The following is a 46,984-nucleotide window of genomic DNA, read 5'->3' as shown; positions in this document are numbered from 1 at the left end:
CGAGACCGAGACCGAGACCGGGATTTCGTCTTTCGGCCAGGATACAGCTGCGGAGCGGGAAGAAGCTTCGGTTGAGCCGCTTGCCGCGGCTGAGGCGCCCCGCGAAATCGAACGGGTGGTGGAAAAACGCGGCGGCTTCGGCTCTGCGGTTCTGGGCGGCGCCGTGGCCGCGGTAATCGGCTTTGTGGCCGGCCAGGGCGGCTGGCTCGACAGTGTGCTGCCTGCCTCTATGCGCGGCGGTGTTGATCTGACCGCGCTTGAGACCGGCCAGGCAGAGCTGGAAACAGCCCTTGCCGCTTTGAAACAGCAGGTGGAAGCCAATCAGGCGCCCGACCTTGCGCCGCTTGCGTCCCGCATTGATGCCCTGACCGCTGAAATTGAGCCGCTGAAGAGCGCGCCGGCACCGGATGCGGCTTTGCGGGCGGATCTGGACGCATTGGCCGCCCGCGTGTCCGCATTGGAAACCCGGCCTCCGGAGGGCGCCTCGCCCGAGGCCGTCGCTGCGTTTGAAACCGAGCTGGGCAAGCTGCAGGATAGCCTTGCCGCGCAGCGTGCTGAAGTTGAACAGATGCTGGCCGAAGCCCAGGCAATGGATGCCGCCAGTGCCGAGGCCGCACGGATTGCCAGCGCCCAGACCCAGCTTGCACAACTGCGCTCAGCCTTGGACAGCGGCAACAGCTATGCCGCTAACGTGCAGGAGCTTTCGAACCTTGGCGTGGACGTGCCCGCGGCCCTGTCCGGCCCGGCTGACAGCGGTGTTGCCACCATTTCCGCCCTGCGCGACAGCTTTGCCCCGGCGGCGCGCGACGCGCTGGCCGCAGCCCGCGAAGAAACCAAGGGCAGCGGCGGCCTGCTGGACTATGTGAACCGGCATCTTGGCGCGCGCTCGGTCACCCCGCAGGAGGGCGATGGCCCGGACGCGGTGCTGTCCCGTGCCGAGGCCGCGGTGGCTGCCGGCAAGCTGCCGGACGCGTTGAATGAATTGTCCGTATTGCCCGAAACGGCCCGTGCCGCCCTGTCCAGCTGGGAAGCCGCGGCAAATGCGCGGGTGGCTGCTGTGACGGCAGCTGCTGAACTGGCCCAAAGCCTGCAAGCCAAATAAGGAAGCCGCCATGCTCTGGTCGTTGTTGAAGATCCTCGTATTTGTCGCAATTGTCGCGCTTCTGGCCTTTGGGGGCCGCCTGCTGATGGAAACTGCCGGCGGAATGCAAATCACCGTCGCCGGCACCGAATACACGCTGAGCGCACTGCAATCGGTCATCGCGCTGGGCGTGCTGGTTGTTGGCGTCTGGCTGTTCCTCAAGCTGCTGTCGCTGCTGGTCGCCACCCTGCATTTCCTGAATGGCGATGAAACTGCCCTGTCGCGCTATTGGGACAAGGGCCGCGAGCGCAAAGGCTATCAGGCGCTGTCCGACGGGCTGATGGCGCTGGCCTCTGGCGAGGGAAGGCTGGCGCTGGCCAAGGCGGCGCGGGCGGAGAAATACCTGCAGAAACCGGAACTGACCGATCTGCTGGTGGCGCAGGCGGCAGAGATGAGCGGCGACACCCACAAGGCCGCCGAGGCCTACAAGCGCCTGCTGTCCAACCAGCCGACCCGATTTGTCGGAGTGCGCGGCATCATGAAACAGAAGCTCTCGGAAGGCGACACTGACACTGCCCGCCAGCTGGCTGAAAAGGCACTGGCACTGCGGCCCAAGCATGAGGAGGTGCAAGACACCCTGCTGCGTTTGCAGGCCCAAGCGGAAGACTGGGCCGGCGCACGCAAGACGCTGTCGACCAAGCTCAAGACCGGCACCCTGCCGCGCGATGTGTACAAACGCCGCGATGCCGTGCTGGCGCTGTCGGCCTCCAAGGGCATTCTGGATGAGGGCGCAACGGTCGAGCAGCAGGAGCAGGCGATCGAAGCAAACCGCCTGTCGCCGGATCTGGTCCCGGCTGCCGCCATGGCCGCCCGCGCCTATATCGCCAAGGGCAAGAAACGCCCGGCTGTGCGGCTCTTGAAGAAAGCCTGGGAAAACCAGCCGCATCCGGATCTGGCTCATGCCTTTGCCGAAATCGAGCCGGAGGAAACCCCTGCTGAGCGCGTCAAACGGTTTGACCAGCTGGCGCGTATCAAGCCGCTGAATGATGAGGCCCGGCTGGTGATGGCGGAGCTGAACATCGTGGCAGAGGATTTCCCCGAAGCCCGCCGCTGGCTGAATGACCTGGCCAAACGGGCCCCGGATGCCCGCGCGCTGACGCTGATGGCTGCGATTGAGCGCGGCGAAGGCGCCAGCGACAAGGTGGTGCAGGGATGGCTGGCCAAGGCGCTGACCGCACCGCGCGGGCCGCAATGGGTCTGCGACAGCTGCAACCACATCCACGCGGAATGGGCACCGGTCTGCGAGCATTGCTCCAGCTTTGACACCTTGTCCTGGAAGCGCCCGGAGACGCCGGAGGTTGCCAGCGTTGCGGCCGCCCACATGCTGCCGCTGATCACCGGCGCGCTGGAGGACAAGAGCGCGGAACCGGTGGAGGATGCGGAGATCGTGGACGCGGCGGAGGAATCCGGCGGCGATGTGCAGGACACGGTCAAAGAAGTGAACTGAGACCGGCTGTAGATCAGCAGAAGGCTGTTTGAGAACGGCAGGCGAGCCCTGCCGTTTTTCTTTTTGGGTAGCTGAAACGGCACGCTGCCCGCAGGCACAACTGTCCTGCGCTGGCAGTGTTCAATTGTATTTCGGGGAATGGTGCCCAGGAGAGGACTCGAACCTCCACGTCCATACGGACACTAGCACCTGAAGCTAGCGCGTCTACCAATTCCGCCACCTGGGCAGGTGTCGTGGAACCGGCGTATAAGCGGAGTCGCAGGCAGCGTCAAACGGAAAACAAGCCGAACAGCAAGGCGGGAAAAAAATTCAGCCGGCCGGTTCTTAGACCCGCGTCATAAAAGTTCATTTTTACGGCCACATCGGTCAGGAAACCGGTCCATGCCTGCTGTGTTTCGCGGTTCCAGTCCGGGCCAAGCGTGTCCGACAGGGCGCCGGTGAAACTGTTGATGAAGCCATCGAAATGGTCATCCGACACCTCCAGCTTGCGATGCTTTTCGCCCTGCAGCTTCAGGATCGCATCCAGCCGTTCGGAATCGTCCAATGCTTCTGCAATATGGGTCAGTGATGCCAGAAGCTTTTCTTCCTGCTGGGCCAGATCTTCTGGAAACAGACCGCGTATGTCCGGACAGGCGGCAAAGAATTTGGCATAGAAAGCCGGAACAAATGCGTCGAGATCCATCTTCTCGTTTTCGATGCTTTTGCGGATCAGGTCCTTGTTGTCTTCGTCCGTCATTTTGATTGGCCTCCTGAACAACTGCCTGCACCAGTAACAACCGCAGAAATATGTGATTTTGCTGCAGCATTTTCCTTCTAGCTGGCAGGACTGAAGGCCGGGTTAACCAATTCGCTGCAATTGCAGCGAAGGACCGGTGTTTCCCGCGTTTTCAGCCGTCACAGTGACCGTATTCCCACGTTTTGCGCCTTGTTCGGCGTCTCTTGCGGCGCTACAGCATAGGGGCAGCTAAGTTCAGGAGCCAAATGATGTCCAAACTGGTCACGATCTATGGCGGATCCGGTTTCGTGGGCCGCTACATCGCACGGCGCATGGCCAAGGAAGGCTGGCGCGTGCGGGTCGCCGTGCGCCGTCCCAATGAAGCCATGCATGTGAAGCCCTACGGTGTTCCGGGCCAGGTGGAGCCGGTGTTCTGCAACGTCCGCGACGATATGTCGGTCGCGTCGGTGATGCAGGGGGCGGATGCAGTTGTGAACTGTGTCGGCGTGCTGAACGAGCTGGGCAAGAACACCTTTGGCGCCATCCACGCAGAGGGCGCGGGCCGCATCGCCCGCATCGCGTCTGAGCAGGGCGTTGCCAATCTGGTGCATATCTCGGCGATTGGTGCCGATGCGGATGCCGCCAGCGAATATTCCCGCACCAAGGCCGCTGGTGAAGCTGCGGTGCAGCAGCATTTCCCGGGTGCCGTGATCCTGCGCCCGTCGGTGATCTTCGGGGCCGAGGACGGCTTCTTCAACCGCTTTGCCGGCATGACCCGCCTGTCACCCTTCCTGCCGATTGCGGCTGGCGGCACCAAATTCCAGCCGGTGTTTGCCGATGACGTGGCCAAAGCTGCGGTCAAGGGCGCGCTGGGCGAAGCAGAAGGCGGCGTCTATGAGCTGGGCGGGCCGGAAGTGAAAACCTTCCGTGCGCTGATGGAGCAGATGCTGGAGGTGATCCACCGCCGCCGTGTCATCATCTCGCTGCCGGGCTTTGCTGCCAAGCTGGTGGCTTTTGGCTTTGACGTGCTGCAGTTCGTCAGCTTCCAGCTGATCGAGAACAAGATGCTGACCCGTGACCAGCTGAAAAGCCTGAAGTCGGACAATGTGGTGTCTGACGGCGCCAAGGGGTTTGCGGATCTGGGCATTGACCCGGTGACGGTTGGCTCCGTGCTGCCAGACTACCTGTGGAAGTTCCGCCCCTCCGGCCAGTACGACGAGATGACAGGCTCTGCCCGCAACCTGCGCAACGGCGCCTGATCTGCAAGGTATTTCAAGGTCTGAGAGCGCGGGGATTTCCCCCGCGCTTTTTCTTTGCGCCTCAGCTGGTGTACGCGACGGTCAGCAGCACAACACCCAGGATCACCCGGTAGATCACATAAGGTGTGAAGCTGACGGAGCGCAGCAGCCGCATCATCAGGCTGAGCGCGGCCAGCGCCGATAGCATTGCCAAGAGGGCGGCGATCCCGGCATCGCGCAGCAGCGCGGTGTTGGCCTCCAGCGCCACCTCGGTTCCCAGCAGAACGCCGGAGGCGATAATGGTCGGAATCGACATCAGCATGGCAATGCGGGCGCCGTCCTCGCGGGTATATCCCAGCTGCCGCGCACCGGTGATGGTGATGCCGGAGCGCGAGGTGCCGGGGATCAGCGCCAGCATTTGCCACAGCCCCATGATTAGCGCGTCGCGCAGGCCCCAATCACCTGCCTGTTTCACCTCGGCGCCCTTCTGGTCGGCCCAGTAGAGTACCAATCCAAAACCAAGCATGGTCCAGCCGATCACGGTAATGGACCGCAGCACATCGCTGAGGCCGGTGAAATGCAGCAGGGCGCCGAACAGGACGGTGGGAATGGTGGCCACGATCAGCCCCATGGCCAGCCGCGCGCCGGGTGTGTCCATTCGGCCGGTCAGGGCGCGGGGCAGGCCGATCAGCCCCTCGCGCACATCACCCCAGAAATAGATCATCACAGCCGCCAGTGTGCCGACATGCACGGCGACGTCGATCACTTGGCCCTGGTCCTCCAGCCCGGTGAGGCCGGGCAGCAGAATCAGGTGGCCGGAGGAGGAAACAGGCAGGAATTCGGTGATGCCTTGGATCAATGCAACAAGGATCAGCTGGAAAAGCGGCATGCTGAAATCATTCCTCAAGGGCCGCGGACGGGCCGTAAACTGTCGCGACTCTGTATAAATCCCGGCTCTGGATTGGAAAGTCATTATTAGGGTCCGATGTGGACCTAAAAATTCTGTACATTTCCACGAAACACGATATCAGGAGTAAAGCGCTGGCAAAATAGGTCAGCATGATTGACATAAAAGCGTAACCGTACCTGCAAGGGTGCCAGCGCAGCCAGACAAACGATGGAGTCCAGCCCGTGGCCAAGCAACCGATGCTGAAATTTGTGCAGATCGAACGCGACATGCCTCAAAAGCGTGACGCGAGTGTACGCAAGGAAGACTTCAATGAGATTTACGCGGAGTACGCTGCTGCCAAGGCTGAGGAGCAGGCCAGCCGCTGCAGCCAGTGCGGTGTGCCCTATTGCCAGAGCCACTGCCCGCTGCACAACAACATCCCCGACTGGCTGCGCCTGACCGCGACCGGCCGCCTGGAAGAGGCTTATGCCACCAGCCAGGCCACCAATACCTTCCCGGAGATCTGCGGCCGCATCTGCCCGCAGGACCGCCTGTGCGAAGGCAACTGCGTGATCGAACAGTCGGGCCACGGCACTGTGACAATCGGCTCAGTGGAGAAATACATCACCGACACCGCCTGGGAAAACGGCTGGGTGAAACCCGCTGCACCGCTGGCCGAGCGCAGCGAAAGCGTTGGCATCATCGGTGCCGGCCCCGGCGGCCTGGCGGCAGCGGATATGCTGCGCAAGGCCGGTGTGCAGGTCACGGTCTATGACCGCTATGACCGCGCCGGCGGGCTGCTGATGTACGGCATCCCCAGCTTCAAGCTGGAAAAGGATGTGGTTGAGCGCCGCAACAAGCTGCTGGCTGACGGTGGCGTGACCTTTGTGCTGAATTGCAATGTGGGCGAGGACATCTCGTTTGAGGAAATCCGTGGCAAGCATGACGCGGTGATCATCGCCACCGGCGTTTATAAGTCGCGCGATCTGGCAATGCCGGGCAGCGGTTCCGAAGGCATCGTCAAGGCGATCGACTTCCTGTGTGCCTCCAACAAGAAGAGCTTTGGCGATGAAGTTGCTGAGTTCGACAACGGCAGCCTGAATGCCGAAGGCAAGAAGGTTGTGGTGATCGGCGGCGGCGATACTGCGATGGACTGCGTGCGCACCTCGATCCGTCAGGGCGCGACCAGCGTTAAATGCCTCTACCGCCGCGACCGCGCCAACATGCCGGGCTCCCAGCGGGAGACCCAGAACGCCGAGGAAGAAGGGGTGATCTTTGAATGGCTGTCGGCGCCCAAGGGTTTCACCGACGAGGGCGGCAAGGTGTCTGGCGTGATGGTGCAAAAGATGCGCCTGGGCCAGCCGGATGCTTCGGGCCGTCAGGCGCCAGAAGTGATCGAAGGCGCGGACTACGTCGAGGAGGCCGATCTGGTGATCAAAGCCCTGGGCTTTGAGCCGGAAGAGCTGCCCACCCTGTGGAACCAGCCGGAACTGCCGGTGACTCGCTGGGGCACCGTCAAGGCGGCGTTCAAGACCGGCGCCACCGAACTGGACGGCGTCTATGCGGTGGGCGACATCGTGCGCGGCGCGTCGCTGGTGGTCTGGGCGATCAAGGACGGCCGCGACTGCGCCGAAGCGATCCTCGAGAATTTCAACAGCAAGGCCGTGGTGGCGGCGGAATAAGCCGGCACCCCCCCGTACACCGTCTGTGCACCCCCTGTGCACCGGCGGAGCAGCGAGCGAACCGCAGCAAGGTCAGTAATGCTGACCCAGCCAGCAGAAGGAACATGGAAATGAGCGAGTTGAAGGGACAATGCATGTGCGGCGCGGTGACCGTCACCGCCACCCCGGCGCGCGCGTCCGTTTCCGCCTGCCACTGCGAAATGTGCCAGCGCTGGGCCAGCGGCCCGTTCCTGAGCTTTCAGGCGGCCAGCGGCTATGCGGCGCTGGGGCCGGTGCAAACCTATGAGTCCTCCGGCTGGGCCGAGCGGGCGTTCTGCGGCAAATGCGGATCGGCGCTGTGGTACCGGATGACCGCGGGAGAACATAAGGGCCAGACGCAAATGTCGGCTGGCCTGTTTGAAAACGCAGGCGGCAACGAGTTGCGCCTGGAACTTTACATCGACAAGAAGCCAGCGGGCTACGCCTTCGACAGCAGCAGCCGGAAACTGACCGGCGCCGACGTGATCGAGATGTTTGCCCCCTCCGTAGAAGGAACCAGCCAATGACCAAATATGATGCCGATTGGGTGCGCGCCGAGGAAGCCAAGCGCAAGTGGATGGCTGAAAACGGCCTGTATTCCGAGGAAGAAGAGCATTCCTCCTGCGGCGTGGGCCTGGTGGTCTCGGTCGACGGCAAGAAAAGCCGCAAGGTGGTTGAGGCCGGCATCGACGCGCTGAAGGCGATCTGGCACCGCGGCGCGGTGGATGCCGACGGCAAGACCGGCGACGGCGCGGGCATCCATGTGCAGATCCCGGTTCCGTTCTTCTATGACCAGATCCGCCGCACCGGCCACGAGCCGCGTCAGGATGAGCTGATGGCGGTGGGCCAGGTGTTCCTGCCGCGCACCGATTTCGGCGCCCAGGAGCGCTGCCGGACCATCGTCGAGACCGAAGTCCTGCGCATGGGCTATTCCATCTATGGCTGGCGCCATGTGCCGGTTGATGTGACCTGCCTGGGTGAAAAGGCCAACGCGACCCGCCCCGAGATCGAGCAGATCCTGATTTCCAACGCCAAGGGCGTGGACGAGGAAACGTTTGAGCGCGAGTTGTATGTGATCCGCCGCCGGATCGAAAAAGCGGCCAATGCCGCGGCTATCTCGGGCCTCTATATCGCGTCGCTGTCCTGCCGCTCGATCATCTACAAGGGGATGATGCTGGCCGAGCAGGTTGCGGTGTTTTACCCGGACCTGATGGATGAGCGGTTCGAGAGCGCCTTTGCGATCTATCACCAGCGCTATTCCACCAACACCTTCCCGCAGTGGTGGCTGGCGCAGCCGTTCCGCATGCTGGCGCATAACGGCGAGATCAACACGCTGAAGGGCAACCTGAACTGGATGAAGAGCCATGAGATCCGCATGGCGTCGGCGACCTTTGGCGACTATGCCGAGGACATCAAGCCGATCGTGCCGGGCGGTGCCTCCGACTCTGCCGCGCTGGACGGCGTGTTCGAGGTTCTGGTGCGCGCGGGCCGTTCGGCGCCGATGGCAAAGACCATGCTGGTGCCGGAAAGCTGGTCCAAGCAGGCGGTGGAACTGCCGCAGGCCTGGCGCGACATGTATTCCTACTGCAACTCCGTGATGGAGCCCTGGGACGGCCCCGCGGCGCTGGCAATGACCGACGGCCGCTGGGTCTGCGCAGGCCTGGACCGCAACGGCCTGCGCCCGATGCGCTATGTGGTGACCGGCGACGGGCTGGTGATTGCGGGCTCTGAGGCGGGCATGGTGCCGATTGACGAGGCATCGGTGGTCGAGAAGGGCGCGCTGGGCCCGGGCCAGATGCTGGCCGTGGACATGGAAAAGGGCAAACTGTTCCGCGACACCGAGATCAAGGACAAGCTGGCGCGCGCGCTGCCGTTCGGCGATTGGGTCAAGCGGATCAACGATCTGGACGCAACCCTGGCCCAAGTGACCGAGCAGCCGCTGTTCAGCGGCGAGGAGCTGCGCCGCCGCCAGGTGGCCGCGGGCTACACGATTGAGGAGCTGGAGCAGATCCTGGCGCCGATGGCCGAGGACGGCAAGGAATCGCTGGCTTCTATGGGCGACGACACCCCGTCTGCGGTTCTGTCCAAGATGTACCGGCCGCTGAGCCACTTCTTCCGCCAGAACTTCTCCCAGGTGACCAACCCGCCGATCGACAGCTTGCGTGAATTCCGGGTGATGAGCCTCAAGACGCGCTTCGGCAACCTGAAGAACGTGCTGGACGAGGACAGCTCCCAGACTGAGATCATCGTGCTGGAAAGCCCGTTTGTCGGCAATGCCCAGTGGGACAAGCTGGTGGAGCAGTTCAACGCGCCGCTGGCAGAGATCGACTGTTCCTTTGCGCCGGGCCGCGGCTCGCTGAACGCCGCACTGGCGCGGATCCGGGCCGAGGCCGAGGAAGCCGTGCGTTCCGGCGCCGGCCACATTGTGCTGACCGACCAGCATTCCGGCGCGGACAAGGTGGCGATGCCGATGATCCTGGCAACCTCTGCCGTGCATTCGCATCTGACCCGCAAGGGCCTGCGCACCTTCTGCTCGCTGAACGTCCGGTCTGCCGAATGCATCGACCCGCATTACTTTGCGGTGCTGATCGGCTGCGGCGCCACCGTGGTGAATGCCTATCTGGCTGAGGATTCGCTGGCGGACCGCATTGAGCGCGGGCTGCTGGACGGGTCGCTGACCGACAATGTTGCCCGCTACCGCGAAGCCATCGACCAGGGCCTCTTGAAGATCATGGCCAAGATGGGGATCTCGGTCGTGTCGTCCTACCGCGGCGGTCTGAACTTTGAGGCAGTGGGTCTGTCCCGCGCCATGTGTGCGGAATACTTCCCGGGCATGACCTCACGCATTTCCGGCATCGGTGTCACTGGCATCCAGACCAAGGCGGAGGAAATCCACGCCAAGGCCTGGAAAGCACCGGAAGGCATCCTGCCCATTGGGGGCTTCTACAAGGCGCGCAAGTCGGGTGAGACACATGCGTGGGAAGCGACCTCCATGCATATGATGCAGATGGCTTGCAACCGCGCGTCTTATGAGCTGTGGAAGCAGTATTCGGCGAAGATGCAGAGCAATCCGCCGATCCATCTGCGCGACCTCTTGCAGATCAAGCCGCTGGGTAAGGCGGTGCCGATTGAGGAAGTGGAATCGATCACCTCGATCCGCAAACGCTTCGTGACCCCGGGCATGTCCCTGGGCGCGCTGAGCCCGGAGGCGCACAAGACGCTGAACGTGGCGATGAACCGGATCGGCGCCAAGTCGGACTCGGGTGAGGGCGGTGAAGATCCAGCACATTTCGTGCCGGAGCCGAACGGCGACAACCCCTCTGCCAAGATCAAGCAGGTGGCGTCGGGCCGCTTTGGCGTGACCGCCGAATATCTGAACCAGTGCGAAGAACTGGAAATCAAGGTGGCCCAGGGCGCCAAGCCCGGTGAGGGCGGCCAGCTGCCGGGGATGAAGGTTACCGACCTGATTGCCCGCCTGCGCCACTCCACCAAGGGTGTCACGCTGATCTCGCCGCCGCCGCACCACGACATCTATTCGATCGAGGATCTGGCGCAGCTGATCTATGACCTGAAGCAGATCAACCCGCGCTGCAAGGTGACGGTCAAGCTGGTGGCATCTTCGGGCGTTGGCACCATCGCGGCCGGCGTGGCCAAGGCGAAGGCCGATATCATCCTGATCTCGGGCCACAACGGCGGCACCGGGGCGTCGCCTGCGACCTCGATCAAATACGCGGGCCTGCCGTGGGAGATGGGCCTGACCGAGGCGCATCAGGTGCTGGCGATGAACAACCTGCGCGACCGGGTTACGCTGCGTACCGACGGCGGCCTGCGCACCGGGCGTGATATCGTGATGGCGGCAATGCTGGGCGCCGAGGAATACGGCATCGGCACCGCGGCGCTGATCGCCATGGGCTGCATCATGGTGCGCCAGTGCCAGTCCAACACCTGCCCGGTGGGGGTCTGCACCCAGGACGAGAGCTTGCGTGCCAAGTTCACCGGCAGTGCGGACAAGGTGGTGAACCTGATCACCTTCTATGCCCAGGAAGTGCGGGAAATCCTCGCCTCCATCGGCGCCCGTTCGCTGGACGAGGTGATTGGACGCGCCGACCTGCTGGCGCAGGTGTCGCGCGGTTCTGCGCATCTGGACGACCTGGACCTGAACCCGCTGCTGATCACCGTCGATGGCTCCGCCAACATCGTCTACAACCGCGACAAGGACCGCAACGCGGTGCCGGACACGCTGGATGCGGAGATCGTGCGCGACGCGGCCCGCTTCCTGCAGGACGGCGAGAAGATGCAGCTGTCTTATGCGGTGCAGAACACCCACCGCACCGTGGGCACCCGCACCTCCAGCCATATCGTGCGCAACTTCGGCATGCGGAATTCGTTCCAGCCGGATCACCTGACAGTGAAGCTGCAGGGCTCTGCCGGCCAGGCGCTGGGCGCCTTTGCGGCGCCGGGGCTGAAGCTGGAAGTGTCGGGCGATGCCAACGACTATGTCGGCAAGGGCCTGTCGGGCGGCATCATCGTGGTGCGCCCGCCGCAGGTGAGCCCGCTGGTGGCGAGCGAAAACACCATCATCGGCAACACCGTGCTGTACGGCGCCACCGATGGCTACCTGTTTGCGGCCGGCCGCGCGGGCGAGCGCTTTGCGGTGCGCAACTCCGGCGCCAAAGTGGTGATCGAGGGCTGCGGCTCCAACGGCTGCGAATACATGACCGGCGGCGTTGCGGTGATCCTAGGCTCGATCGGCGCCAACTTCGGCGCGGGCATGACCGGCGGCATGGCCTATCTCTATGATCCGGAAGGCAAGGCTGCGAGCCTGATGAACATGGAATCGCTGGTCACCTGCCCGGTCTCCGTCGCACATTGGGAGGCGGAGCTGAAAGGCCTGATTGCCCGTCACCTGGACGAAACAGGAAGCCGCAAGGCTGCAGAAATCCTGCAGCATTGGGAGAGCGAGAAGGCAAACTTCCTGCAGGTCTGCCCGAAGGAGATGCTCGACAAGCTGCCGCATCCTGTGATGCAGGAGCAGGCCGCGGTTCCGGCGGAATAAGCCAAGTTAGAGACGACAATCAGAACCCCGCAGGCAAATGCTTGCGGGGTTTTCTTTTTGGCGGTTGGTTCCCGGGGGCATGCTGGCCTATAGAGAGTCATGGCGAAGGCAGTGGCAAAGAAAAAGAAATCCAAGAGCAGCAAGAAGGCGGCAAGGCTGAAGGTCCAGCCGCTGCGCTGGCTGCGGCGCTGGGTTTTGCGCGCGGCGCTGGCGGTTTCAGCAGTGTTCCTGCTGCTGATCCTGCTTTATTCCGTGGTGAACCCGCCAATCACCCACACCATCTGGGCTGAACAGCGCCGACTGGGCGAGGTTGACCGTATGTGGGTGCCGCTGGAGGAAATTTCGCCGGTGCTGGCGCGTTCTGTCGTGGCGGCGGAGGATGCGCAGTTCTGCCGCCATTGGGGCTTTGATGCCCGTGCCATTCAGGCCGCGATCGAGGCCGGCGGCAGCCGCGGCGGCTCGACCATTTCGCAGCAGGTGGTGAAGAACGTGTTCCTGTGGCAAGGCCGCAGCTGGCCGCGCAAGGTGCTGGAGACGCTGCTGACCCCGATGGTGGAGATCTTCTGGAGCAAGCGGCGCATTCTTGAGGTTTACCTGAACGTGGCCGAAATGGACGAGGGCGTGTTCGGCGCCGAAGCGGCGGCGCGCAAGTATTTCGGGGTTGGCCCGGATCAGCTGAGCGCGCGGCAGGCGGCGCTGATTGCCGCGGTGCTGCCCAATCCCAAAGAGCGGTCGGCCCGCAAGCCCTCAAACTTTGTGCAGCGCCGGGCGCGGCAGATCCAGGACGGGGCGGCTACCATTCGCGCAGACGGGCGCGCGGATTGTTTCGAGGATTGAATCTTTCTGCTGCCCAAGGCATTGCTGAAACAACCGTTGTAAGTTTTCTGGAGACCCCCTGTAGCCATGGCGCGCCTGTACCACGTTCCCCTGTCCCCCTATTGCCGCAAGGTGCGGCTGTCGCTGGCAGAGAAGAAGATCGAGGTTGAGCTGGTCGAGGAGCGCTACTGGGAGCAGGACCCGGACTTTCTGCGCCGCAACCCGGCCGCCAAGGTGCCGGTGATCCGGCTGGACGGCCAGATGATGGCCGAAAGCGCGGCGATCTGCGAATACCTGGAGGAAACCCGGCCCGAGCCGCCGCTGATGCCCAAAGATGCCGAGGGCCGCTATGAGGTGCGCCGCCTGGTGAGCTGGTTTGACGACAAGTTCCACCATGAGGTCACGTCAAAGCTGCTGTATGAGCGGGTGAACAAGAAGATCACCGGCGAGGGTTATCCCGACAGCCGCAACGTCAAGGCCGGCGCCAAGGCGATCAAGTACCATCTGGATTACATGGCCTGGCTGCTGGACCACCGGCGCTGGCTGGCCGGGGATATGATGACGCTGGCGGATTTCGCCGCGGCGGCACATTTGTCGTCGCTGGACTACATCTCGGATGTGGACTGGAACCGCTCGGCGGTGGTCAAGGACTGGTATGCCAAGATCAAGTCGCGGCCTGCGTTCCGGTCGATCCTGGCGGATCAGGTTCCGGGCTTCCGGCCGCCGCCGCATTACACCGATCTGGATTTCTGATATCAACCGGTTGAGGGGCGCTGCCCCCGCGGCCCTGATGGGCCGCTCCCCCGGAGTATTTGGGCAAAGATGAAAGACGGAGCCGGCATCAAGGAAAAACTGGTCGCTCAGGCGCTGGCCGAGGGGTTTGTGTCCTGCCGCATCTGCCGGCCCTGGGACGTGCCGCAGGTGCCGGGGCGGCTGCAGGCGTTTCTGGACGCGGGCTATCACGGGCAGATGGGGTGGATGGCGGAGCGCAGCCATTGGCGCGGCGACCCGGCGCAGCTGTGGCCCGAGGCGCGGTCGGTGATCATGCTGGCCGAGAGCTACACCCCGGATGAGGACCCGATGGCGGTGGTGGGGCAGGCGGATCGCGGGGCGGTGTCTGTCTATGCCCGGAACAAGGATTACCACGACCTGGTCAAGAAGCGGTTGAAGCGCCTGGCGCGGTGGCTGATTGCGGAGGCCGGGGCGGATTGCGAGGTGAAGGTTTTTGTCGATACCGCGCCGGTGCCGGAAAAGGCCTTGGGCATGGCGGCGGGACTGGGCTGGCAGGGCAAGCACAGCAATCTGGTGAGCCGGGATTGGGGCAACTGGGCCTTTTTAGGGTCTGTTTTCACCACGCTGGAGCTGCCTGCGGATCAGGCGGAGCCGGACCGCTGCGGGTCCTGCCGGGCCTGTCTGGACAGCTGCCCGACCGATGCTTTTCCGGCGCCCTATCAAGTCGATGCGCGGCGCTGCATTTCCTACCTGACTATTGAGCACAAGGGGCCGGTGGCGGAGGAGCTGCGCGGCAAGCTGGGCAACCGGATCTATGGCTGCGATGACTGTCTGGCGGCTTGCCCCTGGAACAAATTTGCGGTGGCGGCCAGCGACATGCGCTATGCCGCGCGCGACGAGCTGAAGGCGCCGAGGCTGGCGGAGCTGGCGGTGCTGGATGATGCGGCATTCCGGGAGAAGTTCTCCGGCTCGCCGATCAAGCGTATCGGGCGCGACCGGTTTGTGCGCAATGTGCTCTATGCGATTGGCAACTCGGGCCTGGCGGAGCTGCGCGCGGTGGCGCAGCGGCTGGCGGAGGATCCGGACCCGGCGGTGGCGGATGCGGCGCGATGGGCGGTTCAACGGCTTTCGTGACGCAAACAGGATGGACGGGCCGCAAATAGGCGTTACACCCGGTCCGGCGAACAGAGTTTGAGAGGGCTGGGCATGGCGTTGCTGCTGGGAGTGGACACGGGCGGAACCTATACCGATGCGGTGCTGATCCGCGACGAGAAGGAGGTGATCGCCTCTGCCAAGTCGCTGACGACGCGCCAGGATTTGGCAATTGGTGTCGGCGGCGCAATCCGGGCGGTGCTGGAGCAGTCCGGGGTACAGCCGCAGGAGGTCTCGCTGGCGGCGCTCTCCACCACTTTGGCCACCAATGCGCTGGTCGAGGGGCAGGGCGGCCGGGTGGCGCTGATCTATATCGGCTTTAAGGAGGATGATCTGGACCGGCACGGGCTGCGGGACGCGCTGAAGGGCGATCCGGCCTTGGTGATCGGCGGCGGTCATACCCATGCCGGCAGCGAGGCTGCGCCCCTGGACACAGAGGCGCTGGAGCTGTTCCTGCGCACCGAGGGCCAGGGGGTGACGGGTTTTGCCGTGGCCAGTGTCTTTGCCACCCGCAATCCGGCGCATGAGGTGGAAGCAGCGCGGATCATTCATGAGATGACCGGCGCGCCGGCCACCTGCTCACACCAGCTGTCGGCCAAGCTGAACGGGCCCAAGCGGGCGGTGACGGCAGTGCTGAATGCGCGCCTCATCGGCATGATTGACCGGCTGATCGGGCGGGCGCAGGACACGCTGCGCGATCTGGGGATCGAGGCGCCGATGATGGTGGTGCGCGGCGACGGCGCGCTGATGAGCGGCGAGCAGGCGCGGGAGCGGCCGATTGAGACCATCCTGTCCGGCCCGGCGGCGTCGATTGTCGGTGCGCGCTGGATGACCGGGGCGGATCATGCGCTGGTGAGCGACATCGGCGGCACCACCACGGATGTGGCGCTGATCAAGGACGGCAAGCCCGCGATTGACCCCGCAGGCGCGCGGGTCGGGGCGTTCCGCACCATGGTGGAGGCGGTGGCGATGCGCACCACGGGCCTGGGCGGTGACAGCCAGGTGCATCTGAACACCAGCGGGCTGTCCGGCGGGCTGACCCTGGGGCCGCGCCGGGTAGTGCCGGTCTCGCTGATTGCCACCGACGCGCCGGAGGTGGTGCATGCGGCGCTGGACGAGCAGTTGCGCAATTCCACCGTGGGCGAGTTTGACGGGCGCTTTGTGCGGGCGGTGCCGGGGGTGCCGGTGGCGGGCCTGAGCGAGCGGGAGGCCGGGCTGCTGGCGCGGATCGGGATGCAGGTGCATCCCTTGGGCCAGATCCTGCGCACCCGGATGGAGCATGGCTCCTTGGGCCGGCTGGTGGACCGCGGGCTGGTGCAGGTTTCCGGCGTGACACCCTCGGATGCCAGCCATGTGCTGGGCCGGGTGGAGGCCTGGGACCGCGAAGCGGCAGAGAAAGCGCTGACGCTGTTTGCCCGCCGCCGGGTGGGCAGCGGCGACATGGTCGCGAAAGACGCCGGAACGCTGGCGCAGATGATCATTGATCAGCTGACCGAACAGACCGCTTTGACCTTGCTGGAGTCTGCTTTTGCGGAAGAAGCTGAAAGCTTTGGCCTGCCGGAGGATCAGTTGGCACGGCATGTGCTGATGCAGCGCGGGCTGGCAAAGCACCGCGGGCTGCTGGCGCTGGATGCGTCGCTGAATGTCGATGTGGTGGGGCTGGGTGCCTCTGCCCCCAGCTACTACCCGGCGGTGGGGGAGCGGCTGCATTGCAACATGATCCTGCCGGAACACGCGGGCGTGGCCAATGCCATCGGTGCAGTGGTTGGGCGGGTGACCATGCGGCGCAGCGGCACCGTGACTTCGCCTTCTGAGGGCAAATACCGCGTGCATCTGGAGAGCGGGCCGGTGGATTACCAGGCCTCAGACGAGGCGCTGGCGGCGCTGGAGGCAGCGCTGGCGGGTGAGGCCCGCGGTGCAGCAGAGGAAGCGGGCGCCGAGGACATCCACGTGCATGTGGAACGGGATATCCGCACCGCGCAGGTGGAGTCGCGGGAAGTGTTTGTTGAAGGCACGCTGACGGTGGAAGCCAGCGGGCGGCCGCGGGTGGCGCACGATTGAACCTGTTTCCAGGTAGCGGGTTTTCGTGGAAAACCCGCGGCCTCCGGTGGGGGTATTTCTGACCAGAAAGAAGCGCGGGGATTGGATTGCTCTGGAAGCGTAAAGCCCCGCCGGAGGGCGGGGCTGAAGGAAGGGCCTTGTTAGAGCCTATTCTGCGGCGGCGTTCCGTTTCGGCAGCACCCAATCGGGGCGGGCGAAATGGCAGGTGTAGCCATTGGGCAGGCGCTGCAGATAGTCCTGATGCTCAGGCTCAGCCTCCCAGAAGTCGCCAACCGGCGCCAGTTCGGTGACCACTTTGCCGGGCCAGAGGCCGGAGGCGTTCACATCTGCGATGGTGTCTTCGGCCACGGCCTTTTGCGTCTCGTCCGTGTAGTAGATCGCGGAACGGTAGCTCATCCCCAGGTCATTGCCCTGGCGGTTGACCGTGGTCGGGTCGTGGATCTGGAAGAAGAACTCCAGCTGTTCCCGGAAGGAGGTGACGGCGGGGTCGAAAATGATCTCAATTCCCTCGGCATGGGTGCCGTGGTTCTTGTAGGTGGCATTCGGGACATCGCCGCCGGTATAGCCGACGCGGGTGCTGATAACGCCGGGGCGTTTGCGGATCAGTTCCTGCATGCCCCAGAAACAGCCGCCTGCCAGGACGGCGCGTTCGGTGGTGCTCATTTTACGACCTCCACTTGGTTGATGTAGGCGCCATAGCCCTCGGCCTCCATGTCGTCCAGATGGACAAACCGCAGGGAGGCGGAGTTGATGCAGTAGCGCAGGCCGCCCCGGTCCATCGGCCCGTCGGGGAAGACGTGGCCCAGGTGGCTGTCGCCATGGGTGGAGCGGACCTCGGTTCGGATCATGCCGAGGGTCCGGTCTTCCAGTTCCTGGATATGCGCGGATTCGATCGGTTTGGTGAAGCTGGGCCAGCCGCAGCCGGATTCGTATTTGTCGGAGGAGGCAAACAGCGGTTCGCCCGAGACGATGTCGACATAGATGCCTGGCTCCTTGTTATAGAGCAGCTTGCCGGTGCCCGGGCGTTCGGTGCCCGCGTTCTGGGTCACATAGAACTCTTCTTCCGACAGTGCTGCAACGGCGTCCGGGTTTTTGAAGTATTTGGTCATGGTGTCCTCCCGCCTGTTCGCGTTGCAGCAGAACATGGGGTCTGTAGCCGCAAATGCAAAGCCCTGTTACAGGCTGCTCGCAAAGCCGTGTGCGGGGCGGCTCAGGCGGCGAAGGCGCCGGCCAGCTCTGCGGGCAGGGTGAACTCGCCCAGCACCCGGGCGCGGGCGTCAGCCGACATCTTGCGGGCGGTCTTTTCGACAATGCGCTGCACCTTGTCTGCCGGGTGTTTGGCGGCGAAGGGTTCAAAATACCATTTCAGGAAGACAAAGCAGATGATGTCCTCCAGCGCCTGCACCTGATCGTCGCGCTTGATGCCCTCCTTGCGCAGCATTTTGGCTGCGGCGTCCACGTCCTCTGCGCCATAGCCCGCGTCCTGCATCAGGGCTGTGACCACTTCGGCGTGGTGCTCGGCCTCGGCCTTGCGCCAGGCGAGGTAGCCGGCGCGGCCTTCGGGGAAGGCGCTGCGCTCCAGCTTCCAGCGCTCCACATGCTGGCCGCGGGCGGCGATCTGCAATGGCTCGGCTGCGTCCGGGAACAGGCGTTGCTGCTCTGCGCTCATCCGCTGGCCGTAAAGCAGCGCGGCGGGCTGGCCGTCTTCCAGGGTCGGATCCTTGGCATTGGCGGCGTCGATTGCGTCCAGCACCTGGGATAGTTGCGCGCTCATGCCGCGTCCTCCTGCTTATGTCTTTGGGGATCAGGTTACGGCGGAAACGCAAGGACTTGCAACGGGGCCGCGCCGCGGCAGCGGCGCCGGGCCCAAGGGGCAGGGGCGGGTGTCAGCCCGGCTTTGCCGCGCGGGAGGGCCCTGTTTGCGGCTGTGCAGGCTGGCGGGAGAGCTGGACCGCCAGGATGCCGCCGGTGACGATGGCAACGCCCAGCACATCGAGCGGCCCCAGTTTCTCGCCCAGCAGCACGCTGGCGACGGCGACGCCGAATACCGGGTTCAGGAAGTGGAAGGTGGCGGCGCGCACCGCGCCGATGCGGTTCAGGAGCAGCACCCAGATGAAGGTCGCCATCAGTCCCGGCACGATGGTGGTGTAGGTAAAGGCCGCCGCCAGCCGCCAGGTGGGGTTGACGAATATTTCCTCGCTCAGCGGTGCGGCCACGAACAGGATGGCGGAGCCGATCAGCATCTGCAGCCCCACCACCATCATGAAGTTGCCGCCGGAGGTGGCGCCGCGCAGGGCGAGGGTTGCGGTGGTGAGGGCCAGCACGCCAATCACGCAGAGGAAGACGCCCGTCAGGTCCACGCCGGCGCTGAGGCGGGTGCCCATGATCAGGGCGACGCCCAGGATGCCTGCCAGCAGCCCGGCATAGCCGAGGGGCCGCAGCCGCTCGCCGAACAGCATCCAGCCGGCCAGCGCCACCAAGAGCGGCATGGTGGAGGCGATGATGGCGGCCAGGGAGGCCTCGATCCATTGCATGGCGACAAAGTTGAGGCCGAGGTAGAGCGCGTTCTGGCAGACGCCGAAGATTACCGTCGCGCGCCACTGGCCCGGAGTCAGCCGCCATGTCTGGCCCATGGCGCGGGCAATGGCGACGCCGATCAGGCCAGAGATCAGGAAGCGCACGGCCAGCGAGAACAGCGGCGAGGCGTCCTGCACGATGATCCGCGCCGAGGTGAAGGCCGAGGACCACATCAGGGCAAAGGCAAGCCCCATGGCTATTGCGCGTGCGTCCATTGTCCCAACCCTTTCTGCTGCGGCGGACTGTCGGGGAAGCGGGCGGCGGGATCAAGCCCCGTTCTTCAAGCCCTGTCAGCTGAGCCGGGCTGCAAAGATCTGCCAGCTGGCGGCGCCAAAGGCGGCGGCGAACAGGGCCTCGAACACGCGGCGCAGGCGGATGTAGATGCGGCTGGCGGCGGCGCTGGAAAACAGGATCGCGTAGCCGTGGAAGATCAGCGTGCTTTGCACTGCGATGGCGGCGATCACCACCAGCAGCGCCGTGGGCGCGGTGCCGGGCGGAATGCCGATGGCGTAGAGCGAGCCGAAGAACAGGATCGCCTTCGGATTGGTCAGGTGCAGCGCCAGCCCCTTTGCGTAAGCTGCGCGCAGCGAGGGCGCTGCCGAGGGGCGCAGTTCCGGGGCGCCGGAGCGCAGGGCAGAACGCGCCGAGCGGATCGCCAGATACATCAGGTAGGCGGCGCCGAAGTAGCGGACCACTTCGAACATCCAGGCATTGGCCAGCATCACCGCACCCAGGCCAAATGCGGCAGAGACCGACCAGATCAGTGAGCCGCTGCTGACGCCGGCCGCCAGTGCCAGCCCGGCGGCGCGGCCGCGCTGCATGGCAGTGCCGGCGATGGTCAGGGTGGCCGGGCCGGGGCTGACGCCGGCCAGCAAAGCGGCACCCAGGATCAGCAGCAGATTGACGTTCTCCATGGTGCGGCCCCCTCTTGTGCGTTGATCTCAGCCTGCGCCTCTGGACCCGGCATTGCAATCAGCAACGCTGCGGCGGCGGGCGAACTGTTGGCCGTATGTGCGGGGGCAAAAGAAAAGGGCCGCCCGCAGCGGGCAGCCCTCAAACCGTCCGGATCAGGTCCGGTATCAGCCGTTCACGCTGTCTTTCAGCGCTTTGGCGATGGTCATTTTCACCACCTTGTCGGCTTCCTTGGTGAACTTCTCACCGGTGGCCGGGTTGCGCACTTCGCGCTCGGGACGCTCGCGGCAGTAGATTTTGCCGACGCCCGGCAGGGTCACGGCACCGCCGCCCGACACTTCGCGGGTGATCAGCGAGCAGACCGCTTCCAGTGCGGAACCTGCGACTTTCTTGTCGCTGCCCATTTCCTCTGCCAGAGCGGCAACAAGCTGGGTTTTGGTCATCGGTTTGGACATTCTTCGTCTCCTTAAACTGCCCGAACTGTGGGGCCTCATCGCGTGACATTATCGTTATGTTGTATGATAACACAACTTCTTGTGTGCTCCGCACAGTCCAAAATGGGCATTTTTTCTAGGAAAACTGCAAAAAACCGCCTTAGAGGAAGGCTGTTTCGTCGAAGGAGCGCAATTTCCGGCTGTGCAGGCGCTCCAAAGGCATGCCGCGCAGGCGTTCCATAGCTCTTATGCCGATTTGCAGATGGCGCGCAACCTGGGTCCGGTAAAAGTCCGACGCCATGCCCGGCAGCTTCAACTCACCATGCAGCGGCTTGTCCGAAACACAGAGCAGCGTGCCGTAGGGTACCCGGAAGCGGTAGCCGTTGGCGGCGATGGTGGCGCTTTCCATGTCCAGCGCCACCGCGCGGGACTGGCTGAGGCGCTGCACCGGGCCGGATTGGTCGCGCAGCTCCCAGTTGCGGTTGTCGATGGTGGCGACAGTGCCGGTGCGCATGATCCGCTTCAGGTCGAAGCCTTCGTATTCGGTGATCTCGGCCACCGCCTCCTCCAGCGCGACTTGGATTTCCGCAAGCGCCGGGATCGGGGTCCAGATTGGAAGGTCGTCGTCCAGCACGTGATCCTCGCGCAGGTAACCATGCGCCAGCACGAAGTCCCCCAGCGCCTGGGTGTTCCGCAGGCCCGCGCAATGGCCGACCATCAGCCAGGCGTGCGGGCGCAGCACCGCGATGTGGTCGGTTGCGGTCTTGGCGTTGGAGGGGCCGACGCCGATGTTGACCAGGGTGACGCCGTTCCCGTCCTCGCGCTTCAGATGGTAGGTGGGCATTTGCGGCAGCTTGCCGGCCTCGGGGATCACCGCGTCAGGACCGGTTATCGCGTGATCGCCGGTGCTGACAAAACTGGTATAACCGCTGTCCGGATCCGCCAGCTGGGCGCGGGCATAGGCTTCGAACTCCGCCACGTAGAACTGGTAGTTGGTGAACAGAACGTGGTTCTGGAAATGCTCCGGGCTGGTGGCTGTGTAATGGCTGAGCCGCGCCAGCGAGTAGTCGATCCGCTGGGCAGTAAATAGCGCCAGCGGGCCGGTGCCGTTGGGGGGCTGATAGGTGCCGTTGACGATGTCGTCATTTGTGGTCGACAGGTCCGGCACGTCAAACACATCGCGCAGGGTGAAGCCCGCCGCACCCTCTTGCGGCACCGTCAGGTCCGGGCGCGAGGCCACTGCGAAATGCACCGGGATCGGGGTGTCCGAGACGCTGATGGTGACCGGCTGGCCGTGGTTGCGGATCAGCAGGGTGATTTGCTGGATCAGGTAATTGCGGAACAGGTCCGGCCGGGTCACCGTGGTGGCATAGGTGCCGGGTGCGGAGACGTGGCCAAAGCTGAGACGGCTGTCCACCTGTGCGAAGGTCAGGGTGGAGAACCGGATCTCCGGGTAGTAGGCGCGGATGCGCTGGTTGTCCGGCGCGCCGTCCGCCATTGCGCGGATGAACTCATCGCAGAGGAACCCGGTGGCCTGTTTATAAAGCAGCTCCAGCCGGTCCACGGCCTCGGTTGCGTCGTTGAAGCTTTCGTCCGGCGGATGGCCGGGGTGTTTTGTTGTTATCATTGGGCAGGCTCGATTACCGGGATTTTCTGGAATGTGCGCACGTCGACCAGGCCCAGGTCGGAGATCCTCAGTTCCGGGATCACCACCAGCGCCAAAAGCGAGTGCTGCATATATGCGTTGTTAAGGCTGCAGCCGCAGGCCTGCATCGCCTCCACCATCACCTGTGCCTTGGCGGCGACCTCGGTGGCGGGGCTGTCGGACATCAGGCCAGCGATCGGCAGTTCGATCAGCGCCAGTTCCTGCCCGTCCCTGTAAATGGTGATGCCACCGCCCACCTGCGCCAGCCGGTTGGCCGCCAGCGCCATCTGCGCGCGGTCGCTCCCGACAACAATCATGTGGTGGCTGTCATGCGCCACGGTGGAGGCCATCGCCATTTTACCGCTGTAGCCGAAGCCGGAGACAAACGCGTTGGTGACGCCGCCGGTGGCGCGGTGGCGTTCGACCAGCGCGATCTGGCAGACGTCGCCGCTGCCCTCGACCAGTCCGTCGACCACCGGCAGCTCTGCCTGCAGCGCCTTGGTCGGGGCCTGGTTTTCAACCACGCCGATCACATTGGCGGTGACCGCATTGGCGCCCTCCGGCGCGGCCAGTTCGAAGTCTTTGGCGGTCAGCTCATGGCCCAGGTGTACGGTGCCGCGGGCGCTGGCGGGCCAGTCGTAGTGCGGGCAGTCGACCTTGATAGAGCCTGATTCCGCCACGATCTGCCCGCGGGCGATGACCACCTCGATCGGCAGTTCGCTCAAGTCCGAGGTCAGGATCACATCGGCGCGGCGGCCCGGGGTGATGGAGCCGATCTCCCGCTCCAGCCCGAAGTGGGTGGCGGTGTTGATGGTCGCCATCTGCAGCGCAATCACCGGGTCGCAGCCGCAGGCAATGGCGTGGCGCACCACCCGGTTCATGTGGCCGTCGTTGACCAGCGTGCCGGAGTGGCAGTCATCGGTGCAGAGAATGAAGTTGCGCGGGTCCAGGCCCTTCTCGGTGACGGCGGTGATCTGGCTCTCGACGTCATACCAGGCAGAGCCGAGCCGCATCATCGACCGCATACCCTGGCGCACTCGCGCGATGGCGTCAGCCTCGCAGGTGCCCTCGTGGTCATCGGCTGGGCCGCCGGCCACATAGGCCGCGAAGTCCGGGCCAAGGTCGGGGGAGGCGTAATGGCCGCCCACGGTTTTTCCTGCGCGCTGGGTTGCGGCGATTTCGGCCAGCATCTTGGGGTCGGCGTTGGCGACGCCGGGGAAGTTCATCATCTCCCCCAGCCCGATGATGCCGGGCCAGTTCATCGCCTCAGCCACGTCCTCGGCAAAGATTTCATAACCGGTGGTTTCCAGCCCCGGCGCCGAGGGCGCGCAACTGGGCATCTGGGTGAAGATATTGACCGGCTGCATCAGCGCCTCGTCATGCATATAGCGCACCCCGTCCAGACCCAGCACATTGGCAATCTCATGCGGGTCGGTGAACATCGAGGTGGTACCATGCGGGATAACCGCGCGGGCAAATTCCGCAGGCGTCAGCATGCCGCTCTCGATATGCATATGGGCATCGCACAGGCCGGGGATCATGTAACGCCCGTTGGCATCGATGATCTGGGTGTCTGGCCCGGTGCAATAGGAGGCATCCGGCCCGACATAGGCGATACGCCCGGCCTTGATCGCAATATCATGGCCCGGCAGCTGTTCGCGGGTGTGGACATTGACCCAGATGCCCTGGCGGATCACCGTGTCAGCGGGCGCGCGGCCTGCGGCTACTTCGATCAATTGCGGGGCGGAGTCGGGCCAGCTCGGAAAAATGTTTTCTGACATAATCCAATTGTTCCGATTGCGGGCGGGAAGGCAAGCGGATTGCTGGCTTTGCTATCAAAGCTTCATGCGGATGGTGGAAAGGCGCCGAAGGCTGGCGCATTTGGCGTTGCCGCAGAGCCGCAACGGGGCGACACTGGTCCGTATGGATTACGAAAATACAGATGCCGACGGTTTCGGCCGCTCCCTGCGGGGCATCGGGATCAATCTTCTGGTGCGGGATGTGCCGGCAGAAATCGCTTTTTTAGAGACTGTTTTTGCGATGAAAGGCTATCAGGTGAGCAATGATTTTGCCATTGTCACCTATGGCGATCAGGTGTTTCAGCTGCACAGCGACGGCACCTATGCAGAAAATCCGCTGCTGGGGCTGCTGCCGGAAAACCCGCCGCGCGGGGCCGGGATTGAGATTCGGCTTTATGACACTGACCCGGATGCGGCTGCGGCGCGGGCGGAAGCCGCTGGCTTCACCATCCTGCAGGCACCCGCGGACAAGCCGCATGGCCTGCGCGAGGCCTATATCCTGTGTGAAAACGGCTATGCCTGGGTGCCAAGCAGGCCCAAGGGGTAAGGGCTGGGAATTCCTCCCCTTTTACCCGGGCGACGACCGGTCCATGCTGGGCGGAACCTTTTGGATGCCGCGAGGGACCGCTGATGCACGCCATTGCCGATACAACTGCCCTGGTCGAGGAGGGGGTGCTGACCGCGGATCAGGCCCGCACCATCGAGGCGCGCTCGCGCGAGGTTATGGTATCGCTGGCGGTCAACGCGATCCTGTGTTTCGGAATCATCGCCGCCACCGCCGGCTTCATCTTCTGGCTGGCGGATCCGCTTGCGGTAGCTGTGACGGGCATCCTGATGCTGGGCGGCGGGCTGGCGGTTCTGGCGCGCGGAAGCGAGACGCTGCGGATGTTCGGCAATTCCGCCACCCTGATCGGTGCGGGGATGCTGATGGGCGGTGCCGGGATTGAGCTCGTGGACAAATACGAGGACATCGCCGGCTGGGTGATGCTGCCTGCCGGCGCGCTGGTGGCGATGATCTGCACCTGGCGCTGGCGGCACGGGGCCTGGTCCGCGGGCTTTGTGCTGGGGGCGATCCTGCTGATGGGGCTGGCGATGCATCTGGCGGGGATCGAACTGCTGCTGCAACAATACGGCATCGGCTCACCGTTGCGGAACCTGGCGCTGCTGTATTATGCGGCGGCGCTGGCGCTGGCCGGCTGGCAAGTGGACGTGCGTTTTGTCACCGCGCTGGCAATTGCGCCCTTTGCCCAGATGCTAGAGACCGGCACCAGCTATTTCCATGCGGCCTATGTGTTCTATTCGCCGGAATCGACGCTGACGATCCTGCAGATGGTGCTGCTGATCGTGCTCTGTGTCTGGGGTGCGGCCCGGCTGGCGGAGCGCGATGCCCGGCACTTGCGCATCCTGGCGATATTGGGGTTTGTGGTCGCGAACCTTTGTGCGCTGGTCGGCTCCTTGTGGGGGGACGTGGTGGGCGAAACCGTTTGGGGGCCAGGCCGCTACAGCGACGGTTACGAGGATTGGGAAGCCTACTCTGCCGCCCGCGATGCCTTCCGCGACAGCGCACTGTTCATTTCCGAAAACGTCTATTCCGTGCTCTGGGCAGCGGTGCTGGCGGCGGTGATCTTCTGGGCGGCGCAGCGGCACCAGCGCGGATTGTTCAACGCGGCGCTGACCTTTGCCGCGATCCATGCCTACACGCAGATGTTTGAATCCTTCGCCGATGAGCCGCTGGCCTATGTGATTGGTGGTCTGGCGGCGATCCCGCTGGCCTGGGGATTGTGGCGGCTGAATCAGTGGATGGCGGCAAAGCAGGTCTAACCGGTACTGCGCAAGCTGCGCGGAGTGGTTCCGAACTCCGCCTTGAAGGCTCGGGTCAGCGCGCTCGGGTCGTCGTAGCCGCAGCGCAGGGCAATCTCTGAAACGCTCAGAACAGTTTCTAACACGAGCTTTCTGGCCTGTATCAGACGCAGCCGCCGGTAGACCGCCTGCGGCGTTGCCCCCAGTTCACCCTTCATCCGCGCCTCCAGATCCTTCTGGCTGCGGCCCGCCTTTCGGGCCACGGCAGCGATGGGCAAGGGCGTTTCCAGATTAGCCTGCATCACCGCAACCGCACGGGCAACCGACTTGCCGCGCACCAGGATCGGGTCCTGGGTCTCCGTCGCCTCAGGCGCCATGAACAGCGTGGCAACTTCCAGCCGCAATGCAGCGCCATGCTGGTCGCCGATCAGCTCCATCATGGTGTCAAAGGCCGCCAGCGCGCCGGTGCAGGTGATGCGGTCGCCGTCCCGGACCTGCCGCGCTCTTTCGGCCTCAACCTCCGGGAAAGCCTCGGTGAAGTGGCCCAGCTCTTCCCAGTGGATGGTGGCCCGGCGCCCGTCCAGCAGCCCGGCCTGCGCCAACAGCCAGGCACCGGTGTCAAAGCCCGCCAGTCCCTTGTAGCGGCGGGCAGCGGATTTCAGCGCCCGGGCGGTCGCCGCATTGGCGTGGCGCAGGAAGTCATAAGACGGCATCGCAATCAGCAGATCGCCGCTGCAATCACCCAGTTTTCCATGCGCCCGAACCTCCATGCCTGAGGACGAAACCGCCGGGGCGCCGTCCAGCGTCAGGAACCGCCAGGCATAGACCTGCCGCCCGGCGAAGGTGTTGGCGGCACGCAGCGGCTCCACCGTGTTGGCCAGGCAATGGGCCGAAAAGGCATCAAACAGCAGCACATCCAATTGCTGCGCCGCAGCGGCATCTTTTGTCCAACTTCGCATGATTATTTCTAACCTTGCATGATGAACGCGTGCAAGCGGCGTAATCTGATCCGCAACAGATTTGCCGAAGGAAGACCGCCATGCAGTTCGGGATGACCGAAGAACAGTCGATGATCGTTGAGACCACCCGCGCCTTTGTGGAAAAGGAGCTCTATCCGCATGAGGCGGAGATCGAGCGCACCGGCCACCTGGACATGGATGTGATCCGCGACGTGCAGAAGAAGGCAATGGAAGCGGGGCTGTATGCTGCCAACATGCCCGAGGAAGTGGGCGGTGCCGGTCTCGATACCCTGACCTGGCTGATGTATGAAAAGGAACTGGGCCGCGCCAACTATGCGCTGCACTGGACCGGGGTCGCGCGGCCGTCGAACATCCTGCTGGCAGGCACAGAGGAGCAGAAAGAGAAATACCTGTTCCCCTGCATGAAGGGCGAGAAATGGGACTGCCTGGCGATGACTGAGCCGGATGCGGGATCCGACCTGCGCGGTATGAAGGCCAGTGCCCGTCAGGACGGTGACGACTGGATCCTGAACGGCACCAAGCATTTCATCAGCCACGCCGATATTGCTGATTTTGCCATCTGCTTCATGGCAACCGGGGTTGAGGACACACCGCGCGGGCCGAAGAAGAAGATCACTGCCTTCTTTGTCGACAAGGGCACACCCGGTTTCGAGGTGCGCGACGGCTACGGCAACGTCAGCCACCGCGGCTACACCAATGCGGTGCTGGAATTCGACGACTGCCGCCTGCCGTCCTCGGCCATTCTGGGCGAGGTCGACAAGGGCTTCGAGGTGGCCAACACCTGGCTGGGCGCCACCCGCCTGCAAGTGGCCGCCACCTGCCTGGGCCGCGCCGAACGGGCGCTGCAGCACTCGATCGAATACGCCGCCGAGCGCAAGCAGTTCGGCCAGCAGATCGGCAAGTTCCAGGGCATTTCCTTCAAACTGGCCGACATGGCGCTGGAGCTGAAGGCGGCGAACCTCTTGACCTGGGAAGCCGGCTGGAAATTCGACCAGGGCACCGTCACCGAGAGCGACATGTCGATGGCCAAGCTGAAGGCAACCGAGATGCTGGCGATGGTTGCCGATGAGGCGATCCAGATTCACGGCGGCATGGGCCTGATGGACGAGCTGCCGCTGGAACGCATCTGGCGCGACGCACGGGTGGAGCGTATCTGGGAAGGCACCAGTGAAATCCAGCGGCACATCATCAGCCGCGAGATGCTGCGCGCCGTCGGAGGCTGATCCATGACCCAGACCGGGAAACCCGTTGTTACCATTACCTACTGCATCGGCTGCAACTGGCTGCTGCGGGCGGGCTGGATGGCGCAGGAGCTGCTGCAGACCTTCCAGGACCAATTGGGCGGGGTGACTCTGGTTCCCGGAGATTTGGGCGGGATCTTTGAGATCCATGTTGATAAGGAGCTGGTCTGGGAACGCAAACGGGACGGCGGCTTTCCTGATGTGAAAGAGCTGAAAACCCGCGTGCGCGACCGGATCAACCCTGAACAAGACCTCGGCCATCTGGACCGCGGCAAGACCGGTGAATAAGATCATATGCAGTCTCTAAACAGGCTTTTCCGCCCGAAAACCATTGCTGTGATTGGCGGCGGCGCATGGTGCCGTCTGGTGATCGAGCAATGCCAGAAGATGGGGTTCGAGGGCACCATTTGGCCCGTCCACCCCAAAGCTGAAGAGGTCGCGGGCCTGCCTGCCTTCAAGGATGCCGACAGCCTGCCGGAGGCACCTGACGCAGCCTTCATAGGGGTGAACCGTTTTGCCACGATCGAGGTGGTGCGGGCGCTGTCGGCGCGCGGGGCTGGCGGGGCAGTGTGTTTTGCCTCCGGGTTCCTGGAGGCTGCGGCCGAGGACGCGGAAGGCGCGGACCTGCAGGCGCAGCTGCTGGAAGCGGCAGGCGGCATGCCGTTCCTTGGCCCCAACTGCTATGGCTTCATCAACTACCTGGACGGCGCGCTGCTGTGGCCGGACCAGCATGGCGGGCAGCGGGCAGAAAAGGGGGTGGCACTGGTCACCCAAAGCTCCAACATCGCCATCAACCTGACCATGCAGAAGCGCGGGCTGCCGCTGGCCTATGTGGTGACCGCCGGCAATCAGGCGCAGTCGGGCATTGCCGCGATTGGCGAGGCGTTGCTGGAGGATGACCGGGTGACCGCGCTGGGCCTTCATATCGAGGGTTTTGGCGACCTGCGCGCCTTTGAGGGGCTGGCCGCCCGGGCGCGCGAGCTGGGCAAGCCGGTCATCGCGCTGAAAGTTGGCAAATCGGCTGAGGCCCAGGCCGCAACTGTTTCTCATACCGCCTCGCTTGCGGGCGGTGACGCGGGTGCGGGGGCTTTGCTCTCACGCCTTGGCATTCCGCGTCTGGATGACCTGCCTTCCTTCCTGGAGACGCTGAAATTGCTGCATGTGGCGGGGCGGCTGCCTTCGAACCGCATCGCAACCATCAGCTGCTCCGGCGGGGAGGCAAGCCTGGCTGCGGACACCGGCCATGCGCGCAAGGTGGAGTTCCCGCCTTTGAACGACCGCCAGAAAACGGACCTGCGCGCGGCACTCGGCCCGATGGTGGCGCTGGCAAATCCGCTCGACTATCACACCTATATCTGGCGCGACACCGAGGCGATGACCAAGGCGTTCTCAGCCATGATGGATCCGCAGCTGGCAATGACCATGCTGGTTGTGGATTTCCCGCGCGATGACCGCTGCGATGCCTCGGACTGGGAATGCACCATTCAGGCCGCCATTGGTTCGCGTGAACGGACCGGTGCCAACGTCGGTCTGGTGGCAACCCTGCCGGAACTGCTGCCGGAGGAAGTGGCGGCCCGGCTGATGGACGCGGGTGTGGTGCCCTTCTGCGGTCTCAGCGAAGCGATTGCCGCCTGCGAGGCGGCCAGCCTGCCGCTGCCGGAAGCGCCTGCGCCGTTGTTGCTGCCAACCCCGGTTGTGGAGCCCGATCTGGTGCCGGAGGCCGAAGCCAAATGGCAGCTTTCCAGCTATGGGCTGCGCACTCCGCGCTCCAAACGGGCGGCTTCGGCCACCAATGCCCGCGCGGTGGCGGTCGACGTCGGCTTCCCAGTAGTGCTGAAGGGCGAAGGTGTCGCGCATAAAACCGAGGCGGGGGCGGTGGCGCTGAACCTGAACTCAGGCCAGGAGGTGAGCGACGCCGCCTTCAACATGCCTGCGGAGCGTTTCCTGGTGGAGGAGATGGTTACTGGCGCGGTGGCGGAGCTGCTGATCGGCGTGGTGAAAGACCCGGCGCACGGGTTTGTCATGACACTGGCGGCGGGCGGCACCCTGACCGAGCTGATGGAGGACAGCGCGTCTTTCCTGCTGCCGGCCTCGGATGCGGAGATTGAGGCGGCACTCCAGTCGCTGCGCATCGCGAAGCTGCTGGACGGTTACCGCGGCGCCCCGGCAGCCGACCGCGAGGCAATCCTGCGCGCCATCCGTGCAGTTGAGGCCTACGTGGTGGAGAACGCGCTGGGCCTTGAGGAGATCGAGATCAACCCGCTTCTGTGCACGCCAAAGGATGCGGTTGCGGCAGACGCGCTGATGCGCCGGAAATACTGAGGCTTCGGCCCTGAAACAGAACGGCATGCCAAATGCCAGGAGGAGACGACATGAGTGAAAGCCCCGTAAAAACCCGCCGCGACGGCGCCATTCTGGAAGTCACGCTGGACCGGCCCAAGGCCAATGCCATTGACCTGGCCACCAGCAAGGTGATGGGCGAGGTATTCCGAGACTTCCGCGACGACCCGGAGCTGCGGGTGGCGATCCTGACCGGCGGCGGGGGGAAGTTCTTTTGCCCCGGCTGGGACCTGAAGGCGGCGGCTGACGGTGATGCCGTTGATGGCGACTATGGCGTCGGCGGTTTCGGCGGGCTGCAGGAGCTGCGTGATATGAACAAGCCGGTGATCGCCGCCGTGAACGGCATCGCCTGCGGCGGCGGGTTGGAGCTAGCGCTGTCGGCGGACATGATCATTGCAGCCGATCACGCCACATTTGCGTTGCCGGAAATCCGCTCCGGCACCGTGGCAGACGCCGCCAGCGTGAAGCTGCCCAAACGCATCCCCTATCACATCGCCATGGAGCTGTTGCTGACCGGCCGCTGGTTTGATGCCGAAGAAGCCAACCGCTGGGGGCTGGTGAATGAGATCGTGGCCGCAGATCAGCTGATGGACCGTGCCTGGGAACTGGCAAGGCTGCTCGCCTCCGGTCCGCCGCTGGTCTATGCGGCGATCAAGGAGATTGTGCGCGACGCCGAAGACAGCAAGTTCCAGGATGCGATGAACCGCATCACCCAGCGCCAGCTCAAGACGGTGGATGTGCTTTACGGCTCCGAAGACAACCTGGAAGGCGCCCGCGCCTTTGCCGAAAAACGCGATCCGGTCTGGAAGGGGCGGTAACGCAACTCTCCCGCCTGCTGCGGGACATCTGAAGATGCCCCTCCGCAGTTGGGCCTGGCGCCGCGCTTCGCGCGGCGTTTTCTTTGCGCTGAGAAGCTCTTGAGGAGCAGGTCTGCTCCTCAAGCAGCCGGATCGAGTGTATGACCCGCCATCGCCGCCTCAAGGGCAAGCCGCGCGTGCCGCGCGGAGGCTGTGCCTCCCTTGACCCGGCGCTGACGGGGCGGGGCTAAACCTTCTGGAACAGCGCAATAATCGCGGTATCGTCCTTGTGCGCGCCGGTGGCCCGGGGGCCATAGATGCGCAGCTCAGGCAGGGTCAGGCTTTTGATCCATTGCCCCTGCAGCAGCCTGTCAAAGGCTGCGGCAAATCCCGCCTTTTCATAGAACTTTGCGTTCACCGACAGGGCGAACCAGGCACCGGGCTCGGCCACCCGCAGCAGGGCGGGCAACACTTCAGGGCCAAGGTGGCCGTGGGTGAAGGTGCCGGAGGAAATAACCCCGCGGTATGAGCCGCGCGGCACCGGGATGCCCTCCATCAGGTCGGCCTCGATCACGTCGCGGTAGGCGTCTTTGCGCAGCGCCTCGGCCAGCATGGCGGCGCTGATGTCGGTGGCGTCCACAGGCTCAACCCCAAGCGCCCGCAGCGCCTGGCCGCAAAGACCGGTGCCCGCGCCCGCGTCCAGAACCGGACCTGTTCCCCCGGCGGCGGCAAAGGCCTTGGCCGTCAGTCCGGGCAGCTGGTAGTCCTGCCCGGCAGCAAAATCCTGATCGTAGGAGGTGGCCCATTCCGCATAGAGCTGCCGTGAATCTTCAGGCGTGCTCAGCGCATAGGCATCGGCCAATCCGGGTGTCTGCTTTTTCATCGGGCCATCAAAGCCGTGCGGGGGATTCGAATCAACCCTTGCGCACCGGGCACGGCCAACGCATCTAGGAGGCATGAGAAAAACGCTGCTTTGTCTTGGATTTGGCTATACCGCCCGGGCGCTTGCCCCGCGCCTGATGGCGGCGGGATGGCGTGTCATCGGCACCTCGCGTGAGGTGGCGGCGGCTGATGGTGTTGAGATGATCACCTGGCCCGGGCAGGACGTGCCGCTGGACGGCGTGACGCATGTGCTGAACTCGATCGGCCCCAATGCGGATGGCGATCCGGTGCTGGCAGCCATGGGGGACCGGATTGCCGCCGCACCGGATCTGGAATGGGTGGGGTATCTTTCGACCACTGCCGTCTATGGCCACCACGACGGCGCCTGGGTGGATGAAGACACGCCAGTGACGCCCTCCAGCCAGCGCGGCGACTGGCGCGCCCTGGCGGAGATGCAATGGCAGGCGATCCCCGGCCTGCCGCTGCACATCTTCCGGCTGGCCGGCATCTACGGACCCGGCCGCGGCCCCTTTGCCAAGCTGATGGCGGGCAAGGCGCGGCGGATCATCAAGCCGGGGCAGGTGTTCTCCCGCATCCATGTGGACGACATCGCCCAGGTGCTGGCAGCCTCCATTGCGCAGCCGCGTCCGGGCGCCATCTATAACGTCTGCGATGACGACCCGGCGCCGCCGCAGGATGTGCTGGGCCACGCCGCCGAACTTCTGGGCCTGCCGGTGCCGGCCGAAGTGCCCTTTGACGAGGCCGGCATGACCCCGATGGCGCGCAGTTTTTACGGGGAGAACAAGCGGGTCCGCAACCGCCGGATCAAGGATGAGCTGGGGGTGGAGCTTCTTTACCCGACCTACCGGGAGGGGCTGCGGGCGGTTCTGGAGGCCGAGGATATGGAAAGCTTTGTGCCGCCAGCAGAGCCGCCGGGGGTGTGACGGAAAATTAGCCAGGGCTGCCCAGACAGGCTCAAACCTGGTTTTTAACCCAAGTTAGGCTCGCTTCTCGCCTATCGTCGCCACGCCCAGAACATCCAGCACCTTCGCTTCGATCTGCGGCGCGTTCATTGCGGCGGTTTCGTACATATCCGCTGGGCTGGCCTGGTCGATGAAGGTGTCAGGCAGCACCATCGAGCGGTATTTGAGGCCGCTGTCAAAGACGCCTTCCTCTGCCAGGAGCTGCGCCACGTGGGAACCGAAACCGCCCACTGCGCCTTCCTCGATGGTGATCAGCGCCTCGTGGTCCGCGGCCAGTTGCAGGATCAGATCGCGGTCCAGCGGCTTGGCAAAGCGGGCGTCGGCGATGGTCGGCGTGATGCCCTTGGCAGAGAGTGCCTCGGCAGCTTTGCGGACCTCGCCCAGGCGGGTGCCGAAGGACAGAAGCGCCACGCGTTTGCCCTCCTGGATCATCCGGCCCTTGCCGATTTCCAGCACTTCCGGGATCTCCGGCATTTCGACGCCTTCGCCCTCGCCGCGCGGGTAGCGGAAGGCGATGGGACCGTCGTCATACGCAGCGGCGGTGGCGACCATATGGACCAGCTCGGCCTCATCGGCGGCGGCCATCACCACCATGCCGGGCAGGTTGGACATGAAGCCGATGTCGAAGCTGCCGGCGTGGGTGGCGCCGTCGGCGCCGACCAGGCCGGCGCGGTCGATGGCAAAGCGCACCGGCAGCCGCTGGATCGCCACGTCATGCACCACCTGGTCATAGCCGCGTTGCAGGAAGGTGGAGTACATCGCACAGAAGGGCTTCATGCCGCCCGCCGCCAGTGCCGCGGCAAAGGTGACGCCGTGCTGTTCGGCAATGCCGACATCAAAGCAGCGCGAGGGGTAGCGTTCGGCCATCAGGCTGAGGCCGGTGCCATCCGGCATCGCCGCGGTGACGGCGCAGATCTTGTCGTCCTTGGCGGCGTGCTTCACCAGTTCGTTGCCGAAGACAGAGGTATAGGAAGGCGCGTTGGAGGGGGCTTTCTTCTGCTCGCCGGTCACCATGTCGAACTTGGCAGTGGCGTGGCCCTTGTCGCGGGCGCGCTCGGCGGGGCCGTAGCCCTTACCCTTCTTGGTGAGGACGTGGATCAGGATCGGGCCGGTGGCGCGGGCCTTGACGGTGCGCAGGACCGGCAGCAGCTGGTCCATGTCGTGGCCGTCGATGGGGCCGAGGTAAGAGAAGCCAAGCGCCTCGAACATGGTGCCGCCAACCGCCATGCCTTTCAGCATGTCCTTGGCGCGTTTGGCGCCCTCGCGGAAGGGTTCGGGCAACAGTGAGACCGCGCCCTTGGCGGCGGCTTTCAATTCCTGGAACGGCTCGCCTGCATAAAGGCGGGACAGGTAGGAGGACAGCGCGCCGACCGGCGGGGCGATCGACATTTCATTGTCGTTCAGGATCACGAACAGGCGCTTGCCTAGGTGGCCTGCGTTGTTCATTGCCTCAAACGCCATGCCGGCCGACATCGAGCCGTCGCCGATCACTGCAATCGCATCACCGTTGCCCTCGGGGATCACGCCGCCGAGGTCGCGCGCCACGGCAAAGCCAAGCGCTGCGCTGATCGAGGTGGAGCTGTGGGCGGCACCGAAGGGGTCAAAGGGTGACTCGGAGCGTTTGGTGAAGCCGCTGAGCCCGTCCTTCATCCGCAGGGTGCGGATGCGGTCGCGGCGCCCGGTCAGGATCTTGTGCGGGTAGCACTGGTGGGAAACGTCCCAGATCACCTTGTCCCGCGGGGTGTCGAACACCGCGTGCAGGGCGGTGGTCAGCTCCACCACGCCAAGGCCGGCACCCAGATGGCCGCCGGTGACGGAAACCGCGGAAATGGTTTCCTGCCGCAGCTCCTGCGCCACCTGCACCAGCTGCGCATCCGTCAGCCCCTTCAGATCCGCGGGGCGCGTGATCTGGTCCAGAAGCGGGGTCTTGGGCCGGTCGGGCATGGTGTCTCCTTGGGCTGCGCCTTTTAGCGGCGTGGCGCGGGGTTAGCTGTCGCGCGCAATAACGAAACGCGCGGCTTCCTTCAAGGTTGCGGCGTCTTCACCATAGGGTGACAGCGCGGCACAGGCATCCTCGCAAAGCGACTGTGCGCGGGCTTTTGCCTCTGCCAGTCCCAGCAATGAGACAAAGGTCGCCTTGCCGGCATCGGCATCCTTGCGCACGGCCTTGCCGACCTTGGCGGCATCACCTTCCACATCCAAGATGTCGTCGGCGATCTGGAAAGCAAGGCCGAGGGCGCGTGCGTATTGCCGCAGCGGGGCCAGGTTGCCGCCTGCCAGCACCGCGCCGGCGGTGGCGGACCATTCGATCAGGCAGCCGGTCTTGCGGCCCTGCAGCTTGGTGATTTGTTCGAGTGTAAGCGGTGCGGCCGCAGATTCTGCCGCAATATCCAGCATCTGGCCGGAGACCATGCCGTCCTTGCCGGAGGATTGCGCCAGACTGCGGATCAGCTCCAGTGCATGGGGGCCAGCCTTGGGGTCTGCCAGCAGCTCAAATGCAAAGGTTTGAAGGCTATCGCCTGCCAGAACCGCCATCGCCTCGTCCCATTTCTTATGGACCGTAGGCTGGCCGCGGCGCAGGTCGTCGTCATCCATGCAGGGCAGGTCGTCATGCACCAAGGAGTAGGCATGGATGCATTCGATGGCCAGCGCGGCGTCAAGTGCGGCCTCTGCCGCGACCCCATGCAGCCGGGCGCTTTCCAGCACCAGGAAGCCGCGCAGCATCTTGCCGCCGGTAATGGCATAGCGCATCGCGGCGTGCAGTTCGTCACCGCCTGCGAGCCGCGCTTCCATATGCGCGGTGATGCGGGTCTGTGCGTCTTTCAGCGCCTCAGCAAAGGGGCGCGCAGTTTCAAGGAAAGACTGGGTGTCTGCGGCGGTCATGACTCAGCCGGCGTCCAGCGGCTGGGTGCCCTTGGGGGTGCCGTTGGCATCCAGAGTGATCGCGGCAACCTTTTCCTCGGCGCGCTTCAGCTCTTCCTCGCAGCGTTTCTTCAGCGCCGCGCCGCGTTCATAGAGCGCGATCGAGGCATCAAGCGCCACGTCGCCGCGCTCCAGCTGGTCCACCACGCCTTCCAGCTCGCGCATCGCCTGTTCAAAGCTCATCTGGTCTACGGGGGTCTCAGTCATGCCGGTGCCTTCATCAATTCTTCCACATGCGCGCGGGTTGCCGCGGACAGCGCGTTCAGATCATATCCGCCTTCCAAAGTCGAGACGATACGGCCCTGGCACAGCTCACTGGCAAGTTTGCCCAGTTCGGCGGTGATCCAGGCGAAATCGGCAGTGGCCCAGTTGAGGCTGGCAAGCGGGTCGTCCTGGTGGGCGTCAAAGCCGGCCGAGATGATGATCAGCTCCGGCTTGAAGGCGCGCAGGCGCGGGAAGGCCTGGCCCTCATAGGCCGCCTGCATCTCTGTCCGGCCCGAACCCGACGGCAGCGGCATGTTGAGGATCTGGCCATGGGCGCCGTCCTCATCCGGGCGGCCGGAGCCGGGCCACAGCGGCATCTGCTGGCTGGTGATCACCAGCGCGCGCGGCTCGTCCCACAACAGGTCCTGAGTGCCGTTGCCGTGGTGGACGTCGAAGTCCACCACCGCAACGCGGCTGAGGCCATGGTGATCGAGCGCGTGCTTGGCCGCCAGCGCGGCGTTGCCGAACAGGCAAAACCCCATTGCAGTGTCTGTTTCGGCGTGATGGCCCGGTGGGCGCACCGCGGCAAAGGCGTTCTGCACCTCGCCGCCCAGCACCATGTCGACACCGCGCACCACGGCACCCGCCGCGCGGAAGGCTGCGTCCAGCGAGCCGGGGGACAGGAAGGTGTCGCCGTCGATCTGTGCCCAGCCCTCTGCCGGGGAGGCCTTGCGCAGGTCCGAGAGGTAGCCGGCGGGGTGGATGCGCAGGATGTCATCCTCCGCCGCCATCGGGGCTGTCACCCGCTTCAGCTCCAGCGGCTCCAGTGCGTGCAGGATGTGTTCCAGCCGGGCGACACGTTCGGGGTGGCCCTCGGGTGTGACGTGATTGAGGCAATCCGCGTGGGTGATCAGGGCGGTGGTCATAAGCGCGTTCCTCCGGCTGCGGGACTTGGCGCGACACTAGGTGGGGGCGGTGTCTGGCTGCAAGGGAAAACCGGGGGGTGACATGCGTGCACCGGGCGTGCACCCCCTGTGCACCGCCTTGGCAGCATTTGGGCGAAAAGGGAGGGGCGCTGGGCCTCACCCACCGGCGTATTTTTGGGCCAGAAGAAGCGGGCGGGGTTAATCCGGTGCCAGCATGTAACCCGCGCCGCGGACGGTTTGAAGGTATTGCGGCTGTTTCGGGTTCGGCTCGATCTTGCGGCGCAGGCGGGTGATCTGCACGTCCACCGCGCGTTCCTGCGCCTGGCCGCGGTCGCGGCCAAGATCCTCGACCAGCTTGGTGCGGGAGACCGGCTCACCCGGCTGGGCGGAGAAGATCTTCATCAGCTGGCTTTCGGTGCCGGTCAGGCGGATCAGTTCATCGCCCTGCCACATCTCGCCGCGTTCGATGTCATAGCGGATGCTGCCCAGATGCAGCACCTTGGGCGCGGCCTCTTGTGCAACCGTGTCCGGCATCCGCCGCAGGATCGCGTTGACGCGCAGCAGCAGTTCCTTGGGTTCAAAAGGTTTGGGCAGGTAGTCATCCGCCCCGGCCTCGAAACCCGCGATCCGGTCCTCGGTCTCGCCCTTGGCGGTCAGCAGCAGGATCGGGGTGGCCATGGTTTCGCGCAGGGAGCGGGTCAGCGACACGCCGTCCTCGCCCGGCATCATCACATCCATGACGATCAGGTCAAAATCCAGCCCCGCCAGCACCCGGCGCGCGTGGGCGGCGTCGCGGGCAGCGGTCACCAGAAAACCGGAGCGCATCAGGAATTTCTTCAAGAGGCCGCGGATGCGTTCGTCGTCATCGACGATCAGCAGATGGGCGTCATGGGTGGTCATGCCTGATCAGTCCCGCAGCTTGGCGTAGGCGCGGCGCATGTCCGCGTCCATCATCGCCTCAAGCACTGTCTTGAAGCCCTGCACCGCCTCGGGGCCTGCGTCCTTATAGGCGGCGCGCATCCGGGCGCGCTGGGCATCGGACAGCGTCGCCTCCAGCGCTGCGCCCTGGTCGGTCAGGTAGAGGTGGCGTTCGCGTTTATCGAGCTCCCCCACTTTGGAGATCACCAGCCCGTCGCCGATCAGCGTGCGCAGAACCCGGTTCAGCGACTGTTTGGTCACGCCCAGGATGCTGAGAAGGTTGTTCACCGTGGTGCCCGGCGAGCGGTTGATGAAGTGGATCGCCCGGTGATGTGCCCGGCCATAGGACATTTCGGCCAATATCCGGTCCGGATCGGCGGTAAAGCCGCGGTAGGCAAAAAACATTGCCTCGATCCCCTGACGCAGCTGCTCATCTGTCAGAAACAGCAGGCTTTCGCCGCTGTATCCCTGCCCTGTCCGGCCCTCAGGCATGTGGTGCCCCCTCGTCTGTATTACCGGTCAGTTTATGTCAGTGTTGTTGACATTCCAAGGGTGAAGATGTATCGAATCGCAGCTTTGGCGCAAGATTGTGTCCGGTTCGGCCTTAACTTGCGCAATAAATGAAAATCACCGCAGAAATCAGGAGGGTGCGGCATGGCTGGTTACGACGACCGCGACGGTGTGATCTGGATGGATGGGGAGCTGGTCGACTGGCGGGATGCCAAGGTGCATATCCTGACCCATGCGATGCACTACGCCTCCTCCGTGTTCGAGGGCGAGCGCGCCTATAACGGCAAGATCTTCAAAAGCCGCGCGCATTCCGAGCGCCTGATCGCGAGCGCAGAAGCGCTGGACATGCCGATGCCCTACACCGTCGATCAGATCGAGGCGGCCAAGGAAGAGGCGCTGAAAGCCTCCGGCCTGCAGGACGCCTACGTTCGCGCGCTGGTCTGGCGCGGCTCGGGTGAGGACATGGGCGTGGCGTCGGCCAAGAACCCGGTGCGTATGGCGGTCGCGGTCTGGGGCTGGGGCGCTTATTACGGCGACGCCAAGATGAAGGGTGCCAAGCTCGACATTGCGGAATGGAAGCGCCCGAGCCCGGAAACCATCCCGGTTCACGCCAAGGCGGCGGGCCTCTACATGATCTGCACCATCTCCAAGCACAAGGCGGAGGCCAAGGGCTGCTCTGACGCGCTGTTCATGGACTGGCGCGGCTATGTGGCGGAGGCGACCGGCGCCAATGTGTTCTTTGTGAAGGATGGCGAAGTGCACACGCCGCTGGCCGATTGCTTCCTCAACGGCATCACCCGTCAGACCGTGATCCAGATGCTGAAGGACAAGGGCATCACCGTGCACGAGCGCCGCATCAAGCCGGAAGAGATGGAAGGCTTTGAGCAGTGCTGGCTGACTGGCACCGCCGCAGAGGTCACCCCGGTCGGGCAGATCGGCGACTATACCTTTGAAGTTGGTGACCTGACCCGCGAGATCGCCGAAGACTATGAGGCGCTGGTCCGCGCCTGAGGCAGATCACGACCTGCACAGAAGATACGGGCGTCCCGATGCGGGGCGCCCGTTTTCGTTGCAGCCTGTCACGCTGTGACGATCACTTGCGCTTTCATCTTTGGATGGAAGGCGCAGAAATAGGCATACGTCCCCGGTGTATCAAAGGTGAGCGTGGCAGACCCGTTCCTTTCCAGTTCGCCTGTGTCCCACAGATGATTATCTTCAGTCGCCGTATGCGGGGCAATGTCGTCATTCACCCACTCGACACGCTGACCAGCCTTAATAGAGACTGTTTTTGGCTCAAAGGCGAATTTCCGGATCCGGACCTGAACCGCCGGTGCGGCCGCAGCGGGCAATGCGGCTGCAGCCGCAGCCAGTCCGCCCGCTGCGATCAGCCGCCGCCGTGTCAGCTGCATTGCAGATTGCTGACCATCTGTTCCGCATGGCCTTCGTGCACCTTGAATGTCGCCAGCGCATCCGTCAGCAGCTCTTTGAGCGGCGCAACCGTGACTGCCGGGAGAAAGCTTTCCTCGACGGTCTTGTTGACAACCTGATGGTAGCCCAGCTCATTTTGGGCATAGGCGCAGTCGAAGGCGCTGCCGGAGAGGCCCATCAGCTCTGCCCGCTTGTCTGCGGCCCCCTTTACCAGGGCACGGCTGAGGTCGTTGTCCTGAGGCGTGACGTTCAATTCGGTGATCAGATCAACTGCAGCTGAGTTGACCGCGGAGTGGTCGCGGATCATGGTTTCAGCAAAGCTGCGCACGTCGGCATTCTCAGATACCGCCAGTGCGAGATGGGCATAGCGTATGTCCAGCTGGCCTGCAGTATAGGCGGTATGGGCGATTTCGAGGTCATTCATCGGCTCTGCGGCATGGGCCGGCAGGACCACGGCGCCAGCGAGAACAGCGGCGGAAAGCAAACGGAATGTCATCTTGCGACTCCTTGTTTTGTCAGTCCCACCTTGATCCGTGAAAACGCTGTGGCGTTGAATGCGTGATAGGCCGAAAGATATTGCAGATCGTCCAGCACTCTGGACGCGTGGCACCGAAGGGGTATCCTCCTGCCATGCTGGATCTGTTAAGCGACATTCTCACGCGGCTTTCCCTGAAGGGGACTCTCTATTTCCGCACCTCGTTCACGCCGCCGTGGGGGGTGCATGTGCCGTCCTTCCAGAATGTGGCGCGGTTCCATTTTGCCCATCGGGGAGAATGCCTGGTGCATCTGCCGCAGACCGGTGACACGATCCGGCTGGCGCAGGGGGATCTGGTGGTGATCCCGCATGGGGCGGAACATATGCTGTTTTGCTCCACCACTGGCAAAGAGGCAGTCCTGACGCTGGAGCGGGTGCTGGAGCTGTCCGGGTATCAGGGCGAAGGCGTGCTGGTTTACGGCGGGGATGAGGACGACCGGGATACGCAGCTGATTTGCGGGCATATTTCTTATGGCGCGCAAGGGCATACCGGTGCCGGGCATATGCTTTTGGACCGTTTGCCGCCCTATATGCATATTCAGGACTATGGCGAAGCCCGCGGTGCCTGGCTGGAGGCGACATTGCGGGTCATTGCCGCTGAGGCGGGGCACGCCCGTATGGGCGGCGACCTGATTGCGCTGAAGATGTCCGAGGCGATCTTTGCGCAGGCGATCCGGGTGCATCTGGAAAGCCTGACGTCGGATGACAGCGCCTTGGCCGGTTTTGCGGACCCCCGGCTCCACCGCGCCTTGACGGCGTTTCACAAGAATCCGGCAGCAAACTGGTCGGTGGAGGACCTGGCCCGGACGGCGGGAATGTCGCGGACCGGGTTTGCCCAAACCTTTACTGCCAAGATGGAGGTGACGCCGATGCAGTATCTTACGTCCTGGCGGATGCAAATTGCCTGCCAGGGGCTGGCGGAGCAGGGATTGAATGTCGCCGACGCGGCGGAACTGGCGGGCTACGCCTCCGAAGCTGCGTTTTCCAGGGTGTTCCGCAAGCAGGTTGGCCTCTCTCCGGCGGCGTACCGGCAGAAGCATACCAATGTCGATTTTCCTGAAACGTCGCACATGTGAACGATCTGCAAGGTTTCTTGTCTTAGCTAGAGTTATTCGTTCCTGATTTTGAGTCCACTCTGGGTTCATGGCCGCAAACCTTGCGGTCCTGAAAAACAGAAAAGGACCTGACACATGCCCCTCCGTTTTGTGACGCGCACCATCCACGCCTACCTTGATTACCCGGTGGCCATTGCCCTGATGGGGCTGCCGTTCCTGCTGGGCCTCGGGGAAAGCAATCCGCTGGCGCTGTGGCTGTCGGTGGCAACCGGCATCGCCGCATTTGTCCTGACGGTGCTGACGGACCATCACCTCGGCCTGATCCGGGTGCTGCCCTACAAGCTGCATCTGACGGTTGACCTGATTGTTGGCCTCTCCTTTCTGGCGGCGCCTTTTGTCTTTGGCTTTGCCGGGCTGGATGCGGCCTTCTACTGGCTGAATGGCGCGGCGGTTGTTGCTGTGATCTCGCTCAGCGCGCCGGAAGAGGCTGAGGCCGCCTCTGCCTGAATGTTATTGGCGCAGCAGCCAGTCCACCACCGTCTTGGCCCGGCCCTGAGTGCTGGGCCAAAGCACATAGAAGCCCTGATCCCCCAGCCGCGGCGCCTGCCACAGCTCTGCCAGCGGCTGGCTGCCCAGGAAAATGCGGGGCACAAGGGCGATGCCCTGCCCGTTCATTGCCGCGTCCATCGCCAGCGCCGTCTGGTTGAATTGCAGCACCCGGCCCGTGGCAGAGCGACCCTCCTGCCGCAGCAGAAGGTCCCAGTGGTGGTGCCCGTCCTGGATCAGCGTGTGCTGCGCCAGATCCGCCAGTTCGGGAGAATCCCCTTTTGTTAGAGCCGAATCCTGGCGTGCCACTGCCACCAGGTCCACCAGCGACAGCAGCGCGGAGTTCAGGCTGCTTTCCTGCGGCTTGCCGCCCTGGCGGATGGCGATGTCGATGCCGTCGCGCTTGAAATCCGTAAGGCTCTCCTCGGCCACAACCCGCAGGTCGATATCGGGGTGGCGGGCCTCGAACTCCGGCAGCCGGGGCACCAGCCATTTCGAGGCAAAGGACGGCGGCACCGACAGCGTCACCCGCTGCACCGCTGGGGCCAGCTGGTCTGTGGCCTCGCGGATCAGCATCAGCGCCTGCCGGACCGGCGCGTGATAGCTGCGGCCTGTATCCGTGAGGGTCAGCCCGCGGGCGTGGCGGTGGAACAGCTTGTGGCCCAGATCGGCCTCCAGCCGCCGCACCTGCTGCGCCACTGCGCCCTGGGTCAGGTGCAGCTCCTCCGCCGCGCGGCCGAAGTTCAGGTGGCGGGCGGCGGCATCGAACATCCGCAGGGCGTTGAGGTTGGGCAGGCGCATCAGGTTCCAGCCAGTAGTTTTCCTACAGTCTGGCGCGATGAGACATGATTGGTCAAGCGCGGCCTGAACCGCCATCCTGAGGGCAAGCAAAGGAGTATGGACATGACGAAGGTTGCTCTCTTCACCGCCGCAGGCAGCGGCATGGGCGCGGATGCCGCCCGCCACCTTCACGAGCAGGGGTACGAAGTTGCGATCCTCTCCTCCTCCGGCAGGGGCGAGGCGCTGGCGCAGGAGCTGGGCGGGGTGGGCCACACGGGCTCTAACCTGGTGCAAAGCGATCTGCAGGCGCTGGTGGACAAGGCGATGGACCGCTGGGGGCGGATCGACGTGCTGGTAAACTCGGCGGGCCACGGCCCCAAGGGCGATATCCTGGAGATCAGCGACGACGACTGGCATCTGGGGATGGAATACTACCTGATGAATGTGATCCGCCCGGCGCGGCTGGTGGCGCCCATCATGGCGGCGCAGGGCAAGGGGTCGATCATCAACATCTCCACCTTTGCGGTGTTTGAGCCGGACCCGCTGTTCCCGACCTCCGGTGTGTTCCGGGCCGGGCTGGCGAGCTTTGCCAAGCTGTTTGCAGACAAGTTTGCAGGCCAGGGCGTGCGGATGAACAATGTGCTGCCGGGCTTTATCGACAGCCTGCCGGAGACTGAGGACCGCAAGGCGCGGATCCCGATGGGGCGTTATGGCACTGCGCGCGAGGTGTCTGCGCTGGTAGCCTATCTGGCCTCGGATGATGCGGGTTATACCACCGGGCAGAACATTCGCGTGGACGGCGGTTTGACCCGCGCAATCTAAGCGGGCTGGTTCTGGGAGCAGGCTCAAGTAATGCAAAGGCGCCCTTTTTAGAGCCTGTTATCCGCCTTTTGGGTCGATCAGCGGCTTGGCCTTGCCGCGCCGCAGGCCCAGCCGGTGCTCGCGCCAGATCACCAGCACATTGCCGGCAATCACCAGTGCGGCGCCGGCCAGCATCACCAGCGTCGGCCATTCATCGAACCAGACGTAGCCGATCACGATGGCAAAGATCATCGAGGCATAGTCATAAGGCGCCAGCATCGAGGCGGGCGCAAAGCGGTAGGAGGAGGTGACCAGGATCTGCGCCACCCCGCCGACCAGCCCGGCGCTGACCAGCAGCGCGGCGGTTTGCACATCCGGCATCACCCAGCCGAAGGGCGCCGTCAGCAGCGCCAGGGCCGAGGCGGTCAGCGAGAAATAGAACACGATGGCCGCGGTATGCTCCGACTGGACCATGCGGCGGATGTGGATCTGCACAAATCCGCGCGCCACGGTGGCGCCGACCACCAGCAAGACGCCCAGCATGGCGCCATCGCCCAGGTCGCCGCCCAGGCGCGGCCAGATCATGATGAGCACGCCTAACAGGCCGATGGCCACGGCACTGATCCGCACCAGCCGGATGGTCTCTCCCAAAAACAGCGCTGCAAGGATCAGCGTGAAGATCGGCGTGGCATAGCCGATGGCCGTGACTTCCGGCAGCGGCAGCAGCGCCAGCCCCATGAAGGTCATCCCCATCGCCGAGGTGCCGACCAGCCCGCGCCACACGTGAAACATCGGCTTCTTGGTGATCAGCCCGTGCCGCAGCTCTCCGCGCGTTGCCAGCCAGGCCACGATCACCGGAATGGCAAAGAAGGAGCGGAAGAACACCGCCTCGCCTGCCGGAATGGTCTCCGAGGTGGCCTTGATGATCCCGGACAATGCGGTGAACAGTGCAATCGCGGTCACTTTCAAGAGGACCGCCAGCACAGGCCGATGCGATGTTAAGGATTTTGCCATGGCGCGACCCTGCGCCCAAGCGCCGCAAAGATCAATGGCTTGATTTTGGCTGGCCAAGCCGCGCAAATGGCGCCGCCAGATGAAGGAGCCGCCGATGTATGACGCCAACCACTTGATCCGCCAGCTGCGCGAGTCCTCGCTGGGGCGCGAGGAGGATGTTTTTGCCCGGCTCCCGGAGGGCGGCACGGTCACCTTCGGCGCGCTGTTTGCCGGCGCGGAGCGGATGGCGGCGGCTTTGGTCTCGCAAGGCGTGCAGCCCGGCGACCGGGTGGCGGTGCAGGTTCAGAAGACCTTTCAGGCGATTGAGCTGTACCTGGGCACGGTAATGGCGGGCGGCATCTTTCTGCCGCTCAACACCGCTTATACCGGGCCGGAAGTCGCCTATTTCGTTGGCGACGCAACGCCCCGGGTGGTGGTTTGCGATCCTGCACGGCTGGAGGAGATCAGCGCGGTCTCCGGAGAGGCGGAGGTGCTGACACTGGATGCGGCGGGGCAGGGCAGCTTGCGGGATCTGGCGGACGGGCAGGGCGGCTTTGATCCTGTGGCCCGAAAGGCGGATGATCTTGCGGCGATCCTGTATACCTCCGGCACCACCGGGCGCTCCAAGGGTGCGATGCTGAGCCATGACAATTTGGCCTCCAACTCGCTGACGCTGCGGGATTGCTGGCGGTTCACCAAGGACGACGTGCTGATCCATGCGCTGCCGATCTTCCACACACACGGGCTGTTTGTGGCAACCAATGTGGCGCTGTTTGCGGGCAGCCAGGCGGTGTTTCTGCCGGGGTTCGATGCTGATGCCATTCTGGACGCGATGCCGGCGGCCACGGCGCTGATGGGAGTGCCGACCTTTTACACCCGGCTGCTGGCGGATGACCGGCTGACGCCGGAGCGCGCTGCAAACATGCGTCTGTTCATCTCCGGCTCCGCACCCCTGCTGGTCGATACCCACGAGCAGTGGGAGGCCCGCACCGGGCACCGCATCCTGGAGCGTTACGGGATGACCGAAACCAATATGAGCACCTCCAACCCCTATGACGGAGAGCGCCGGGCCGGCACCGTCGGTTTCCCGCTGCCGGGGGTGGAGGCGCGGGTGATGCGGGACGGTTCTGAGGTGCCGGCCGGAGAGATCGGCGTGCTGGAGGTGCGCGGGGCCAATGTGTTCCAGGGCTATTGGCAGATGCCGGAGAAGACGGCGGAGGAGCTGCAGCCGGACGGCTGGTTCATCACCGGCGACATGGCGAAAATCGATGCCGATGGCTATGTCACCATCGTCGGGCGCGAGAAGGATCTGATCATCACCGGCGGATTCAATGTCTATCCCAAGGAGGTGGAGAGCCTGATTGATGACCTGCCCGGCGTGCTGGAAAGCGCCGTCATTGGCGTGCCGCATCCCGACTTTGGCGAGGCAGTGGTGGCGGTGGTTGTGCCGGAAGGCAAGGGCACCAGCGCTGAGGCGATCAAGGCGGCTCTGTCCGGGCATTTGGCCAAGTTCAAGCAGCCCAAGGAGATCATCCTGCTGGAGGCCTTGCCGCGCAACACCATGGGCAAGGTGCAGAAGAAAGCCCTGCGCGAGGCATACGCAGGGCTGTTTGGTTAAGCTCTGTTCCGTCCGGCCGAAAGGCCGGGCTGCGCCTGCTTGGGCAGGCGTGGCCCTAAGCACTTAGTGTTGGTGCGCTTCTGCGTGTGCCTCTTCCTCGCGCCACTCCCGCACCGCCTGCACCAGGATCTGGAAGGCAGAGCTCAGGAACAGCCCGCCCATGATGCCGGCCACGATGAGGTCCGGCCAGCCGGTGGCGGTGCCCCAGACCCCCAGGGCGGCAATCATCACCGCCACATTGCCGATCGCATCATTGCGCGAGCAGAGCCAGACCGAGCGCACATTGGCGTCCCCGTCCTTGTAGCGCGCCAGCAGCATGACCGAGATCAGGTTGGCCGCCAGCGCCATGAAGCCGATAACCCCCATGATCTGCGCCTGCGGCACGCCGACGTAAAACACCTGGTACACGGT

The 46,984-nt window shown here is 64.3% G+C and carries 45 protein-coding genes and 1 tRNA gene (1 of these 46 cut by a window edge); 22 read left to right on the top strand and 24 right to left on the bottom strand.

The window, feature by feature from the left end; genetic code table 11:
• Window positions 1-1,102: COG4223 family protein (locus tag RA25_RS10120; protein WP_052254214.1), on the top strand; the 1,102-nt coding region annotated here is incomplete at its 5' end.
• Window positions 1,103-1,112: 10 nt separating this feature from the next.
• Window positions 1,113-2,588 carry a heme biosynthesis protein HemY gene (locus RA25_RS10115; protein WP_039171987.1) on the top strand — a complete coding sequence of 492 codons (1,476 nt, stop codon included), beginning with the start codon at window positions 1,113-1,115 and terminating at the stop codon, window positions 2,586-2,588.
• A 139-nt stretch (window positions 2,589-2,727) separates the two neighbouring features.
• Here the strand turns inward: RA25_RS10115 and RA25_RS10110 are convergent.
• Window positions 2,728-2,814, bottom strand: a tRNA-Leu gene (locus RA25_RS10110).
• Between the two features lie 42 nt (window positions 2,815-2,856).
• Window positions 2,857-3,324 carry a globin domain-containing protein gene (locus tag RA25_RS10105; protein ID WP_241477387.1) on the bottom strand — a complete coding sequence of 156 codons (468 nt, stop codon included), beginning with the start codon at window positions 3,322-3,324 and terminating at the stop codon, window positions 2,857-2,859.
• 248 nt (window positions 3,325-3,572) lie between these two features.
• Between RA25_RS10105 and RA25_RS10100 the strand changes: the two genes are divergently transcribed.
• Window positions 3,573-4,562 (top strand): complex I NDUFA9 subunit family protein, encoded by a 990-nt coding sequence (locus tag RA25_RS10100; protein ID WP_029204950.1) that lies wholly within the window; start codon window positions 3,573-3,575, stop codon window positions 4,560-4,562.
• A gap of 61 nt (window positions 4,563-4,623) precedes the next feature.
• Here the strand turns inward: RA25_RS10100 and RA25_RS10095 are convergent, their stop codons facing one another.
• The gene (locus RA25_RS10095) at window positions 4,624-5,430 is read right to left on the bottom strand and encodes an undecaprenyl-diphosphate phosphatase (RefSeq protein ID WP_039171984.1); all 807 of its coding nucleotides are present in this window, start codon (window positions 5,428-5,430) and stop codon (window positions 4,624-4,626) included.
• Window positions 5,431-5,672: 242 nt separating this feature from the next.
• Here RA25_RS10095 and RA25_RS10090 point away from each other — a divergent pair, with 242 nt between their 5' ends.
• The 7 genes from RA25_RS10090 to RA25_RS10060 all read left to right on the top strand — a co-directional run bounded on the left by RA25_RS10090 (window position 5,673) and on the right by RA25_RS10060 (window position 16,947).
• Window positions 5,673-7,112, top strand: coding sequence for an NAD(P)-dependent oxidoreductase (locus RA25_RS10090; RefSeq protein WP_019297520.1), 1,440 nt, complete (start codon window positions 5,673-5,675; stop codon window positions 7,110-7,112).
• Between the two features lie 110 nt (window positions 7,113-7,222).
• Entirely contained in the window at window positions 7,223-7,657 is a 435-nt protein-coding gene (locus tag RA25_RS10085) for a GFA family protein (protein ID WP_036762486.1), read from the top strand.
• Window positions 7,654-12,186: a glutamate synthase large subunit gene (gene gltB / locus RA25_RS10080; protein ID WP_039171981.1), complete on the top strand. Its 4,533-nt coding sequence runs from the start codon at window positions 7,654-7,656 to the stop codon at window positions 12,184-12,186. Before RA25_RS10085 ends, gltB begins: the two co-directional genes overlap by 4 nt.
• A 99-nt stretch (window positions 12,187-12,285) precedes the next feature.
• Window positions 12,286-13,023, top strand: a complete 738-nt coding sequence (mtgA, locus tag RA25_RS10075; protein WP_039171979.1) for a monofunctional biosynthetic peptidoglycan transglycosylase — start codon at window positions 12,286-12,288, stop codon at window positions 13,021-13,023.
• 66 nt (window positions 13,024-13,089) lie between these two features.
• Window positions 13,090-13,755, top strand: coding sequence for an FtsZ-binding protein FzlA (gene fzlA, locus RA25_RS10070; RefSeq protein ID WP_019297524.1), 666 nt, complete (start codon window positions 13,090-13,092; stop codon window positions 13,753-13,755).
• 69 nt (window positions 13,756-13,824) lie between these two features.
• Window positions 13,825-14,868, top strand: a complete 1,044-nt coding sequence (gene queG, locus RA25_RS10065) for a tRNA epoxyqueuosine(34) reductase QueG (RefSeq protein ID WP_039171976.1) — start codon at window positions 13,825-13,827, stop codon at window positions 14,866-14,868.
• Between the two features lie 72 nt (window positions 14,869-14,940).
• On the top strand, window positions 14,941-16,947 hold the full coding sequence (locus RA25_RS10060; protein WP_039171973.1) for a hydantoinase/oxoprolinase N-terminal domain-containing protein: 2,007 nt from the start codon (window positions 14,941-14,943) through the stop codon (window positions 16,945-16,947).
• 147 nt (window positions 16,948-17,094) lie between these two features.
• Here RA25_RS10060 and msrA read toward each other — a convergent pair whose 3' ends face one another.
• The 8 genes from msrA to ade all read right to left on the bottom strand — a co-directional run bounded on the left by msrA (window position 17,095) and on the right by ade (window position 24,296).
• Entirely contained in the window at window positions 17,095-17,610 is a 516-nt protein-coding gene (gene msrA, locus RA25_RS10055; protein WP_039171970.1) for a peptide-methionine (S)-S-oxide reductase MsrA, read from the bottom strand.
• On the bottom strand, window positions 17,607-18,056 hold the full coding sequence (gene msrB, locus RA25_RS10050) for a peptide-methionine (R)-S-oxide reductase MsrB (RefSeq protein ID WP_019297528.1): 450 nt from the start codon (window positions 18,054-18,056) through the stop codon (window positions 17,607-17,609). The genes msrA and msrB overlap by 4 nt, the downstream gene beginning before the upstream one ends.
• A 101-nt stretch (window positions 18,057-18,157) precedes the next feature.
• A complete protein-coding gene (locus RA25_RS10045) occupies window positions 18,158-18,721 on the bottom strand; it encodes a DUF4202 domain-containing protein (protein ID WP_039171967.1) in 564 nt (187 codons plus the stop codon).
• 112 nt (window positions 18,722-18,833) lie between these two features.
• Window positions 18,834-19,739: a DMT family transporter gene (locus RA25_RS10040; protein ID WP_019297530.1), complete on the bottom strand. Its 906-nt coding sequence runs from the start codon at window positions 19,737-19,739 to the stop codon at window positions 18,834-18,836.
• A 75-nt stretch (window positions 19,740-19,814) separates the two neighbouring features.
• Entirely contained in the window at window positions 19,815-20,438 is a 624-nt protein-coding gene (locus RA25_RS10035; RefSeq protein WP_039171964.1) for a LysE family translocator, read from the bottom strand.
• 165 nt (window positions 20,439-20,603) lie between these two features.
• Window positions 20,604-20,891, bottom strand: coding sequence for an HU family DNA-binding protein (locus RA25_RS10030; RefSeq protein WP_019297532.1), 288 nt, complete (start codon window positions 20,889-20,891; stop codon window positions 20,604-20,606).
• Between the two features lie 139 nt (window positions 20,892-21,030).
• The gene (locus tag RA25_RS10025; protein WP_039171961.1) at window positions 21,031-22,497 is read right to left on the bottom strand and encodes an AMP nucleosidase; all 1,467 of its coding nucleotides are present in this window, start codon (window positions 22,495-22,497) and stop codon (window positions 21,031-21,033) included.
• On the bottom strand, window positions 22,494-24,296 hold the full coding sequence (ade, locus tag RA25_RS10020) for an adenine deaminase (RefSeq protein ID WP_039171959.1): 1,803 nt from the start codon (window positions 24,294-24,296) through the stop codon (window positions 22,494-22,496). The genes RA25_RS10025 and ade overlap by 4 nt, the downstream gene beginning before the upstream one ends.
• Window positions 24,297-24,438: 142 nt before the next feature.
• Here ade and RA25_RS10015 point away from each other — a divergent pair, with 142 nt between their 5' ends.
• Together RA25_RS10015 and RA25_RS10010 are read left to right on the top strand one after the other, a co-directional pair.
• Entirely contained in the window at window positions 24,439-24,861 is a 423-nt protein-coding gene (locus RA25_RS10015; RefSeq protein ID WP_039172342.1) for a glyoxalase, read from the top strand.
• Window positions 24,862-24,944: 83 nt separating this feature from the next.
• The gene (locus RA25_RS10010) at window positions 24,945-26,135 is read left to right on the top strand and encodes a hypothetical protein (protein WP_193747134.1); all 1,191 of its coding nucleotides are present in this window, start codon (window positions 24,945-24,947) and stop codon (window positions 26,133-26,135) included.
• Here RA25_RS10010 and RA25_RS10005 read toward each other — a convergent pair.
• Window positions 26,132-27,073, bottom strand: a complete 942-nt coding sequence (locus RA25_RS10005; RefSeq protein WP_039171953.1) for a GlxA family transcriptional regulator — start codon at window positions 27,071-27,073, stop codon at window positions 26,132-26,134. The genes RA25_RS10010 and RA25_RS10005 overlap by 4 nt on opposite strands.
• A gap of 80 nt (window positions 27,074-27,153) precedes the next feature.
• Between RA25_RS10005 and RA25_RS10000 the strand changes: the two genes are divergently transcribed.
• The 4 genes from RA25_RS10000 to RA25_RS09985 are packed head-to-tail and all read left to right on the top strand — an operon-like array spanning window position 27,154 to window position 31,493.
• Window positions 27,154-28,317, top strand: coding sequence for an acyl-CoA dehydrogenase family protein (locus RA25_RS10000; RefSeq protein WP_039171950.1), 1,164 nt, complete (start codon window positions 27,154-27,156; stop codon window positions 28,315-28,317).
• Between the two features lie 3 nt (window positions 28,318-28,320).
• The gene (locus tag RA25_RS09995; protein ID WP_039147503.1) at window positions 28,321-28,623 is read left to right on the top strand and encodes a SelT/SelW/SelH family protein; all 303 of its coding nucleotides are present in this window, start codon (window positions 28,321-28,323) and stop codon (window positions 28,621-28,623) included.
• A 6-nt stretch (window positions 28,624-28,629) separates the two neighbouring features.
• On the top strand, window positions 28,630-30,657 hold the full coding sequence (locus tag RA25_RS09990) for an acetate--CoA ligase family protein (protein ID WP_039147501.1): 2,028 nt from the start codon (window positions 28,630-28,632) through the stop codon (window positions 30,655-30,657).
• A gap of 50 nt (window positions 30,658-30,707) precedes the next feature.
• Window positions 30,708-31,493 (top strand): carnitinyl-CoA dehydratase, encoded by a 786-nt coding sequence (locus RA25_RS09985; RefSeq protein ID WP_039147499.1) that lies wholly within the window; start codon window positions 30,708-30,710, stop codon window positions 31,491-31,493.
• Window positions 31,494-31,719: 226 nt separating this feature from the next.
• On the opposite strand, the gene RA25_RS09980 is transcribed toward RA25_RS09985, so the two are convergent.
• Window positions 31,720-32,355: a class I SAM-dependent DNA methyltransferase gene (locus RA25_RS09980; RefSeq protein WP_039171947.1), complete on the bottom strand. Its 636-nt coding sequence runs from the start codon at window positions 32,353-32,355 to the stop codon at window positions 31,720-31,722.
• Window positions 32,356-32,428: 73 nt separating this feature from the next.
• Here RA25_RS09980 and RA25_RS09975 point away from each other — a divergent pair, with 73 nt between their 5' ends.
• On the top strand, window positions 32,429-33,298 hold the full coding sequence (locus tag RA25_RS09975; RefSeq protein ID WP_039171943.1) for an SDR family oxidoreductase: 870 nt from the start codon (window positions 32,429-32,431) through the stop codon (window positions 33,296-33,298).
• A gap of 54 nt (window positions 33,299-33,352) precedes the next feature.
• Here RA25_RS09975 and dxs read toward each other — a convergent pair whose 3' ends face one another.
• The 6 genes from dxs to RA25_RS09945 form a co-directional block, all read right to left on the bottom strand.
• Window positions 33,353-35,281: a 1-deoxy-D-xylulose-5-phosphate synthase gene (dxs, locus tag RA25_RS09970; protein WP_039171941.1), complete on the bottom strand. Its 1,929-nt coding sequence runs from the start codon at window positions 35,279-35,281 to the stop codon at window positions 33,353-33,355.
• Window positions 35,282-35,323: 42 nt separating this feature from the next.
• A complete protein-coding gene (locus RA25_RS09965; protein WP_039171938.1) occupies window positions 35,324-36,220 on the bottom strand; it encodes a polyprenyl synthetase family protein in 897 nt (298 codons plus the stop codon).
• 3 nt (window positions 36,221-36,223) lie between these two features.
• Window positions 36,224-36,466: an exodeoxyribonuclease VII small subunit gene (locus tag RA25_RS09960; RefSeq protein ID WP_039171934.1), complete on the bottom strand. Its 243-nt coding sequence runs from the start codon at window positions 36,464-36,466 to the stop codon at window positions 36,224-36,226.
• Window positions 36,463-37,389 carry a histone deacetylase family protein gene (locus RA25_RS09955; protein WP_039171931.1) on the bottom strand — a complete coding sequence of 309 codons (927 nt, stop codon included), beginning with the start codon at window positions 37,387-37,389 and terminating at the stop codon, window positions 36,463-36,465. The genes RA25_RS09960 and RA25_RS09955 overlap by 4 nt, the downstream gene beginning before the upstream one ends.
• A 198-nt stretch (window positions 37,390-37,587) precedes the next feature.
• On the bottom strand, window positions 37,588-38,289 hold the full coding sequence (locus RA25_RS09950) for a response regulator (protein WP_039171929.1): 702 nt from the start codon (window positions 38,287-38,289) through the stop codon (window positions 37,588-37,590).
• Between the two features lie 6 nt (window positions 38,290-38,295).
• A complete protein-coding gene (locus tag RA25_RS09945; RefSeq protein ID WP_029204953.1) occupies window positions 38,296-38,799 on the bottom strand; it encodes a MarR family winged helix-turn-helix transcriptional regulator in 504 nt (167 codons plus the stop codon).
• A gap of 162 nt (window positions 38,800-38,961) precedes the next feature.
• Between RA25_RS09945 and RA25_RS09940 the strand changes: the two genes are divergently transcribed.
• Entirely contained in the window at window positions 38,962-39,828 is an 867-nt protein-coding gene (locus tag RA25_RS09940; RefSeq protein ID WP_039171926.1) for a branched-chain amino acid aminotransferase, read from the top strand.
• Between the two features lie 68 nt (window positions 39,829-39,896).
• Here the strand turns inward: RA25_RS09940 and RA25_RS09935 are convergent, their stop codons facing one another.
• Window positions 39,897-40,226 (bottom strand): cupredoxin domain-containing protein, encoded by a 330-nt coding sequence (locus RA25_RS09935; protein WP_039171923.1) that lies wholly within the window; start codon window positions 40,224-40,226, stop codon window positions 39,897-39,899.
• Complete coding sequence (locus RA25_RS09930; protein WP_039171922.1) at window positions 40,217-40,741, bottom strand: DUF4142 domain-containing protein; 525 nt, start codon at window positions 40,739-40,741, stop codon at window positions 40,217-40,219. The genes RA25_RS09935 and RA25_RS09930 overlap by 10 nt, the downstream gene beginning before the upstream one ends.
• A 134-nt stretch (window positions 40,742-40,875) precedes the next feature.
• On the opposite strand from RA25_RS09930, the gene RA25_RS09925 reads away from it, so the two are divergent.
• Together RA25_RS09925 and RA25_RS09920 are read left to right on the top strand one after the other, a co-directional pair.
• Window positions 40,876-41,856: an AraC family transcriptional regulator gene (locus RA25_RS09925; protein ID WP_039171918.1), complete on the top strand. Its 981-nt coding sequence runs from the start codon at window positions 40,876-40,878 to the stop codon at window positions 41,854-41,856.
• 114 nt (window positions 41,857-41,970) lie between these two features.
• A complete protein-coding gene (locus RA25_RS09920) occupies window positions 41,971-42,342 on the top strand; it encodes an SPW repeat domain-containing protein (protein WP_039171916.1) in 372 nt (123 codons plus the stop codon).
• A gap of 3 nt (window positions 42,343-42,345) precedes the next feature.
• Here RA25_RS09920 and RA25_RS09915 read toward each other — a convergent pair whose 3' ends face one another.
• Entirely contained in the window at window positions 42,346-43,182 is an 837-nt protein-coding gene (locus tag RA25_RS09915) for a LysR substrate-binding domain-containing protein (RefSeq protein WP_039171913.1), read from the bottom strand.
• Window positions 43,183-43,278: 96 nt separating this feature from the next.
• Here RA25_RS09915 and RA25_RS09910 point away from each other — a divergent pair, with 96 nt between their 5' ends.
• The gene (locus RA25_RS09910) at window positions 43,279-43,983 is read left to right on the top strand and encodes an SDR family oxidoreductase (RefSeq protein WP_039171910.1); all 705 of its coding nucleotides are present in this window, start codon (window positions 43,279-43,281) and stop codon (window positions 43,981-43,983) included.
• Between the two features lie 57 nt (window positions 43,984-44,040).
• Here RA25_RS09910 and RA25_RS09905 read toward each other — a convergent pair whose 3' ends face one another.
• Window positions 44,041-44,976: a DMT family transporter gene (locus RA25_RS09905; RefSeq protein ID WP_039171907.1), complete on the bottom strand. Its 936-nt coding sequence runs from the start codon at window positions 44,974-44,976 to the stop codon at window positions 44,041-44,043.
• Window positions 44,977-45,070: 94 nt separating this feature from the next.
• Here RA25_RS09905 and RA25_RS09900 point away from each other — a divergent pair, with 94 nt between their 5' ends.
• Window positions 45,071-46,573 carry a malonate--CoA ligase gene (locus tag RA25_RS09900; RefSeq protein ID WP_039172339.1) on the top strand — a complete coding sequence of 501 codons (1,503 nt, stop codon included), beginning with the start codon at window positions 45,071-45,073 and terminating at the stop codon, window positions 46,571-46,573.
• A gap of 63 nt (window positions 46,574-46,636) precedes the next feature.
• Here the strand turns inward: RA25_RS09900 and RA25_RS09895 are convergent, their stop codons facing one another.
• On the bottom strand, window positions 46,637-46,984 hold the 3' portion of the coding sequence (locus tag RA25_RS09895) for a cation transporter (protein ID WP_039147484.1). The gene runs 291 nt beyond the window's last position; the window shows 348 of its 639 coding nt (coding positions 292-639); the start codon falls outside the window, past its right edge; the stop codon is at window positions 46,637-46,639.

The sequence above is a fragment of the Leisingera sp. ANG-S5 genome, from assembly GCF_000813925.1.
In the GTDB taxonomy this organism is placed as follows: Bacteria; Pseudomonadota; Alphaproteobacteria; order Rhodobacterales; family Rhodobacteraceae; genus Leisingera.
This window is presented reverse-complemented; position numbering and strand designations above follow the sequence as displayed.

Bases quoted from the DNA above. Each gene is read 5' to 3' on its own strand.
- RA25_RS10115 (WP_039171987.1), top strand. From the start codon at position 1,113: ATGCTCTGGTCGTTGTTGAAGATCCTCGTATTTGTCGCAATTGTCGCG.
- RA25_RS10105 (WP_241477387.1), bottom strand. From the start codon at position 3,324: ATGACGGACGAAGACAACAAGGACCTGATCCGCAAAAGCATCGAAAAC.
- RA25_RS10100 (WP_029204950.1), top strand. From the start codon at position 3,573: ATGTCCAAACTGGTCACGATCTATGGCGGATCCGGTTTCGTGGGCCGC.
- RA25_RS10095 (WP_039171984.1), bottom strand. From the start codon at position 5,430: ATGCCGCTTTTCCAGCTGATCCTTGTTGCATTGATCCAAGGCATCACC.
- RA25_RS10085 (WP_036762486.1), top strand. From the start codon at position 7,223: ATGAGCGAGTTGAAGGGACAATGCATGTGCGGCGCGGTGACCGTCACC.
- gltB (WP_039171981.1), top strand. From the start codon at position 7,654: ATGACCAAATATGATGCCGATTGGGTGCGCGCCGAGGAAGCCAAGCGC.
- mtgA (WP_039171979.1), top strand. From the start codon at position 12,286: ATGGCGAAGGCAGTGGCAAAGAAAAAGAAATCCAAGAGCAGCAAGAAG.
- fzlA (WP_019297524.1), top strand. From the start codon at position 13,090: ATGGCGCGCCTGTACCACGTTCCCCTGTCCCCCTATTGCCGCAAGGTG.
- queG (WP_039171976.1), top strand. From the start codon at position 13,825: ATGAAAGACGGAGCCGGCATCAAGGAAAAACTGGTCGCTCAGGCGCTG.
- RA25_RS10060 (WP_039171973.1), top strand. From the start codon at position 14,941: ATGGCGTTGCTGCTGGGAGTGGACACGGGCGGAACCTATACCGATGCG.
- msrA (WP_039171970.1), bottom strand. From the start codon at position 17,610: ATGAGCACCACCGAACGCGCCGTCCTGGCAGGCGGCTGTTTCTGGGGC.
- msrB (WP_019297528.1), bottom strand. From the start codon at position 18,056: ATGACCAAATACTTCAAAAACCCGGACGCCGTTGCAGCACTGTCGGAA.
- RA25_RS10045 (WP_039171967.1), bottom strand. From the start codon at position 18,721: ATGAGCGCGCAACTATCCCAGGTGCTGGACGCAATCGACGCCGCCAAT.
- RA25_RS10040 (WP_019297530.1), bottom strand. From the start codon at position 19,739: ATGGACGCACGCGCAATAGCCATGGGGCTTGCCTTTGCCCTGATGTGG.
- RA25_RS10035 (WP_039171964.1), bottom strand. From the start codon at position 20,438: ATGGAGAACGTCAATCTGCTGCTGATCCTGGGTGCCGCTTTGCTGGCC.
- RA25_RS10030 (WP_019297532.1), bottom strand. From the start codon at position 20,891: ATGTCCAAACCGATGACCAAAACCCAGCTTGTTGCCGCTCTGGCAGAG.
- RA25_RS10025 (WP_039171961.1), bottom strand. From the start codon at position 22,497: ATGATAACAACAAAACACCCCGGCCATCCGCCGGACGAAAGCTTCAAC.
- ade (WP_039171959.1), bottom strand. From the start codon at position 24,296: ATGTCAGAAAACATTTTTCCGAGCTGGCCCGACTCCGCCCCGCAATTG.
- RA25_RS10015 (WP_039172342.1), top strand. From the start codon at position 24,439: ATGGATTACGAAAATACAGATGCCGACGGTTTCGGCCGCTCCCTGCGG.
- RA25_RS10010 (WP_193747134.1), top strand. From the start codon at position 24,945: ATGCACGCCATTGCCGATACAACTGCCCTGGTCGAGGAGGGGGTGCTG.
- RA25_RS10005 (WP_039171953.1), bottom strand. From the start codon at position 27,073: ATGCGAAGTTGGACAAAAGATGCCGCTGCGGCGCAGCAATTGGATGTG.
- RA25_RS10000 (WP_039171950.1), top strand. From the start codon at position 27,154: ATGCAGTTCGGGATGACCGAAGAACAGTCGATGATCGTTGAGACCACC.
- RA25_RS09995 (WP_039147503.1), top strand. From the start codon at position 28,321: ATGACCCAGACCGGGAAACCCGTTGTTACCATTACCTACTGCATCGGC.
- RA25_RS09990 (WP_039147501.1), top strand. From the start codon at position 28,630: ATGCAGTCTCTAAACAGGCTTTTCCGCCCGAAAACCATTGCTGTGATT.
- RA25_RS09985 (WP_039147499.1), top strand. From the start codon at position 30,708: ATGAGTGAAAGCCCCGTAAAAACCCGCCGCGACGGCGCCATTCTGGAA.
- RA25_RS09980 (WP_039171947.1), bottom strand. From the start codon at position 32,355: ATGAAAAAGCAGACACCCGGATTGGCCGATGCCTATGCGCTGAGCACG.
- RA25_RS09975 (WP_039171943.1), top strand. From the start codon at position 32,429: ATGAGAAAAACGCTGCTTTGTCTTGGATTTGGCTATACCGCCCGGGCG.
- dxs (WP_039171941.1), bottom strand. From the start codon at position 35,281: ATGCCCGACCGGCCCAAGACCCCGCTTCTGGACCAGATCACGCGCCCC.
- RA25_RS09965 (WP_039171938.1), bottom strand. From the start codon at position 36,220: ATGACCGCCGCAGACACCCAGTCTTTCCTTGAAACTGCGCGCCCCTTT.
- RA25_RS09960 (WP_039171934.1), bottom strand. From the start codon at position 36,466: ATGACTGAGACCCCCGTAGACCAGATGAGCTTTGAACAGGCGATGCGC.
- RA25_RS09955 (WP_039171931.1), bottom strand. From the start codon at position 37,389: ATGACCACCGCCCTGATCACCCACGCGGATTGCCTCAATCACGTCACA.
- RA25_RS09950 (WP_039171929.1), bottom strand. From the start codon at position 38,289: ATGACCACCCATGACGCCCATCTGCTGATCGTCGATGACGACGAACGC.
- RA25_RS09945 (WP_029204953.1), bottom strand. From the start codon at position 38,799: ATGCCTGAGGGCCGGACAGGGCAGGGATACAGCGGCGAAAGCCTGCTG.
- RA25_RS09940 (WP_039171926.1), top strand. From the start codon at position 38,962: ATGGCTGGTTACGACGACCGCGACGGTGTGATCTGGATGGATGGGGAG.
- RA25_RS09935 (WP_039171923.1), bottom strand. From the start codon at position 40,226: ATGCAGCTGACACGGCGGCGGCTGATCGCAGCGGGCGGACTGGCTGCG.
- RA25_RS09930 (WP_039171922.1), bottom strand. From the start codon at position 40,741: ATGACATTCCGTTTGCTTTCCGCCGCTGTTCTCGCTGGCGCCGTGGTC.
- RA25_RS09925 (WP_039171918.1), top strand. From the start codon at position 40,876: ATGCTGGATCTGTTAAGCGACATTCTCACGCGGCTTTCCCTGAAGGGG.
- RA25_RS09920 (WP_039171916.1), top strand. From the start codon at position 41,971: ATGCCCCTCCGTTTTGTGACGCGCACCATCCACGCCTACCTTGATTAC.
- RA25_RS09915 (WP_039171913.1), bottom strand. From the start codon at position 43,182: ATGCGCCTGCCCAACCTCAACGCCCTGCGGATGTTCGATGCCGCCGCC.
- RA25_RS09910 (WP_039171910.1), top strand. From the start codon at position 43,279: ATGGACATGACGAAGGTTGCTCTCTTCACCGCCGCAGGCAGCGGCATG.
- RA25_RS09905 (WP_039171907.1), bottom strand. From the start codon at position 44,976: ATGGCAAAATCCTTAACATCGCATCGGCCTGTGCTGGCGGTCCTCTTG.
- RA25_RS09900 (WP_039172339.1), top strand. From the start codon at position 45,071: ATGTATGACGCCAACCACTTGATCCGCCAGCTGCGCGAGTCCTCGCTG.